This is a genomic window from Klebsiella sp. GB_Kp056 (assembly GCF_040064755.1).
Lineage (GTDB): Bacteria > Pseudomonadota > Gammaproteobacteria > Enterobacterales > Enterobacteriaceae > Klebsiella > Klebsiella quasipneumoniae.
On record NZ_JBEAJA010000056.1, the window covers coordinates 115,344 to 161,179 of the forward strand.

43 protein-coding genes and 1 pseudogene (1 of these 44 only partly in view) are annotated in these 45,836 nt (G+C 58.8%); 26 read left to right on the forward strand and 18 right to left on the reverse strand.

Annotated elements, in window-relative coordinates; genetic code table 11:
- Positions 1-317 carry the 5' portion of a glycine cleavage system transcriptional repressor gene (locus tag ABLV52_RS18400; RefSeq protein ID WP_002913804.1) on the reverse strand. It extends 250 nt beyond the left edge of the window, so only the first 317 of its 567 coding nucleotides appear in the window; it begins with the start codon at positions 315-317; its stop codon lies off the left edge, out of view.
- A gap of 153 nt (positions 318-470) precedes the next feature.
- Here ABLV52_RS18400 and dapA point away from each other — a divergent pair, with 153 nt between their 5' ends.
- The 6 genes from dapA to ypfH all read left to right on the forward strand — a co-directional run bounded on the left by dapA (position 471) and on the right by ypfH (position 7,118).
- On the forward strand, positions 471-1,349 hold the full coding sequence (gene dapA / locus ABLV52_RS18405) for a 4-hydroxy-tetrahydrodipicolinate synthase (protein ID WP_023290616.1): 879 nt from the start codon (positions 471-473) through the stop codon (positions 1,347-1,349).
- 16 nt (positions 1,350-1,365) lie between these two features.
- The gene (bamC, locus tag ABLV52_RS18410) at positions 1,366-2,400 is read left to right on the forward strand and encodes an outer membrane protein assembly factor BamC (RefSeq protein ID WP_023290615.1); all 1,035 of its coding nucleotides are present in this window, start codon (positions 1,366-1,368) and stop codon (positions 2,398-2,400) included.
- A gap of 227 nt (positions 2,401-2,627) precedes the next feature.
- The gene (gene purC / locus ABLV52_RS18415) at positions 2,628-3,341 is read left to right on the forward strand and encodes a phosphoribosylaminoimidazolesuccinocarboxamide synthase (RefSeq protein ID WP_102006301.1); all 714 of its coding nucleotides are present in this window, start codon (positions 2,628-2,630) and stop codon (positions 3,339-3,341) included.
- 119 nt (positions 3,342-3,460) lie between these two features.
- On the forward strand, positions 3,461-4,333 hold the full coding sequence (locus ABLV52_RS18420; protein WP_023290614.1) for a neutral zinc metallopeptidase: 873 nt from the start codon (positions 3,461-3,463) through the stop codon (positions 4,331-4,333).
- A 9-nt stretch (positions 4,334-4,342) separates the two neighbouring features.
- Positions 4,343-6,346 (forward strand): GNAT family N-acetyltransferase, encoded by a 2,004-nt coding sequence (locus ABLV52_RS18425; RefSeq protein WP_348890729.1) that lies wholly within the window; start codon positions 4,343-4,345, stop codon positions 6,344-6,346.
- Positions 6,347-6,422: 76 nt separating this feature from the next.
- Entirely contained in the window at positions 6,423-7,118 is a 696-nt protein-coding gene (gene ypfH / locus ABLV52_RS18430; RefSeq protein ID WP_023290612.1) for an esterase, read from the forward strand.
- Between the two features lie 48 nt (positions 7,119-7,166).
- On the opposite strand, the gene ABLV52_RS18435 is transcribed toward ypfH, so the two are convergent.
- Genes ABLV52_RS18435 through ABLV52_RS18445 form a run of 3 tightly spaced genes read right to left on the reverse strand, consistent with a single transcriptional unit; the run spans position 7,167 to position 8,881 of the window.
- Positions 7,167-7,370, reverse strand: a complete 204-nt coding sequence (locus ABLV52_RS18435) for a YpfN family protein (RefSeq protein WP_002913768.1) — start codon at positions 7,368-7,370, stop codon at positions 7,167-7,169.
- 26 nt (positions 7,371-7,396) lie between these two features.
- A complete protein-coding gene (gene dapE / locus ABLV52_RS18440) occupies positions 7,397-8,524 on the reverse strand; it encodes a succinyl-diaminopimelate desuccinylase (protein ID WP_348890730.1) in 1,128 nt (375 codons plus the stop codon).
- 3 nt (positions 8,525-8,527) lie between these two features.
- Positions 8,528-8,881, reverse strand: a complete 354-nt coding sequence (locus tag ABLV52_RS18445) for an ArsC family reductase (protein ID WP_023290610.1) — start codon at positions 8,879-8,881, stop codon at positions 8,528-8,530.
- Between the two features lie 366 nt (positions 8,882-9,247).
- Between ABLV52_RS18445 and ypfM the strand changes: the two genes are divergently transcribed.
- Positions 9,248-9,307 carry a protein YpfM gene (gene ypfM / locus ABLV52_RS18450; RefSeq protein ID WP_100181659.1) on the forward strand — a complete coding sequence of 20 codons (60 nt, stop codon included), beginning with the start codon at positions 9,248-9,250 and terminating at the stop codon, positions 9,305-9,307.
- A gap of 127 nt (positions 9,308-9,434) precedes the next feature.
- On the opposite strand, the gene acrD is transcribed toward ypfM, so the two are convergent.
- A complete protein-coding gene (gene acrD, locus ABLV52_RS18455; RefSeq protein WP_023290609.1) occupies positions 9,435-12,548 on the reverse strand; it encodes a multidrug efflux RND transporter permease AcrD in 3,114 nt (1,037 codons plus the stop codon).
- 376 nt (positions 12,549-12,924) lie between these two features.
- Between acrD and aegA the strand changes: the two genes are divergently transcribed.
- The 3 genes from aegA to ABLV52_RS18470 all read left to right on the forward strand — a co-directional run bounded on the left by aegA (position 12,925) and on the right by ABLV52_RS18470 (position 16,672).
- Complete coding sequence (gene aegA, locus ABLV52_RS18460; protein WP_348890731.1) at positions 12,925-14,907, forward strand: formate-dependent uric acid utilization protein AegA; 1,983 nt, start codon at positions 12,925-12,927, stop codon at positions 14,905-14,907.
- A gap of 58 nt (positions 14,908-14,965) precedes the next feature.
- A complete protein-coding gene (gene nudK / locus ABLV52_RS18465; RefSeq protein WP_002913754.1) occupies positions 14,966-15,562 on the forward strand; it encodes a GDP-mannose pyrophosphatase NudK in 597 nt (198 codons plus the stop codon).
- A 63-nt stretch (positions 15,563-15,625) separates the two neighbouring features.
- Positions 15,626-16,672 (forward strand): DUF1176 domain-containing protein, encoded by a 1,047-nt coding sequence (locus ABLV52_RS18470; RefSeq protein ID WP_348890732.1) that lies wholly within the window; start codon positions 15,626-15,628, stop codon positions 16,670-16,672.
- On the opposite strand, the gene tkt is transcribed toward ABLV52_RS18470, so the two are convergent.
- Both tkt and tal read right to left on the reverse strand, forming a co-directional pair.
- Positions 16,662-18,656, reverse strand: coding sequence for a transketolase (gene tkt, locus ABLV52_RS18475; protein ID WP_023290606.1), 1,995 nt, complete (start codon positions 18,654-18,656; stop codon positions 16,662-16,664). The two genes, ABLV52_RS18470 and tkt, sit on opposite strands and share 11 nt — an antisense overlap.
- 16 nt (positions 18,657-18,672) lie before the next feature.
- The gene (tal, locus tag ABLV52_RS18480; protein ID WP_023290605.1) at positions 18,673-19,629 is read right to left on the reverse strand and encodes a transaldolase; all 957 of its coding nucleotides are present in this window, start codon (positions 19,627-19,629) and stop codon (positions 18,673-18,675) included.
- A gap of 294 nt (positions 19,630-19,923) precedes the next feature.
- Between tal and maeB the strand changes: the two genes are divergently transcribed.
- Entirely contained in the window at positions 19,924-22,203 is a 2,280-nt protein-coding gene (gene maeB / locus ABLV52_RS18485; protein WP_348890734.1) for an NADP-dependent oxaloacetate-decarboxylating malate dehydrogenase, read from the forward strand.
- 54 nt (positions 22,204-22,257) lie between these two features.
- Here the strand turns inward: maeB and hemF are convergent, their stop codons facing one another.
- On the reverse strand, positions 22,258-23,154 hold the full coding sequence (gene hemF / locus ABLV52_RS18490; protein ID WP_348890735.1) for an oxygen-dependent coproporphyrinogen oxidase: 897 nt from the start codon (positions 23,152-23,154) through the stop codon (positions 22,258-22,260).
- Positions 23,154-24,026, reverse strand: a complete 873-nt coding sequence (gene amiA / locus ABLV52_RS18495; protein WP_004201984.1) for an N-acetylmuramoyl-L-alanine amidase AmiA — start codon at positions 24,024-24,026, stop codon at positions 23,154-23,156. The genes hemF and amiA overlap by 1 nt, the downstream gene beginning before the upstream one ends.
- A gap of 211 nt (positions 24,027-24,237) precedes the next feature.
- Here amiA and ABLV52_RS18500 point away from each other — a divergent pair, with 211 nt between their 5' ends.
- The 4 genes from ABLV52_RS18500 (at position 24,238) to ABLV52_RS18515 (ending at position 26,730) form a co-directional block, all read left to right on the forward strand.
- Entirely contained in the window at positions 24,238-24,663 is a 426-nt protein-coding gene (locus ABLV52_RS18500) for a GNAT family acetyltransferase (protein WP_002913637.1), read from the forward strand.
- Positions 24,650-25,099, forward strand: a complete 450-nt coding sequence (locus ABLV52_RS18505; protein WP_032453690.1) for a DUF2919 domain-containing protein — start codon at positions 24,650-24,652, stop codon at positions 25,097-25,099. Before ABLV52_RS18500 ends, ABLV52_RS18505 begins: the two co-directional genes overlap by 14 nt.
- Positions 25,100-25,160: 61 nt before the next feature.
- Positions 25,161-25,736: an RpoE-regulated lipoprotein gene (locus tag ABLV52_RS18510; RefSeq protein WP_348890736.1), complete on the forward strand. Its 576-nt coding sequence runs from the start codon at positions 25,161-25,163 to the stop codon at positions 25,734-25,736.
- 94 nt (positions 25,737-25,830) lie between these two features.
- Entirely contained in the window at positions 25,831-26,730 is a 900-nt protein-coding gene (locus ABLV52_RS18515; RefSeq protein WP_048297987.1) for a Dyp-type peroxidase, read from the forward strand.
- A 78-nt stretch (positions 26,731-26,808) separates the two neighbouring features.
- On the opposite strand, the pseudogene ABLV52_RS18520 reads toward ABLV52_RS18515, so the two are convergent.
- Positions 26,809-27,147 (reverse strand): annotated as a pseudogene (locus ABLV52_RS18520) (DUF559 domain-containing protein).
- Positions 27,148-27,305: 158 nt separating this feature from the next.
- Between ABLV52_RS18520 and cysP the strand changes: the two are divergent.
- From cysP to cysM, 5 genes are all read left to right on the forward strand, one after another.
- Positions 27,306-28,322, forward strand: coding sequence for a thiosulfate/sulfate ABC transporter substrate-binding protein CysP (gene cysP / locus ABLV52_RS18525; protein WP_348890737.1), 1,017 nt, complete (start codon positions 27,306-27,308; stop codon positions 28,320-28,322).
- Positions 28,322-29,155, forward strand: coding sequence for a sulfate/thiosulfate ABC transporter permease CysT (cysT, locus tag ABLV52_RS18530; protein ID WP_002913626.1), 834 nt, complete (start codon positions 28,322-28,324; stop codon positions 29,153-29,155). The genes cysP and cysT overlap by 1 nt, the downstream gene beginning before the upstream one ends.
- The gene (cysW, locus tag ABLV52_RS18535; protein WP_004201990.1) at positions 29,155-30,030 is read left to right on the forward strand and encodes a sulfate/thiosulfate ABC transporter permease CysW; all 876 of its coding nucleotides are present in this window, start codon (positions 29,155-29,157) and stop codon (positions 30,028-30,030) included. Before cysT ends, cysW begins: the two co-directional genes overlap by 1 nt.
- A complete protein-coding gene (gene cysA, locus ABLV52_RS18540) occupies positions 30,020-31,114 on the forward strand; it encodes a sulfate/thiosulfate ABC transporter ATP-binding protein CysA (RefSeq protein WP_004201991.1) in 1,095 nt (364 codons plus the stop codon). Before cysW ends, cysA begins: the two co-directional genes overlap by 11 nt.
- 118 nt (positions 31,115-31,232) lie before the next feature.
- Positions 31,233-32,144: a cysteine synthase CysM gene (cysM, locus tag ABLV52_RS18545; RefSeq protein WP_050533243.1), complete on the forward strand. Its 912-nt coding sequence runs from the start codon at positions 31,233-31,235 to the stop codon at positions 32,142-32,144.
- Here the strand turns inward: cysM and ABLV52_RS18550 are convergent.
- Both ABLV52_RS18550 and ptsJ read right to left on the reverse strand, forming a co-directional pair.
- On the reverse strand, positions 32,141-32,536 hold the full coding sequence (locus tag ABLV52_RS18550; protein WP_023290596.1) for a nuclear transport factor 2 family protein: 396 nt from the start codon (positions 32,534-32,536) through the stop codon (positions 32,141-32,143). The genes cysM and ABLV52_RS18550 overlap by 4 nt on opposite strands.
- 163 nt (positions 32,537-32,699) lie before the next feature.
- Positions 32,700-33,998: a transcriptional regulator PtsJ gene (gene ptsJ / locus ABLV52_RS18555; RefSeq protein WP_064157295.1), complete on the reverse strand. Its 1,299-nt coding sequence runs from the start codon at positions 33,996-33,998 to the stop codon at positions 32,700-32,702.
- Positions 33,999-34,080: 82 nt separating this feature from the next.
- Between ptsJ and pdxK the strand changes: the two genes are divergently transcribed.
- Positions 34,081-34,947: a pyridoxine/pyridoxal/pyridoxamine kinase gene (gene pdxK, locus ABLV52_RS18560; protein WP_023290594.1), complete on the forward strand. Its 867-nt coding sequence runs from the start codon at positions 34,081-34,083 to the stop codon at positions 34,945-34,947.
- The gene (locus ABLV52_RS18565) at positions 34,944-35,183 is read left to right on the forward strand and encodes a cytoplasmic protein (protein WP_348890739.1); all 240 of its coding nucleotides are present in this window, start codon (positions 34,944-34,946) and stop codon (positions 35,181-35,183) included. The genes pdxK and ABLV52_RS18565 overlap by 4 nt, the downstream gene beginning before the upstream one ends.
- A 40-nt stretch (positions 35,184-35,223) precedes the next feature.
- On the opposite strand, the gene crr is transcribed toward ABLV52_RS18565, so the two are convergent.
- From crr to cysZ, 5 genes are all read right to left on the reverse strand, one after another.
- Positions 35,224-35,733 carry a PTS glucose transporter subunit IIA gene (gene crr / locus ABLV52_RS18570; RefSeq protein WP_000522253.1) on the reverse strand — a complete coding sequence of 170 codons (510 nt, stop codon included), beginning with the start codon at positions 35,731-35,733 and terminating at the stop codon, positions 35,224-35,226.
- A 42-nt stretch (positions 35,734-35,775) separates the two neighbouring features.
- Positions 35,776-37,503 (reverse strand): phosphoenolpyruvate-protein phosphotransferase PtsI, encoded by a 1,728-nt coding sequence (gene ptsI, locus ABLV52_RS18575; RefSeq protein WP_004201998.1) that lies wholly within the window; start codon positions 37,501-37,503, stop codon positions 35,776-35,778.
- 44 nt (positions 37,504-37,547) lie between these two features.
- Positions 37,548-37,805, reverse strand: a complete 258-nt coding sequence (gene ptsH / locus ABLV52_RS18580) for a phosphocarrier protein Hpr (RefSeq protein WP_002913505.1) — start codon at positions 37,803-37,805, stop codon at positions 37,548-37,550.
- 380 nt (positions 37,806-38,185) lie between these two features.
- On the reverse strand, positions 38,186-39,157 hold the full coding sequence (gene cysK / locus ABLV52_RS18585; protein WP_023290592.1) for a cysteine synthase A: 972 nt from the start codon (positions 39,155-39,157) through the stop codon (positions 38,186-38,188).
- A 173-nt stretch (positions 39,158-39,330) separates the two neighbouring features.
- The gene (gene cysZ, locus ABLV52_RS18590; protein WP_023290591.1) at positions 39,331-40,092 is read right to left on the reverse strand and encodes a sulfate transporter CysZ; all 762 of its coding nucleotides are present in this window, start codon (positions 40,090-40,092) and stop codon (positions 39,331-39,333) included.
- A 230-nt stretch (positions 40,093-40,322) separates the two neighbouring features.
- Here cysZ and zipA point away from each other — a divergent pair, with 230 nt between their 5' ends.
- From zipA to ABLV52_RS18605, 3 genes are all read left to right on the forward strand, one after another.
- A complete protein-coding gene (zipA, locus tag ABLV52_RS18595) occupies positions 40,323-41,381 on the forward strand; it encodes a cell division protein ZipA (RefSeq protein ID WP_348890740.1) in 1,059 nt (352 codons plus the stop codon).
- A gap of 69 nt (positions 41,382-41,450) precedes the next feature.
- Entirely contained in the window at positions 41,451-43,466 is a 2,016-nt protein-coding gene (ligA, locus tag ABLV52_RS18600; RefSeq protein ID WP_348890741.1) for an NAD-dependent DNA ligase LigA, read from the forward strand.
- Between the two features lies 1 nt (position 43,467).
- On the forward strand, positions 43,468-43,686 hold the full coding sequence (locus tag ABLV52_RS18605; protein WP_004202007.1) for a DUF3820 family protein: 219 nt from the start codon (positions 43,468-43,470) through the stop codon (positions 43,684-43,686).
- On the opposite strand, the gene ABLV52_RS18610 is transcribed toward ABLV52_RS18605, so the two are convergent.
- Entirely contained in the window at positions 43,683-44,681 is a 999-nt protein-coding gene (locus ABLV52_RS18610; protein ID WP_023290588.1) for a bile acid:sodium symporter family protein, read from the reverse strand. The two genes, ABLV52_RS18605 and ABLV52_RS18610, sit on opposite strands and share 4 nt — an antisense overlap.
- A gap of 88 nt (positions 44,682-44,769) precedes the next feature.
- Between ABLV52_RS18610 and ABLV52_RS18615 the strand changes: the two genes are divergently transcribed.
- On the forward strand, positions 44,770-45,696 hold the full coding sequence (locus tag ABLV52_RS18615; protein WP_060590115.1) for a LysR family transcriptional regulator: 927 nt from the start codon (positions 44,770-44,772) through the stop codon (positions 45,694-45,696).
- Positions 45,697-45,836: the final 140 nt, after the last annotated feature.

The following is a 45,836-nucleotide window of genomic DNA, read 5'->3' on the forward strand; positions in this document are numbered from 1 at the left end:
GGTGAGTCCGGCACCTCAACCTGGACCCAGACAGTGTTTGGCATGGCCTGCGGCGGGCGCGCGGTGGTGCGTTTCATCACGATCAACAGCTCCAGCTCCGCGCCTTTCAGCGGCAGGGTTGATTCGATCAGGTTAATCGCATTCCACGAACCGGAAAGCAGCATGATAAACGTAAACTCATCACCGAGCATGGCCAGCCGGCTGTCTTCGATATTACAACCGCAGCTGCTGACGTGGCGAGTGATCGTATTCACGATGCCGGGACGGTCAGCCCCCAGGGCGGTAATAACCAGATAGTGTTGTAATGAGGCTGTCAAACCTGTTCTTCCTTTAAAAAGGTGAGGTAACATTAGGAAAGCATAAAAAAAACCGCCATACAACATCCCTGATGGCGTCGGGTCTCTTGCTTTTATTGCAGCTCCAAACGTAACATTGAGAATCTTGTCGCACTTCTGCTCTGAGGATGGCCCATGTTCACGGGAAGTATTGTAGCGCTTGTCACGCCGATGGATGAAAACGGTAATGTCTGCCGGACAAGCCTGAAAAAACTGATTGATTACCATGTCGCCAACGGAACCTCGGCGATCGTTTCGGTAGGGACTACCGGTGAATCCGCAACGCTGAGCCATGAAGAGCATGGCGACGTGGTGATGATGACGCTGGAACTGGCTGACGGGCGTATCCCGGTTATCGCGGGAACGGGAGCCAATGCAACCGCAGAGGCGATTAGCCTGACCAAACGTTTTAACGACAGCGGCGTAGTCGGCTGCCTGACGGTCACTCCTTATTATAACCGTCCGACCCAGGAAGGCCTGTTCCAGCACTTTAAAGCTATCGCCGAACATACTGACCTGCCGCAAATTCTGTATAATGTGCCGTCCCGTACCGGTTGCGATATGCTGCCGGAAACCGTTGGCCGTCTGGCGCAAATTAAAAATATTGTCGGTATTAAGGAAGCAACAGGGAACTTAAGTCGTGTTCACCAGATCAAAGAGCTGGTTTCAGACGACTTTATTCTGCTGAGCGGTGACGATGCGACCGGTATGGACTTTATGCAGCTCGGCGGCGTGGGCGTGATTTCCGTTACCGCCAACGTGGCGGCGCGCGAAATGGCCGACATGTGCCGTCTGGCGCTGGCGGGTCAATTTGCCGAAGCCCGGGCGATTAACCAGCGTCTGATGCCATTGCATACAAAATTATTTGTCGAACCCAATCCTATCCCGGTGAAATGGGGATGTAAGGCGTTGGGTCTTGTGGCGACCGATACGCTGCGCTTGCCGATGACGCCTATCACCGACCAGGGTCGTGAAGCCGTTACCGCCGCGCTGAAGCATGCCGGTTTGCTGTAAAGTTTAGGGAGATTTGATGGCTTACTCAGTACAGAAGTCGCGCCTGGCGAAGGTTGCGGGTGTTTCGCTGGTTCTACTCCTCGCGGCCTGTAGTTCCGACTCGCGCTATAAGCGTCAGGTGAGCGGTGATGAGGCCTATTTACAGGCGTCACCGTTGAGCGAACTTCACGCGCCGGCGGGGATGATCCTGCCGATTCAGGTGGGTGATTACAACATTCCGGTGGCCAACAGCACCGGCGCGGTCGGCAAGGCGCTGGACATTCGCCCGCCGGCGCAGCCGCTGGCATTGGTTAGCGGCGCCCGCACCCAGTTCAACGGCGATACCGCGACGCTGATGGTCGAAAACGGCCGCAGTGGTTCGCTGTGGGCGCAGGTTACCAGCATTCTTCAGTCGAAGAACTACGTTATCGCCAAGCGCGATGATGCGAGCCAGACGCTGAACACCGACTGGGTTGAGTGGAACCGTCTTGATGAAGATCAGCAGTATCGCGGTCGTTATCAAATCTCCGTCAAACCGCAGGGCTATCAGCAAGCGGTTGTGGTCAAGCTGGTGAATCTGGAGCAGGCGGGTAAACCGGTTGCCGATCCGGCGTCACTGCAGCGCTACAGCACCGCCATGCTGAACGTCATTTCGGAAGGCCTGGACATGAACGCCACCAGCGCCCAGAACGCCGCTCAGCGCAGCGCGGGCGCCACCTTCGACGTGCAGAGCGCTGCCGACGATACTGGCCTGCCAATGCTCGTCGTTCGCGCGCCGTTTAACATGGTGTGGCAGCGTCTGCCGGGCGCCCTCGAGAAAGTGGGGATGAAAGTGACCGACAGCACGCGCTCTCAGGGCAGCATGGCGCTGACCTACAAGCCGCTGTCTGACAGCAGCTGGCAGGAGCTGGGCGCACGCGACCCGCAGCTGGTCTCCGGTGACTACAAACTTCAGGTCGGCGACCTCGATAACCGCAGTAGCCTGCAGTTCATCGACCCGAAAGGCCACACCCTGACGCAGTCGCAAAATGACGCTCTGGTAGCCGTATTCCAGGCCGCATTTAACAAGTAATCAAAAGGGCTGGAGCAATCCGGCCCTTTTAATATATAGTGACGCAAACGTGTGCGTATGCACATCATCCTTCAAATTGCCTCTTTGTTGGCCGCCTTCGTTCAACCCAGTCACTTACTTTTGTAAGCTCCTGGGGATTCGCTTAGTTGCCGCCTCGATGCACTTGAATGATTTTGTGTATAGGTGGAAACGTATTTTTAGGCTCAATATCACTGGAGTAGTGAAAGATGAAAAAGCAAGCTGAGTTGTATCGTGGTAAGGCGAAGACAGTATACAGCACCGATAATCCGGACCTGCTGGTACTGGAATTCCGTAACGATACGTCAGCAGGTGATGGCGCGCGCATCGAGCAGTTCGATCGTAAAGGCATGGTGAATAACAAGTTCAACCACTTCATTATGAGCAAACTGGCAGAAGCGGGCATCCCTACCCAGATGGAAGCGCTGCTCTCCGATACCGAATGCCTGGTGAAAAAACTGGATATGGTGCCGGTGGAGTGCGTGGTGCGTAACCGTGCGGCAGGCTCGCTGGTAAAACGTTTAGGCATTGAAGAAGGTATCGAGCTGAATCCGCCGCTGTTCGATCTGTTCCTGAAAAACGATGCCATGCACGATCCGATGGTCAACGACTCCTACTGCGAAACCTTCGGCTGGGTGAGCAAAGAGAATCTGGCGCGGATGCGCGAGCTGACCTACAAAGCCAACGATGTGCTGAAAAAATTGTTCGATGACGCCGGTCTGATTCTGGTGGACTTTAAGCTGGAGTTTGGTCTGTTCAAAGGCGAAGTGGTGCTGGGCGATGAGTTTTCGCCGGACGGCAGCCGCCTGTGGGACAAAAACACCCTTGATAAAATGGACAAAGACCGCTTCCGCCAGAGCCTTGGCGGCCTGATCGAAGCCTACGAAGAAGTGGCTTACCGCCTGGGCGTTAAGCTCGACTAACTCGCCCGCCGCCAGAAGATGGTCTCATCTTCTGGCGTCTCTTGCTGTTTCCTGTGGTAATCCTGCGCTGAACCGCCTACGATCTCTGCTATTGATACATAACAGGGAATGAGGTGCTTATGCGCTGGCAAGGGCGTCGCGAAAGCGACAATGTTGAAGATCGACGCGGTCAATCGGGCTCGCCGTTTGGCGGCGGGGGCGGCGGCTTCCGGCTGCCGAGCGGGAAGGGCGGCATTGTGCTGCTGATTATTGTGCTGGTGGCAGGCTATTACGGCGTGGATTTGACCGGCATGCTGACCGGCGAACCGATGCCGCAGCAGCAGACCTCCACGCAGCGCTCCATCAGTCCGAAAGACGATGAAGCGGCGAAGTTTACTTCGGTGATCCTGGCCACCACCGAAGATACCTGGGGACCGATCTTTGAAAAGATGGGCCGCCAGTACCCCCAGCCAAAGCTGGTGCTCTACCGCGGCGCGACCCGTACCGGCTGCGGTACCGGCCAGTCGGTGATGGGGCCGTTCTACTGTCCTGCCGACAGCACGGTCTATATCGACCTGTCATTCTACGATGAGATGAAAAATAAACTGGGCGCCGACGGCGACTTTGCCCAGGGGTACGTCATTGCCCATGAAGTGGGTCATCACGTACAAAAACTGCTGGGCATTGAGCCGAAAGTCCGCCAGCAACAGCAGCATGCCACCGAGGCCGAAGCCAACCGGCTGTCGGTTAAGATGGAGCTGCAGGCAGACTGCTTCGCCGGCGTCTGGGGCCATAATATGCAGCAGCAGGATATTCTGGAAACCGGCGATCTGCAGGAGGCGCTGAACGCCGCCGAGGCCATCGGCGACGACCGTCTGCAGCAGCAGAGCCAGGGTCGGGTGGTACCGGACAGCTTTACCCACGGCACGTCAAAACAGCGCTACACCTGGTTCAAACGCGGTTTCGACAGCGGCGACCCGGCGCAGTGCAACACCTTCGGCAGCGCCCTGTAATCGCCACCGATGATGGACGCGCTGCTTGACCTCACCGCGCAGATGGCGCGGGAGGGAATTCGCCGCCTGCTGGTACTCAGCGGCGACGAGGCCTGGACGCTGCAGCAGGCGCAGGCGCTGCGGGAGAGGCTCGCCGGCGATGGCCTGTGGGTGGGCCCCGAGCCGGTTTTCGCGCCCGGGGTGTCGCCTGGCGCCCTGAAGACGCTGCTGGGGCGGGAAGTCATGCACGCCTTTTTCGATGCCCGGCGCGGATTTGATGTAGCCGCCCTGGCGGCCCTGAGCGGTACCCTGCGGGCGGGAAGCTGGCTGGTACTGCTGACGCCCCCCTTCGCCGACTGGCCGTCCCGGGTGGATGAGGACTCCCTGCGCTGGAGCGATACGCCCGACCCGATCTCTACCCCCCACTTTGTTCTCCGCTGCTGTCGGCAGTTTATCGCCGACCCCGATGTGCTGCTCTGGCGGCAGTCGGACTCGCCGCGGCTCCCGCTGGCCGTCCCGCGCCCTGACTGGCATCCCGCCGAGGGTCACCCGCTGGCCGAACAGGCGGCGATCCTTGCGCAATTGTTGCGTCTACCGCCCGGTATCGCGGCGGTGACGGCTGAACGAGGGCGAGGCAAATCCGCCCTCGCGGGCATGTTGCTGCGCCAGCTCGCGGGCGAGGCCATCGTTACCGCCCCGACCCGCAGCGCCGTCGATGTGCTGGCGAGCTTTGCCGGCGAGGCGTTTCGCTTTATGGCGCCTGATGCGCTGCTGTCGTCGAAAGAAACGGCGTCCTGGCTGATTGTCGATGAGGCCGCGGCCATTCCGGCTCCGCTTCTCCGGCAGCTGGTAAGCCGTTTTCCCCGCACGCTACTCACCACGACGGTGCAGGGTTATGAGGGCACCGGGCGCGGGTTCCTGCTGAAATTTTGCGCCAGCCTGCCCCATCTGCAGTCGTTCAGCCTGAGCGCGCCGATCCGCTGGGCAGTGGGCTGCCCGCTGGAGTCAGCCATCAGTCAGCTGCTGATCTTCAGCGATGAGGCATTTCGCGATGCGCCGACGGGGGAGGTTGCCGTGGAAGAGGTCGATCAGTCCAGCTGGCAAACGCGGCCGGCGCTGCCGGAGGCGATGTACCAGCTGTTGTCCGGGGCGCATTACCGCACTTCTCCTCTCGATCTGCGGCGCATGATGGACGCGCCGGGCCAGGCTTTCCGCTGTGCACGCGCCGGCGGCGCGGTGGCGGGCGCGCTGTGGCTGGTGGCCGAGGGGGGACTTTCTCCTGAACTCAGCCGGGCGGTGTGGGCGGGTTTTCGCCGGCCGCGAGGGAACCTGGTCGCCCAGTCGCTGGCGGCGCATGGCGGCAGTCCCCTCGCGGCGACGCTGCGCGGGCTGCGGGTCAGTCGGATCGCCGTCCACCCCGCCCGCCAGCGCGAAGGGCTGGGGCAGCAGATGATCGCGGATATCGCCGCCGATGCCGCAGGTTATGACTATCTCTCCGTCAGCTTTGGCTATACCCCTGAGCTGTGGCGCTTCTGGCAACGCTGCGGGTTTATCCTCGTGCGGCTGGGCACTCATCGCGAGGCCAGCAGCGGATGCTATACCGCGATGGCTCTGTTCCCGCTGAGTGCAGCGGGGCATCAGCTCGCGCAGCGGGAGGCACAGCGGCTACAACGCGATGAATACTGGCTGCGCCCGTGGCGGGACGCGCCCGCGCCGCTGCCGGCCGTTTCAGGGGCTATGCTTAGTGAAGAGGACTGGCTGGAAGCGGCCAGCTTTGCCTTCGCCCATCGCCCGCTGGCCGCGGCGCTGGGTTGCCTCAATCGTCTGCTGATGCAGGTCGACATGCCGTTGCCGGCGCTGCGCGGGCGCCTGCAGGGGGAAGAAGAGGCCGAACTCTGCGCCGCGCTGCAGCTAACAGGGCGTAAAGCTCTGCTGGCGAGATGGCGTCAGGAGGCCGCTGACGCTTTGCGCTTCCTCGATGCAGCGCGCGCCGAGGCGCTGCGTCAGCAGGTAGCGCACCTGCAATTTTTTTAACTAACTCATTCAGTTAAATGGCATGGTCATATCTGGCGAGCGGCGTACACTGCCCGCATACACAAAGGAGACAGCCATGAAACACGATCATTTTATTGTTCAAAGCCCTGCGACGCCTGCGCAACAGCTGTTGCTGCTGTTTCATGGCGTGGGGGATAACCCGGTCTCCATGGGGCAAATTGGCAGCTGGTTCGCGCCGCAGTTTCCTGATGCGCTGATCGTAAGCATTGGCGGGGTGGAGCCTTGCGGTCCCAACGGCCGGCAGTGGTTTTCGGTGCAGGGAGTGACGGAAGAGAATCGTCAGCAGCGTATCGACGCCATTATGCCGACCTTTATTGACATTGTGCGCTACTGGCAGGAAAAGAGCGGCGTCAGCCCGCTGGCCACTGCGCTGATCGGCTTCTCTCAGGGGGCGATCATGTCGCTGGAGAGCATCAAAGCGGCGCCGGATCTGGCTTCGCGGGTGATCGCCTTTAATGGCCGCTACGCGACGCTGCCGGTCACCGCAACGACGGCCACCACCATTCACCTGATCCACGGTGGTGACGATCGGGTTATCGATCTGGCGTGGGCGGTGTCGGCTCAGGAGGCGTTGTTGCAGGCGGGGGGCGACGTGACCTTAGATATTGTTGACGATCTGGGGCATGCCATTGACGATCGCAGCATGCAGTTTGCGATTGAGCGACTGCGCTATACCGTGCCGAAGCACTATTTTGATGAGGCGCTGAGCGGCAGTACGCCGAAAGGGGACGATATCATCGAAATGCTGTAACCCCGGCGGCCGGGGTTACAGGTGGGTGGTACCGCGATAAAGGCAAACTTACGGTTTCTTCGACTGGTCGTGCTTCGGCCAGTCGTCGTCATCGTCCCATTTATCGTTAAAATCACGGTGCGGCGGCAGATCGGGTTTGTTGTTGAGGAATTTTTTGTGGTCAACGCGGTTCAGATCTTTAATCACGTTGATAATTACCCCCACCAAAAAGACCAGCACCAGAATCCACCAGTGTTTAATAAGCCATTCCATGCGCGCTTCCTCTTTACGTCAGTACGTCAGGCGACCAGCTGTTCCATTACGCGTTGATACATCCGCGCCAGCAGCTGCAGGTCGGCGGCGTTCACACATTCATTAATTTTGTGAATCGTGGCGTTCACGGGGCCCAGCTCTACCACCTGCGCCCCCATGCGCGCGATAAACCGTCCGTCTGAGGTGCCGCCGTTGGTTAACAGCTGCGGTTTGATCTCATTATAGTGCTCAATCGCGTTGACGACCGCATCCACTAGCTTGCCCCGTCCGGTGAGGAACGGTTGGCCGGAGAGCCACCACTCCACGCTGTAACGCAGCTGGTATTTTTCCAGCAGGGCGACCACCCGGGCTTTGATCATCTCGTCCGTCAGTTCCGTACTGAAGCGGAAGTTGAACTGGACGAATATATCGCCAGGGATCACGTTGTTGCTGCCGGTGCCGGACTGCACGTTGGCAATCTGCATGCTGGTCGGCGGGAAGTATTCATTGCCTTTATCCCACTCGATAGTGACCAGCTCCGCCAGCATCGGCGCCGCGCGATGGACGGGGTTATCGGCAAGGTGCGGATAGGCGACATGGCCCTGTACGCCGTGAATGGTCAGATTGCAGGTCAGCGAGCCGCGGCGGCCGTTTTTCACCACATCGCCGACCACTTCGGTACTGGAGGGTTCGCCGACCAGACAGTAGTCCAGACGCTCGTTACGCGCCATCAGCGTCTCCACCACTTTGACGGTGCCGTTTTTGGCGCTGGCCTCTTCATCAGAGGTAATCAAAAACGCCAGCCGGCCCCGGTGGTTCGGGTACTGCGCGACAAAACGCTCAGCGGCAACCACCATCGCCGCCAGCGAGCCTTTCATATCTGCCGCCCCGCGGCCAAACAGCATCCCGTCGCGGATGGTGGGTTCGAACGGCGGATTGATCCAGCGGTCGGCGTCGCCTGCCGGGACCACGTCGGTGTGGCCGGCGAAGGCCAGCGTCTCGCCGTGGCCGCGCCAGGCCCAGAAGTTCTGCGTATCGCCGAAATCCATCGGTTCAACGGTAAAGCCGATCGCACGCAGGCGTTCAATCATTAACGCCTGGCATCCCGCATCATCGGGGCTAAGGGAAGGGCGGCGAATAAGCTGCTGAGCCAGCTCAATGACCGGGCAAGACATAGACTATACCTCGTTAAACTGCTGATAACTTGCTTCACTAAAACCCAGCAGCATAGGACGACCGGGCGCGCAGAGCAATGGGCGTTTGATAATCGCCGGCATTTCCAGCATCAATGCGGCGGCGGCATCGGCATTATCGATGCTATTGCGCAGCGATTCGTCCAGCTTGCGCCAGGTGGTGCCGCGGGTGTTCAGCAGCGCCTGCCAGCCCAGTTCGGCAATAAAGGTATCCAGTTGCGCGCGGTCGAGGCCATCGGCGCGGTAGTCATGGAAGCGATAGTCAATCTGATGCGCTTCCAGCCAGCGGCGAGCTTTTTTAATGGTATCGCAGTTTTTAATTCCGTACATGGTGAGCATAGATAAACCTTTAACATTCAATTAAGCGGTTAACTCAGATATTTCCGAATATATAAGCCTTATTGAAATAATACGTGATTCAGATGAATAAATATAACTTTTTACCGGGTATCTTATGCCATGTTTTCGGGTGCTTAAAATTCGCCCAGTCGCGGGCATGATGTGAGGGCACTAACAATATTACGAAAATGTTGCCTGATGGTGCTCTGCATCACATAATTTTTACATACGAGACGGCATAGTGGCGGCAACCAGAGGTTTTATCTCTGTCAGCGGTCCACAAGACAATCAGAGCAATAGGGGAGCTCAACTTCCCATCAGCAATGAAGTTATATAGAATCGACCATAATAATAAGAGAGGCTATTATGATTGAACATGAACTGGGGAACTGGAAAGATTTTATTGAAGGCATGCTTCGTAAATAAATTTCCGCAATGTGAGCAGGGGAATAACGCGACGTAAATAAGCGCGTCATGGTTCTGAACACATAAAGAAGGCGACCATCCAGGTCGCCTTTTCTGTTATTCCGGCTCGCCGCCGACACCCGACGGTTTATTGCGGACGCTCCTTCAGCGGAAAGCGGCGGCGCACCAGCACAAAGAACAGCGGTACGAAAAAGATGGCCAGCACGGTGGCGGAGATCATCCCGCCCATCACCCCGGTACCGACCGCATGCTGGCTGCCGGAGCCGGCTCCGGTGCTGGTGGCCATCGGCAGGACGCCGAAGATAAACGCCAGCGAGGTCATCAGAATGGGGCGCAGGCGCTGACGGCAGGCCGACAGCGTGGCGCTGAGCAGATCCTGGCCTTTCTCGTTGAGCTCATTGGCGAACTCGACGATCAGAATGGCGTTTTTCGCCGACAGGCCGATCACCGTCAACAGGCCCACCTGGAAGTAAACGTCATTCTCCAGGCCGCGCATCCAGGTCGCAAGCAGGGCGCCAATCACCCCGAGCGGGACCACCAGCATCACCGAGAACGGCACCGACCAGCTCTCGTACAGCGCCGCCAGGCACAGGAACACCACCAGCAGAGAAATCGCGTACAGGGCCGGCGCCTGAGCGCCGGAGAGGCGTTCCTGATAGGACATGGCGGTCCATTCGAGGCCAAAGCCGGTTGGCAGCTGCGCGGCCAGTTTCTCCATCATGTCCATCGCGGTACCGGTACTGATGCCCGGCGCCGCCTCACCGACGATCTCCACCGCCGAATAGCCATTGTAGCGCTCCAGACGCGGCGAGCCGGTTTCCCAGCGCGAGGTGGCGAAGGCCGAGAACGGCACCATCGTGCCGCTGCTGTTGCGGACGTACCAGAGATTGATATCGTCAGGCAGCATTCGATATTTCGCCGCCGCCTGGACGTAGACTTTCTTCACCCTCCCGCGATCCATAAAGTCGTTGACGTAGCTCGACCCCCACGCGGTTTGCAGCGTATCGTTGATGTCGTCAATGGAGACGCCCAGCGCCTGAGCTTTACGCTGATCGATATCGACCTGCAGCTGCGGGCTGTCGTCGAGCCCGTTATGCCGGACCCGGGTCAACAGCGGGTTTTTACCCGCCAGCTCAAGCAGCGTATCGCGCGCCGCCATCAGCGCATCGTGCCCCTTACCGGCGTGATCTTCCAGCTCCATATCGAAGCCTGCCGAACTGCCGAGGCCGCTGATCGCCGGCGGGCTGCTGGCGATGACCCGGGCTTCGTTGATCTGATTAAACGCTTTGGTGGCGCGTTCAATAATGGCAAAGGAGGAGCCGGTTTGCGGATCGCGCTGGTCCCAGTCTTTGAGGCGCACGAACATACGGGCTACGTTCTGCCCGTTGCCGCCGGGGCCGGAGCCAACGGTAGCGAACACCGACTCCACGTTTTGCCTCTCGTTATTGAGGAAGTAATCTTCCGCTTTCTGCACCACTTTCAGCGTCTGCTGTTGGGTGCTGCCGCTCGGCAACTGTACCGAGGTGGTGAACATCCCCCGATCCTCCAGCGGCAGGAATGAGGTGGGCAGATGCAGGAACAGGAACACCATCCCGCCGAGCAGAACGACGTAGATCAGCATCCAGCGCAGCGAGCGATGAAGAATTTTGCCGACGAAGGTTTCATAGCGGCTGGCGCTGCGGTTAAAGGTGCGGTTGAACCAGCCGAAGAAGCCTTTTCTCTCATGAGATTCACCTGGCTTAACCGGTTTGAGCAGGGTGGCGCAAAGGGCCGGGGTGAGGATCATGGCCACCAGCACCGAGAGGACCATCGCCGCGACGATAGTAATTGAGAACTGGCGATAGATAGCGCCGGTGGTGCCGCCGAAGAAGGCCATCGGCACAAACACCGCCGACAGCACCATCGCGATCCCCACCAGCGCGCCCTGAATTTGTCCCATCGATTTGCGGGTGGCTTCCCGCGGCGACAGGCCTTCCTCGCTCATGATGCGCTCAACGTTTTCCACCACCACGATGGCGTCATCCACCAGCAGGCCGATAGCCAGCACCATCGCGAACATCGTCAGGGTGTTGATGCTGTAGCCACAGGCATAAAGCACCGCGAAGGTGCCCATCAGCACCACCGGCACGGCGATGGTCGGGATCAGGGTGGCGCGGAAGTTCTGCAGGAACAGATACATCACGAGGAAAACCAGCAGGATCGCCTCCAGCAGGGTTTTCACCACGTCGGTAATGGAAGCCTTCACGAAGGAGGTGGTCTCATAGGCGACTTTATATTCCAGCCCGTGCGGGAAATACTGCGACAGCTCATTGAGGCGAGCGATCACGCGCTCCGCGGTGGCCATTTCGTTGGCGCCGGAGGCGAGCTTAATTCCCAGGCCAGAGGCGGCCTGGCGGTTATAGCGGCTAAGATAGTCGTACTTCTCCGCCCCCATCTCCACGGTAGCGACATCGCCGAGGGTCACTTCTGAACCATCCTGATTGACGCGCAGGGTGATATTGCGAAACTGTTCCGGGGTTTGCAGCAGAGATTGCGAGTTGATGGTGGCGTTCAGCGCCTGCTTATCGACGGAAGGCGTGCCGCCGAGCTGGCCGACGGCAATCTGGGCGTTCTGCGAACTGATGGCGTCGGTAACATCCTTGGTGGTCAGCTGGAAGCTATTGAGCTTTGCCGGATCGAGCCAGATGCGCATTGAGTATTGCGAGCCGTAGGCGTCGATATCCCCTACGCCGTTGACGCGGCTGAGCGGGTCCTGAATGTTACTGGCGACGTAGTCGGCGATATCCTGTTTATCCATACTGCCGTCGGTGGAGACGAAGGCGAGGGTCAGGATATTGGTATCGCCAGTCTTGCGCACCGTTACCCCCTGGTTTTGCACCGCTTGCGGCAGTTTACGCATCGCCGACTGCAGCTGGTTTTGCACCTGCTGCACGGCTTCATCCGGGTCGGTACCGGCGGTAAAACTGAGGGTGATGGTCGCCTGGCCGGTGGCGCTGCTCTGGGATGACATATACATCAGGTTATCGAGGCCGGTCATATTCTGTTCGATAACCTGGGTGACGGTATTCTCCAGGGTTTGCGCGGAAGCGCCGGGATAGTTGGCCGTGACCCGCACATTCGGCGGGGCCAGATCGGGATACTGTTCAACCGGTAGCGACAAAATGGCAAGGGTGCCCGTCAGGCATAACAGGATTGCCAGCACCCACGCAAAAATGGGGCGATCGATAAAGAAATTCGCCATCAGAATAAAAACCTCATATGCACATGTTCTTGTTATTGCACAGCCTGTGCCACTTTAGCCCCAGCGCCTCCGGCAATCGTGGAGAAATTAAGGAGATAGTGTAATTTATCATGTTGCTTTTGCCGTATCGTAAAGAAACATCGAACTTTCCTGCCGCCGGGTCGGCCACTCCGCTTCGCCCGCAGCACCCGGGGACGCATTATTCCTTGCCGGTGTGAAACCTGATTTCATTTAAGTCAAAAAAATTGATCCAAAACGGATTCTTTCCAGAAAAAGGGTATCCTGGGCAAATGAACATTGTTCCGGCCTCGTCTTGTCGGGTAATAAATAGGCATGCGCATTAAGGGGTTATTCACCAATAAGACAAAAGGAAGCCATGAACCACTTTATATTGAGCGATAGCCGAAAATGTATCGGTTGCCAGGCCTGCGAAGTGGCCTGCGTAATGGCGCATAACGAGGAGCAACATGCGCTGACCCCGCAGCGCTTTTTGCCCCGTATCACCGTGATTAAAGCAGAAGGGCAGCGTAACGCCATCACCTGCCGCCACTGCGAAGACGCCCCCTGCCTCCGCAGCTGCCCCAACGGCGCCATCGCCCAGACTGGCGACAGCGTTCAGGTCTGTCAGGAGAAATGCATTGGCTGTAAATCCTGCATGGTGGCCTGCCCGTTCGGGGTGATGCAGGTCGTGGTCACGCCGGAAGCCGCAGGCCAGGTGAAAGCCAGCGCGCAAAAATGCGATCTATGCGCGGGCCGCGAGGCGGGACCGGCCTGTGTGGAAAACTGTCCGGCGCAGGCGCTGACCCTCGCCGACGATGAGACATTGACCACGCTGGCCAGGCAGCGGCGTCTGCGATCGGCCTGCCAGGAGGCGCAGCCGTGGCAGCGCGGCGCGGCCCCCGCCAGGCAGCCCGACGCCGGCGAGAAGGCCAGGCAAATGGCGATGACGCCGCCGCGCGGAGAGCCGGATAAGCTGGCGGCGGAGGCGCGTAAGAGCCACTTTGAGGAGATCTATCAGCCGTTCACCCCGACGCAGGCACGGCAGCAGGCCGCCCGCTGCCTGAAATGTGGAGAACACAGCATCTGTGAATGGACCTGTCCACTGCATAACCACATTCCGCAGTGGGTCGAGCTGGTGAAGGCAGGGGATATCGCCGCCGCGGTCGCCCTGTCCCATCAGACCAACTGTCTGCCGGAGATCACCGGCCGCGTCTGCCCTCAGGACCGGCTGTGTGAGGGCGCCTGCACCCTGCGCGATGAAAGCGGCGCGGTCACCATCGGCAATATTGAGCGATTTATATCCGACCAGGCGCTGGCCAGCGGCTGGCGTCCGGACCTCTCGCAGGTTAAGCCGAGCGGCAAACGGGTGGCGATTATCGGCGCCGGACCGGCCGGGCTGGCCTGCGCCGATGCGCTGGTGCGCCACGGCGTACAGCCGGTGGTCTTTGACCGTCATCCGGAGATCGGCGGCCTGCTGACCTTCGGCATTCCGGCGTTCAAGCTGGATAAGTCACTGCTGGCCCGGCGGCGGGCGATTTTCTGCGAGATGGGCGTCCACTTTGAGCTCAACTGCGAGGTGGGGAAAGATATCCCCCTGGCGACGCTGCTGGCTGAGTATGACGCGGTGTTCGTCGGCGCCGGAACCTATCGCTCCATGAAGGCCGGCCTGCCGAATGAAGAGGCGCCCGGGGTCTACGACGCGCTGCCGTTTCTTATCGCCAACACCAAACAGGTGATGGGGCTGGCGGAATCGGCGCAGGAGCCTTATGTCAACACTGCCGGGCTGAACGTGGTGGTGCTGGGGGGCGGCGATACGGCGATGGACTGCGTGCGCACCGCGCTGCGCCATGGCGCCCGCCAGGTGACTTGCGCCTATCGGCGGGATGAAGCCAACATGCCGGGCTCGAAAAAAGAGGTCAAAAATGCCCGCGAAGAGGGGGCGCTCTTTGAGTTTAACGTCCAGCCGGTGACGCTTGAGCTGGACGAGAACGGACGGGTGAACGGGGTTCGCTTTTTGCGCACCGAGCTTGGCGCGCCGGACGCCGGCGGAAGACGCCGCCCGACGCCGATCCCCGGCAGCGAGTTTGTTATGCCGGCAGAGGCGGTGATCATGGCCTTTGGCTTCCACCCGCACCGCATGCCCTGGCTGGAAGCGGCCGGGGTGGCGCTGGACAGCCAGGGGCGGATTAAAGCCGGAGTGGAGAGCCGTTACCGTTATCAGACCAGTCAGGAGAAGATCTTTGCCGGCGGCGATGCCGTGCGCGGCGCCGACCTGGTGGTAACGGCGATGGCGGAAGGCCGTCATGCGGCGCAGGGGATCCTTGACTATCTGGGGCTGAAAACGACGCCGCTTCACTGACGACAAACCCGGCTCCGCAGCGTAGTATGAGGGCGTCCTTTTACGCTGTGGGGTCGGTATGTCACTCAATATTCACGTCATTAAAGATAAAATCCTCTCTGAGAACTGGTTCGTACTACGCAACATGACCTATGAGCTGACGCGGGCGGACGGCAGCGTCGTGCGCCACAAACGCGAGGTCTACGATCGCGGCAATGGCGCCACCGTGCTGCTGTATAACCGCCATAAGCAGACGGTGGTCCTGGTGCGTCAGTTCCGGGTCGCCACCTGGGTCAATGGCAATCATGACGGCATGCTGATTGAAACCTGCGCCGGGCTGCTGGACAACGACGAGCCGGAGGCCTGCATTCGGAAAGAGGCGGTGGAAGAGACCGGCTATGAAGTGGGCGAGGTGCGAAAGCTGTTTGAGCTGTTTATGTCGCCAGGCGGCGTCACCGAAGTGGTGCATTTCTTTATCGCCGAGTACAGCGACGCCCAGCGAACCACCAGCGGCGGCGGGGTGGATGACGAAGCCATTGAGGTGCTGGAACTGCCCTTTAGCCAGGCGCTACAGATGGTCGCTGATGGGGAGATCCGCGACGGGAAAGCGGTCATTCTGCTGCAGTATCTGCAAACCTCCGGCCTGATGTCGGGGAACTCTGACAAATCCGATTGAGTCAGCGGCTGCCGTTGTCCAGGATAGGCGCCGTGGTCGGGTTTATCTGGGGTCGGGCGGTTCATGCTTTTTCGCATCATTTTTTTCCTCTTTCTGGCGGTGCTGCCTTGCTCACAGGCATGGTCGGCACCGGCGCTGCAGCGCTTCAACGACTGGCAGGTCACCTGTAATAACCAAAATTTCTGCGTCACCCGCAACGTGGGGCTGCATTATGGTCTGGTGATGACCCTCAGCCGCAGCGCCGGGGCGGCTACTGACGCCAGCCTGCGTATCGAACTGGGCGGCACCGGCAATCCGGTGGCGACGCTCGCGCCGATAGCGCCGCGCCTGCTGCTGGATGGTAAACCGCTGTCCCTGACCGACAAGCGCTGGCGCATTGAAGATAAACTCATTAAAACCGACGACAGCGTGACGATCGATGCCTTCCTCCAGCGGGTCCAGGAGGGAAAAACCCTCTCACTGGCCAACGGCCTGCAGACCATCTCCCTGCAGGGGCTGAAAGCGGCCCTGTTATTTATCGATGCCCGGCAAAAGCGGGTGGGCAGCGAAACGGCCTGGGTCGGCAAAGGGGAGGAGCCGCCGCTCAGCGTACCGCCGGCGCCGGCGCTGCGCGCGGTGGCGAGCGCGGTCACGGCGCAGTCGCCGCTGGGACGTGATGAACTCAACGATCTGATGGACTACGGCAATGAGCGGATGAGCAACAGCAACTGCTCCCTCGATCCGTTCCGCCGCGAAATTCGCGTTACTGCGCTGACGGATGACAAAGTGCTGCTGATGACCAGCTGCGAATCCGGGGCGTACAACACCGTCTGGCTGGCCTGGCTGGTCTCCCGCCAGCGCCCGTATGTCGCCCGTCAGGTGCGGCTGATGCTGCCATTTCAGCCGCCCGGCGAGGCGCCGCGGGAGATTGAGCTAATTAACGCCAGCTATGATGACCGCCGCCATGAGCTGGTGACCCTGGACAAGGGGCGCGCGTCTGGCGATTGCGGGATCCAGACCCGCTGGCGTTTTGACGGCCAGCGGTTCAGCCTCTCCCGTTACGCGCAGCAGCCGACATGCGACAACTGGCAGGGGCCAGACGCCTGGCCCACGCTGTGGATCACCCGTTAAGCACCTGTTCGGCGGTGGCGACGATATGGTCGACCGTAAAGCCAAAGAACGGGAACAGCTGCTCCGCCGGGGCGGATTCACCGTAGCCGGTCATGCCGACGATCTTGCCTTTTAAGCCGACATATTTATACCAGTAGTCCGCTATCCCGGCCTCGACGGCCACCCGGGCGCTGACGTCCGACGGCAGCACCGACTCGCGCCAGGCCTCGTCCTGAGCGTCAAACACGTCGGTGGAGGGGAGCGAAACCACCCGCACATTCACTCCGTTGGCCAACAGTTTTTCCGCCGCCAGGACGGTGATTTCCACTTCCGAGCCGGTGGCGATAAGGATCAGGTCGGGTTTGCCGCCGGCATCCTTCAGCACGTAGCCGCCCCGGGCGATATCCTGAACCTGTTGCGGGGTACGCGGCATCTGCGCAAGGTTTTGTCGCGACAAGATCAGCGCCGTCGGTCCGCCCTGACGCGCGATGGCCGCCTGCCAGGCGACGGCGGTCTCCACCTGGTCGCAAGGGCGCCAGGTGCTGAAGTTGGGCGTCAGCCGCAGACTGGCCAGCTGTTCCACCGCCTGGTGGGTCGGACCGTCTTCCCCAAGACCGATGGAGTCATGGGTATAGACCATGATCTGCCGGGCCTTCATCAGGGCCGCCATGCGCGCGGCGTTGCGGGCGTATTCCACAAACATCAGAAAGGTCGAGGTATAGGGAATGAAGCCCCCGTGCAGGGCGATGCCGTTGGCCACCGCGGTCATGCCGAATTCGCGCACGCCGTAGTGAATATAGTTGCCGGCGGCATCCTCTTTAATCGATGTCGAGCCAGACCAGATGGTCAGGTTACTCGGCGCGAGATCCGCCGAACCGCCCAGCAGCTCCGGGAGGTGCGGGCCGTACGCGTTCAGCGCATTCTGCGAGGCTTTACGGCTGGCGATCTTCGCCGGCTCGGCCTGCAGCTTCGCCACGTAGTCACGCGCCGTCGCGGCAAAATCTTCCGGCAGGGCGCCTGCCATGCGACGGGTCAGCTCAGCGGCCAGTTCCGGGAACTGCTGCTGGTAGGCGGCGAATTTCTCGTTCCAGGCGTGCTCGGCTTTTTCGCCGCGTGGCCGCGCATCCCAGCCCTGATAGATCTCTTTCGGGATCTCAAAGGGCGGATATTTCCAGCCCAGCTGCTGGCGGGCCAGGGCCACCTCTTTTTCACCCAGCGCCGCGCCGTGCGACTCCTCTGAGCCGGCTTTGTTGGGCGAACCGAAGCCGATGATGGTCCGACAGATGATCAGCGACGGCTTATCTTTCACCGCCTGCGCTTCCGTAATGGCCTGTTTGATGGCCTGCGGATCGTGGCCGTCGATATCGCCGATCACATGCCAGTGGTAGGCGCGGAAGCGTTCCGCTGTATCGTCGGAAAACCAGCCTTCGGTTTTGCCGTCGATGGAGATGCCGTTGTGATCGTAAAAACCGATCAGCTTGCCTAGTCCGAGCGTGCCTGCCAGCGAACAGGCTTCATGGGAGATCCCCTCCATCAGACAGCCATCGCCCATGAAAACCCAGGTGTGATGGTCGATAATCTCATGACCGGGGCGGTTAAACTGCGCCGCCAGGGTGCGTTCGGCAATGGCCATACCGACGGCGTTCGCCAGCCCCTGGCCCAGCGGGCCGGTGGTGGTCTCCACCCCGGGGGTATAGCCATGCTCCGGGTGACCCGGCGTTTTAGAGTGCAGCTGGCGGAACTGCTTCAGCTCTGACAGCGGCAGATCGTAGCCGGTCAGGTGCAGCAGACTGTAGAGCAGCATCGACGCGTGGCCGTTGGACAGAATAAAGCGGTCGCGGTCCACCCAGCCAGGGTTCTGCGGATTGTGCTTAAGAAAATCGTTCCACAGCACTTCGGCAATATCTGCCATCCCCATTGGCGCACCGGGGTGGCCGGAATTGGCTTTCTGCACCGCGTCCATACTGAGGGCGCGGATGGCGTTGGCAAGCTCTCTTCGGGACATAGTTTTCTCCGTGAGACTAAAGTGACAGTTTGGCGGCAAGCAGATCTTCCAGTTTGCGTTGATCGACGGCGAACAGGCGGATACCCTCCGCCAGCTTTTCGACCGCCATAGGATCCTGATTATGTTCCCAGCGGAACTCCGCCTCGCTGAGCGGCACCGGGCGCGGCAGGATCTGGCTGGCAGGGATCAGTTTGCGCACCACCGGGGCGTCGCTGGCCTGCAGCTCTTTTAATAAAGGCGGGGCGATGGTCAGGCGGTCGCAGCCGACCAGGGCGAGGATCTGCTCGGTGCGGCGGAAGCTGGCGCCCATCACGATGGTGTTGTATTTATGCTGTTTGAAGTAGTCATAGATATTGCGCACGGATTTCACTCCTGGATCTTCCTCAACCACGTAAGGATCCAGCGGTTTGCGCGCCTGATACCAGTCATAAATACGCCCGACGAAAGGGGAGATCAGATAGACACCGGCTTCGGCGCAGGCCCGGGCCTGGGCGAAGGAAAACAGCAGCGTCAGGTTGCAGTGGATCCCCTCTTTTTCCAGCGTTTCGGCGGCGCGGATCCCCTCCCAGGTGGAGGCCAGCTTGATCAGGATCCGTGACTTATCAATGCCCATCTCCTGATACAGCGCCACCAGATGGCGCGCCTTCTCGATACTCTTCTCCCGGTTGAAGGAGAGCCGGGCGTCCACCTCGGTGGAGACACGGCCAGGAATGCTTTTGAGGATCTCCGCGCCAAAATTGACCGCCAGCTTATCGCAGGCGTGAGTTACCTGCGCTTCGCGGCTGCCTCCTTGCTTTTTGGCCCAGGCGATCGCGTCGTCGATGAGTCCGCTATAGGACGCCAGCCCGGCGGCTTTCAGCAGCAGGGAGGGGTTGGTGGTGGCATCTTCCGGATGGTAGTGGCGGATGGATTCGATGTCGCCGCTGTCGGCGACCACGGTGGTGAACTGCTTAATACTGTCTAGCTGATTCATGGATAAGTCCTCCTGGAACAAGGTGTTACATGAGTGCTTGCCGGTATGCGGTATAAATATTGATGAGGTACATAACCAAAAAGCATAGCAGACGGGGCTATTATTGGCGGCGAATCCGGGTAACATAACCGCTATAAATTGATAACAACCAGATCATAGCGATGGCCAGAGTTTGGCGGTGTTCAAAGTTTATCGCCCCGCCAGGAGGGATACTGTCTGCCACTGAAAGGTGAACGACAGGATGGTCATCACGCTTTTTCCCTACGAACGATACGTGAAAGAAAGGAATATAAAATGGATGAGCAGTTAAAACAGAGCGCCCTCGACTTCCACGAATTTCCGGTTCCCGGAAAAATCCAGGTCTCGCCGACCAAACCTCTCGCCACCCAGCGTGATCTGGCGCTGGCCTACTCGCCGGGCGTCGCGGCCCCCTGTCTGGAAATCGAAAAAGATCCGCTGGCGGCCTACAAATATACCGCCCGCGGCAACCTGGTGGCGGTCGTCTCCAACGGCACCGCGGTGCTGGGGCTTGGCAACATCGGCGCCCTGGCCGGCAAACCGGTAATGGAGGGCAAAGGCGTCCTGTTTAAGAAATTTGCCGGCATCGATGTGTTTGATATCGAAGTCGATGAGCTGGACCCGGACAAATTCATTAACGTCGTCGCCGCCCTTGAGCCGACCTTCGGCGGCATCAACCTCGAAGATATTAAAGCGCCGGAGTGTTTCTACATTGAGCAGCAGCTGCGCGAGCGGATGAATATTCCGGTGTTCCATGACGATCAGCACGGCACGGCGATCATCAGCACCGCGGCGATCCTCAACGGCCTGCGCGTCGTTGAGAAGAATCTGTCCGACGTGCGGATGGTGGTCTCCGGCGCGGGGGCGGCGGCTATCGCCTGCATGAACCTGCTGGTGGCGCTGGGGATGCAAAGGCACAACATCGTGGTCTGCGATTCGAAAGGCGTTATCTATAAGGATCGTGAGCCGAACATGGCGGAAACCAAAGCGGCCTACGCAGTGGAAGACGACGGCAAACGCACCCTCGATGACGTGATCGACGGCGCGGACATTTTCCTCGGCTGCTCTGGTCCGAAAGTGCTGACCCCGGAGATGGTGAAGAAGATGGCGCGCGCGCCGCTGATCCTCGCCCTGGCCAACCCGGAGCCGGAAATTCTGCCGCCGCTGGCGAAGCAGGTCCGCGATGACGCCATCATCTGCACCGGCCGCTCCGACTACCCTAACCAGGTCAACAACGTCCTCTGCTTCCCGTTCATCTTCCGCGGCGCGCTGGACGTCGGCGCGACGGCGATCAACGAAGAGATGAAGCTGGCGGCGGTGCATGCCATTGCCGAGCTGGCCCATGCCGAGCAGAGCGAAGTGGTCGCCTCCGCCTACGGCGATCAGGATTTAAGCTTTGGCCCGGACTACATTATTCCGAAACCGTTCGATCCGCGGCTGATCGTCAAGATCGCCCCCGCGGTGGCGAAGGCGGCGATGGACTCCGGCGTGGCGACGCGCCCGATCGCCGATTTTGACGCCTATATCGAGAAGCTGAGCGAGTTCGTCTATAAGACCAACCTGTTTATGAAGCCTATCTTCTCTCAGGCGCGCAAAGATCCGAAGCGCGTGGTGCTGGCGGAAGGGGAGGAGACCCGGGTGCTGCACGCCACCCAGGAGCTGGTGTCGCTGGGGCTGGCCAAACCGATTCTGGTGGGGCGCCCGAGCGTGATTGAAATGCGCATCCAGAAGCTGGGCCTGCAGATCAAGGCCGGCGTTGACTTCGAGATCGTCAATAATGAATCCGACCCGCGGTTTAAAGAGTACTGGAGCGAGTACTACCAGCTGATGAAACGCCGCGGCATTACCCAGGAGCAGGCGCAGCGGGCGGTGATTAGCAACACCACGGTGATTGGCGCCATCATGGTTCACCGTGGCGAAGCGGATGCGATGATCTGCGGCACCATTGGCGAGTACCACGACCACTACCGCGTGGTGCAGCCGCTGTTCGGCTATCGCGACGGCGTCAGCACCGCTGGGGCGATGAACGCGCTGCTGCTGCCGAGCGGCAACACCTTTATCGCCGACACCTATGTCAATCACGATCCATCGCCGGAAGAGCTGGCGGAGATCACCCTGATGGCGGCGGAAAGCGTGCGTCGCTTTGGTATCGAACCGCGGGTGGCGTTGCTGTCGCATTCCAACTTTGGCTCTGCCGACTGCCCGTCCGCCAGCAAGATGCGCAGAACCCTTGAGCTGGTGAAGGCGCGCGCGCCGGAGCTGATGATCGATGGCGAAATGCATGGCGACGCCGCGCTGGTGGAAAGCATTCGCAACGATCGCATGCCGGACAGCCCGCTGAAGGGGTCGGCCAATATTCTGGTGATGCCGAATATGGAAGCCGCCCGGATCAGCTATAACCTGCTGCGCGTCTCCAGTTCGGAAGGGGTCACCGTCGGGCCGGTGCTGATGGGGGTAGCGAAGCCGGTGCATATCCTGACGCCGATCGCCTCTGTGCGTCGCATCGTGAATATGGTGGCGCTGGCGGTTGTCGAAGCGCAAACCGAACCGCTGTAAACGTCATAAAAAAGCCCCGGTACTCCGGGGCTTTTTGGTCTGATTTGGCGTCGCTCAGATCCAGGCTTTCACTTTAATAAACTCGTTCAGCGCCGCCTCAGGGCTGCCGGCCTCCGGCTGGTAATCATATTCCCAGCGTACCAGCGGCGGCATCGACATCAGAATAGATTCCGTCCTACCGCCGGTCTGCAGACCGAACAGGGTGCCACGGTCCCAGACCAGATTGAATTCGACGTAGCGGCCGCGGCGATAGAGCTGAAAATGGCGCTCACGCTCGCCGTACGGCGTGGCTTTTCGGCGTTCGACGATGGGTAAATAGGCGTCAGCGTAACCGTTACCCACTGCCTGCATAAAGGCGAAGCAGTGGTCAAAATCCGGGGTGTTCAGGTCGTCAAAGAACAGACCGCCTATCCCGCGCTGTTCCTGGCGGTGCTTCAGATAGAAATACTCATCGCACCATTTTTTATAGCGCGGATAGACGGCTTCCCCGAACGGCAGACACAGATCGCGGGCGGTACGATGCCAGTGGACGGCATCCTCTTCAAAGCCGTAGTAAGGGGTTAAATCAAAGCCGCCGCCGAACCACCACACCGGCTCGGCGCCAGGCTTTTCGGCAATAAAGAACCGCACGTTGGCGTGGCTGGTGGGCACATAGGGGTTCAGCGGATGGACCACCAGCGAAACGCCCATGGCTTCAAAGCTGCGTCCGGCCAGTTCCGGGCGGTGGGCGGTGGCGGAGGCTGGCATGGCGTCGCCATGGACATGGGAAAAGTTGACCCCCGCCTGCTCGAACACATTGCCGTCGCGCAGCACCCGGCTGCGTCCGCCGCCGCCTTCCCGCCGCCAGGCGTCTTCAATAAACGGCGCGCCATCCACGGCGCTTAGCTGCTGACAGAGGCTGTCCTGCAGCTGGAGCAGAAAAGTTTTAACCTGCGCGGCATCGGGTTTCATTAACGTCTCTTCGAATGGGCTTTCTGGTTATCGAACCAGTGGAAATAGCTGATAATGCCGTTGGCAATCGCGGTGGCGATTTTCTGCCGGAAGGCGGTGGTGCCGAGCAGTTTTTCCTCGTTCGGGTTCGTAATGAACGAGGTTTCCACCAGCACGGACGGTATAGACGGCGACTTCAGCACCACGAACGCCGCCTGTTCGGTATTGCGGCTGTGCAGCTTATGCACCGGCTTGATCTTTTTCAGGATATGCGAGCCCAGCGTCAGGCTGTTTTTAATGGTGTCGGTCTGTACCAGATCGAACAGCACCTGCTGCAGCAGATGGTCTTTATCCGTCGCTTTCTTACCGGCGACCTCGTCGGCGCGGTTTTCGCGATCGGAGAGGTATTTCGCCATGGCGCTACTGGCGCCGCGGTTTGACAGAGCGAACACCGAGGCGCCGGCAGCGCTCGGGTTGGTGAAGCCATCGGCGTGGATCGACATAAACAGATCGGCGCCGTGCTGATGGGCAATCTCCACGCGGTCATACAGCGGGATAAAGGTATCGCCGGTGCGGGTCAGGCGGGCGTCAATGCCGTTGCTGCGCAAGATGCTGCGCACGTTCTTAGCGATCGCCAGCACCACATGCTTCTCTTTCGAGCCGTTATGGCCGATAGCCCCGGTGTCGATGCCGCCGTGGCCCGGGTCGAGCATCACAATGCGGCGTGCGCCGGCCTTTTTGGCGGCGGGTTTGCTGTGTCCATTTGATGTTTTCAGTGGCTGCTCTTTTGCGCTGACCTGTGCAGTGACGCCGCTCAGCGTCATGGCAGCCAGCCCGGCTTTCAGCACCTGACGGCGCGAAGCAAGTATTTTTAAGGGTTTAAAAGTGCTCATTCGGCCTGAATTGTAAACAAGTGATGTCCAATGTTATATCGTATCGCGTTTGCCGTTACGACCATTCAAAATAAGAATTGTTTTACTTTTCATTTCAATACATGACAAAGTCATATTATGCCATTTTTTGTCGCTGATTTCGCCTGATATTGGCTATCAGTCATATTCGCGCCATAATCACTGTTTTTAACCGTCAATGGTGGGGAATACCATGGAGATTCGCGTTTTTCGCCAGCAGGATTTCGAAGAGGTTGTGACGCTGTGGGAGCGTTGCGATCTGCTGCGTCCCTGGAACGATCCGGAGATGGATATTGAGCGCAAGCTGAATCACGATGTCAGCCTGTTCCTGGTGGCGGAAGTGAACGGCGAAGTCGTCGGTACGGTGATGGGCGGATATGACGGCCATCGCGGGTCGGCCTACTATCTGGGCGTCCATCCGGAATATCGCGGTCGGGGGATCGCGAACGCGCTGCTCAACCGTCTGGAGAAAAAGCTGATTGCTCGCGGCTGCCCGAAAATCAATATTATGGTCCGCGAGGACAACGACGTGGTGCAGGGGATGTACGAGCGGCTGGGCTATGAGTACGCCGATGTTCTGACCCTGGGCAAACGCCTGATTGAAGATGAAGAATACTGAGTTTATCCCCGCCGATTTTGATGCCCATGGCCGTCTGCGTCTGCCTTTCCTTTTCTGGTGCGTGCTGTTGTTACAGGCCCGCACCTGGGTGCTGTTCTTGATGGCCGGCGCGTCGCGTCAGCAGGGCGACGCGATTCTAAATCTGTTCTATCCCGATCACGACCGCTTCTGGCTCGGTCTACTCCCCGGCGTGCCGGCGGTGCTGGCCTTTCTGCTTAGCGGCTATCGTCAGCGCCTGCCGCGCCTGTGGCGGGCGATGCGCTGGCTGCTGGTGTTATCGCAAGTGCTGCTGTTGCTGTGGCAGCCGATGCTATGGCTGAGCGGCGAATCTCCTTCCTCGCTGACCATCGGACTGCTGGCGGCGGATGGTTATGCCCTGTGGTGGCTGGCGACCAGCCGTCGCCTCGGCGCCTGTTTTCGCCAGACCACCTTTTAATGGCACTTTTTGCCGATCGTGAACTCCAACATGCGTTGAATGACTCAGAAAGGATTGTGATATGAAATCGCTACGTGTAATGCTCTGCGCGCTTCCGCTGGCGCTGACCGGCTGCTCAACGATGAGCGCGGTCAACTGGTCGGCGGCCTATCCGTGGAACTGGTTTGGTTCTTCCACCGAGGTGACCGAGCAGGGGGTGGGGAAACTGACGGCGTCCACGCCGCTCAACGAACAGGCCATTAGCGATGCGCTGGGGAGCGACTACCGTTTGCGCAGCGGAATGAAGACCGATAAGGGGAATATCGTCCACTACTTTGAAGCGCTGAAAGACAACAGCGTGGCGCTGACCATCAATGGCGACAACGGCGCCATCAGCCGGATTGACGTGCGTGATGCCGAAATCAAAACCGCCAGCGGCGTGAAAATCGGCACACCGTTCAGCGACCTGTACAGCAAAGCCTTCGGCAACTGCCAGAAAGCCAGCAATGACAATGGCGCGGTCGTCGAGTGTCAGGCCGAGGGGAGCCAGCATATCAGTTACGCCTTCACCGGTCACTGGAGCGGCCCGGACGAGCTGATGCCCTCCGACGATACGCTGAAAAACTGGAAGGTCAGCAAAATTATCTGGCGTCGCTAAATTGATCTGAAGAGACACGACGGCCCTGAAAAACGGTTACAATGGCGCGTTAGCAACGCGACAGCGTTGTAGTTGCATCATTTCAGGAGGAGCGATGTCTCAGGTTCAGAGCGGCATTTTGCCGGAACATTGCCGCGCGGCGATTTGGATTGAAGCCAATATCAAAGGGGACGTTAACGCCCTGCGCGAAGCGAGCAAAAATTTTGTCGATAACGTGGCCACCTTCCAGGCTAAATTCCCCGACGCTAAACTCGGTGCGGTGGTGGCGTTCGGCAATACCGTCTGGCGTCAGCTGAGCGGCGGAGAAGGGGCGGAGGAGTTAAAAGATTTTCCGGTCTACGGCAAAGGGCTGGCGCCATCCACCCAGTATGACCTGCTGATTCATATTTTATCCGCCCGCCATGAAGTGAACTTCTCGGTGGCGCAGGCCGCGCTGGCCGCCTTTGGCGACGCTATCGAGGTGAAAGAAGAGATCCACGGCTTCCGCTGGGTGGAAGAGCGTGACCTCAGCGGCTTCGTCGACGGCACCGAAAACCCGGCGGGGGAAGAAACCCGTCGTGAAGTGGCGGTGATCAAAGACGGCGTGGATGCGGGCGGCAGCTACGTATTCGTCCAGCGCTGGGAGCATAATCTCAAACAGCTGAACCGCATGAGCGTGCCGGATCAGGAGATGATGATTGGCCGCACCAAGGAAGCCAACGAAGAGATCGATGGCGACGCACGTCCGGTCACGTCTCACCTGAGCCGCGTTGACTTAAAAGAAGATGGCAAAGGGCTGAAAATCGTCCGCCAGAGCCTGCCGTATGGCACCGCCAGCGGTACCCATGGCCTCTATTTTTGCGCCTACTGCGCGCGTCTGTACAACATCGAGCAGCAGCTGCTGAGCATGTTCGGCGATACCGACGGCAAACGCGACGCGATGCTGCGCTTCACCAAACCGGTGACCGGCGGCTATTACTTCGCGCCGTCCCTGGAGCGTATTCAGGCGCTGTAATGCTTTCCCCTCACCCTAACCCTCTCCGTGAGGGAGAGGGCCGGGGTGAGGGGGAGAGTTCCTCGAGCGTGCGCAGGATCACCTGCAGCACGCCGGTTTCGTTCCGGTCATACTTGTTATTCCAGAAGCGTAAAACGGTCCAGCCCTGCTGCTTAAGCCATGTTGTGCGCCGGGCATCGTATTCAGTCCGGCTGTCATCCTGGCCGCCGGCGAACTCAATCACCAGGCGAAATCTTGAATATAGGGTCCAGCGGGATGCTGGCGGTGAAACTTGTAGCTGGCAGAACGGCGATCGCGCAGCTGGTGCCACAGGCGGCGCTCCTGCGGCGTCAGGTGGCGGCGCAACTGCCGGGCGTCATTTGTGCTGTTTTCCATTAACAAAGTGTGCCACGCTGTTCGCTCCTCATCCGATTTCATCACCTTATTTGCCAGCCGCTTTCAGCTAAGCTTTGCCAGGTGCTTATTCCCTTTTCGACTTCCAAATCGCCAAACGGTATATAAAACCGTTACTCCTTTCGTACCCGTTATAAATATGATGATCATCAGTAAATGATCATTTTTGATAAGGGTGCGCAATGGCCGTTAAATCACTGAAAAAAGGATATCTGGCGCTGGCGGCTTCCATGCTGCTGGTGGCGCAGGCGCAGGCGACGGAGCTACTGAACAGCTCCTATGATGTCTCCCGCGAGCTGTTTGCCGCCCTTAACCCGCCTTTTGAGCAGCAGTGGGCGAAGGACAATGGCGGGGACAAGCTGACCATCAAGCAGTCGCATGCTGGCTCGTCCAAGCAGGCGCTGGCGATCCTGCAGGGCCTGAAGGCGGACGTGGTGACCTACAACCAGGTGACGGACGTGCAGATCCTGCATGACAAAGGCAACCTGATCCCGGCCGACTGGCAAAGCCGCCTGCCGAACAACAGCTCGCCGTTCTATTCGACGATGGGCTTCCTGGTGCGCAAAGGCAACCCGAAAAACATTCATGACTGGAATGACCTGGTCCGCTCTGACGTTAAGCTGATCTTCCCGAACCCGAAAACCTCGGGCAACGCGCGGTACACCTACCTGGCGGCCTGGGGCGCGGCGGATAAAGCCGACGGCGGCGATAAAGCCAAAACCGAACAGTTTATGACCCAGTTCCTGAAGAACGTCGAAGTCTTCGACACCGGCGGACGCGGGGCGACCACCACCTTCGCCGAGCGCGGCCTGGGCGATGTGCTGATCAGCTTCGAGTCGGAAGTGAACAATATTCGCAAGCAGTATGAGGCGCAGGGATTTGAAGTGGTGATCCCGAAAACCAACATTCTGGCGGAGTTCCCGGTGGCCTGGGTGGATAAAAACGTCAAAGCCAACGGCACGGAAAAGGCGGCGAAGGCCTACCTGAACTGGCTCTACAGTCCGCAGGCGCAGACCATCATTACCGACTACTACTATCGGGTAAACAACCCGAAAGTGATGGATTCGCTGAAGGATAAATTCCCGCAGACCGAACTGTTCCGCGTGGAGGACAAGTTTGGCTCCTGGCCTGAGGTGATGAAGAACCACTTCGCCAGCGGCGGCGAACTGGACAAACTGCTGGCGGCGGGGCGTAAGTAATGTTTGCTGTGTCGTCCAAGCGCGTGCTGCCGGGCTTTACCCTGAGCCTCGGCACCAGCCTGCTGTTTGTCTGTCTGATTTTGTTATTACCGCTCAGCGCGCTGGTGATGCAGCTGGCGCAGATGAGCTGGGCGCAGTACTGGGATGTGATCACCAACCCGCAGGTGGTGGCGGCCTATAAGGTGACGCTGCTGTCGGCGTTCGTGGCCTCGATTTTTAACGGCGTCTTCGGCCTGCTGATGGCGTGGATCCTTACCCGCTATCGTTTTCCGGGCCGCACGCTGCTGGATGCCTTAATGGATCTGCCGTTTGCGCTGCCGACGGCGGTGGCCGGCCTGACCCTGGCTTCGCTGTTTTCGGTTAACGGCATTTACGGGGAATGGCTGGCGAAGTTCGATATTAAAGTGACCTATACCTGGCTCGGTATCGCCGTGGCGATGGCGTTCACCAGCATCCCCTTCGTGGTACGTACCGTGCAGCCGGTGCTGGAAGAGCTGGGACCGGAATATGAAGAAGCAGCGGAAACGCTGGGCGCTACGCGCTGGCAGAGCTTCCGCAAGGTGGTGCTGCCGGAGCTGTCGCCAGCGCTGCTGGCGGGCATTGCCCTGTCGTTTACCCGCAGCCTCGGCGAATTTGGCGCGGTGATTTTTATCGCCGGCAACATCGCGTGGAAGACGGAAGTGACGTCGCTGATGATCTTTATTCGACTGCAGGAGTTTGACTATCCGGCGGCGAGCGCCATCGCCTCGGTGATCCTGGCCGCCTCACTGCTGCTGCTGTTTTCCATCAATACCCTGCAGAGTCGCTTTGGTCGACGCGTGGTAGGTCACTAATGGCGGAAGTTACTCAATTGAAACGCTACGACGCGCCCCGCATCAACTGGGGAAAATGGTTTCTGATTGGCGTCGGGATGCTGGTCTCCGCCTTCATCCTCGTGGTGCCGATGCTTTACATCTTTATCCAGGCCTTCAGCAAAGGGTTAATGCCGGTGCTGGAAAACCTGGCCAATCCGGACATGCTCCACGCCATCTGGCTGACGGTGATGATCGCCTTGATTACCGTGCCGGTGAACCTGGTGTTCGGGACCTTGCTGGCCTGGCTGGTCACGCGCTTTACGTTCCCGGGACGCCAGCTGCTATTGACGATGCTGGATATCCCGTTCGCTGTCTCGCCGGTGGTAGCCGGTCTGGTTTATCTGCTGTTCTACGGCTCTAACGGTCCGCTGGGCGGCTGGCTTGATGCACATAACCTGCAAATCATGTTCGCCTGGCCGGGCATGGTGCTGGCGACGATCTTTGTCACCTGTCCGTTTGTGGTGCGTGAGCTGGTGCCGGTGATGATGAGTCAGGGCAGTCATGAAGATGAGGCGGCGGTCTTGCTGGGCGCTTCCGGCTGGCAGATGTTCCGCCGGGTGACGCTGCCCAATATTCGCTGGGCGCTGCTGTACGGCGTGGTGTTGACCAACGCCCGCGCCATCGGCGAATTCGGCGCGGTGTCGGTGGTCTCCGGTTCGATCCGCGGAGAAACGCTGTCGCTGCCGCTGCAAATTGAATTACTGGAGCAGGATTACAACACCGTCGGCTCGTTTACCGCCGCGGCCCTGCTGACGTTAATGGCTATTCTGACCCTGTTTTTAAAGAGTATGTTGCAATGGCGTCTGGCCAATCAGGAAAAACGCGCGCAACAGGAGGGAAATCATGAGCATTGAGATTGCCAATATTAAGAAATCGTTTGGTCGCACCCAGGTGCTGAATGATATCTCGCTGGATATCCCTTCCGGACAAATGGTTGCGCTGCTGGGGCCTTCCGGCTCCGGGAAAACGACCCTGCTGCGGATTATCGCCGGGCTGGAGCATCAGACCAGCGGTCATATCCGCTTCCACGGTACCGACGTCAGCCGGATGCACGCCCGCGACCGTAAAGTGGGCTTCGTCTTCCAGCACTATGCGCTGTTCCGCCATATGACGGTGTTCGATAACATCGCCTTTGGCCTGACCGTGCTGCCGCGCCGCGAACGACCCAACGCCGCGGCGATTAAAGCCAAAGTGACCAAACTGCTGGAGATGGTGCAACTGGCTCACCTGGCGGATCGCTATCCGGCGCAGCTGTCCGGTGGTCAGAAACAGCGCGTGGCGCTGGCGCGCGCCCTGGCGGTAGAGCCGCAAATTCTGCTGCTGGATGAACCTTTCGGCGCGCTGGATGCGCAGGTGCGTAAAGAGCTGCGCCGCTGGCTGCGTCAGCTGCATGAAGAGCTGAAATTTACCAGCGTGTTCGTCACTCACGATCAGGAAGAGGCGATGGAAGTTGCCGACCGGGTGGTGGTGATGAGCCAGGGCAACATCGAACAGGCCGATGCGCCTGAACGCGTGTGGCGTGAGCCGTCGACCCGCTTCGTGCTGGAGTTCATGGGGGAAGTGAATCGCCTGCAGGGGGTTATCCGCGGCGGACAGTTCCACGTTGGCGCTCACCGCTGGCCGTTAGGCTATACCCCGGCATACCAGGGGCCGGTGGATCTGTTCCTGCGTCCGTGGGAAGTGGACATCAGCCGCCGAACCAGCCTGGATTCGCCGCTGCCGGTGCAGGTCCTGGAGGCCAGCCCGAAAGGCCACTACACCCAATTAGTCGTCCAGCCTCTGGGGTGGTATGACGAACCGCTGAGCGTGGTGTTAACGGGCGATGAGGCGCCGTCCCGCGGCGAACGGCTGTTCGTCGGGCTGCAAAACGCGCGCCTGTACAACGGTACCGAGCGTATCGAGCCGCGCGGCGAGCTTGCTCTGGCGCAGTCGGCCTGATAGCTTAAATCCATGTGCTTTTGCCGGGTGACGCTGTGCTTACCCGGTCTGGAATTATCACGCGTCTGGTAGGCCGGGTAAGCGAAGCGCCGCCCGGCTTTTTTATTGAGTAAAAATCGTGAATACACTCGAACACACCATCGGCAATACCCCTCTGGTCAGGCTTCAGCGTCTGGGGCCGGACAATGGCAGCGAAATCTGGGTCAAACTTGAAGGCAATAATCCAGCCGGTTCGGTGAAAGATCGCGCTGCGCTGTCGATGATCGTTGAAGCGGAAAAGCGGGGCGAAATTCAGCCCGGCGACGTGCTAATTGAAGCGACCAGCGGCAACACCGGTATCGCGCTGGCGATGATCGCCGCGCTGAAAGGCTACCGGATGAAGCTGCTGATGCCCGACAACATGAGCCAGGAGCGCCGGGCCGCGATGCGCGCCTATGGCGCCGAGCTGATCCTGGTCACCAAAGAGCAGGGGATGGAGGGGGCCCGCGACCTGGCCCTGGAGATGGCTCAGCGCGGGGAGGGCAAACTGCTCGATCAGTTCAACAACCCGGACAACCCCTACGCCCACTACACTACCACCGGGCCGGAAATCTGGCAGCAGACCGAGGGGCGTATCACCCACTTTGTCTCCAGTATGGGGACCACCGGCACCATTACCGGCGTGTCACGTTTTCTGCGCGAACAGAGTAAACCGGTGACCATTGTCGGCCTGCAGCCGGAGGAGGGCAGCAGTATTCCCGGGATACGCCGCTGGCCGGCAGAGTATATGCCGGGGATCTTTAACGCTTCGCTGGTGGATGCGGTGCTGGATATTCATCAGCAGGATGCTGAGAACACCATGCGTCAGCTGGCGGTACAGGAAGGCATTTTCTGCGGCGTCAGCTCTGGCGGCGCGGTAGCCGGGGCGTTACGTATCGCTCGCGAAAACCCAGGCGCGGTGGTGGTGGCGATCGTCTGCGATCGCGGCGATCGCTACCTCTCCACCGGCGTGTTCGGCGAGGAACACTTTAGCCAGGGAGCGGGTATTTAATCATCGAGCAGGTCGGTGCCGTAGGAGTTATCGACGGTGCACAGCCAGCGCTCGCCCTGCTTCTGAAAGACATAGGTTGCGCGTCGCGTAACCTGTGTTATCCCCTGTGCCGTCGGGATATCCAGCCGGGTCTCCATAATCACCAGCGCATTGCCGCCGCCCTCGATGACCTCCATTTTCCCCTGAGTCACTATCAGCCGGTGCTGGAAATAGTCGGCAATGGCGATAAACGCTTTACGGATATTCTCTTTCCCTCTGACCACCATGCCCGGTTTGACGACCAGCGCGGCGTCTTCCGCATAATAGCCCATCAGGGTATCGTAATCTTCCTGCGAGATAGCGCGGTCGCAGGCCTCAATGACTGTTTTTAGCGTCAGGTCAATGTGATGCATCTCTGGTGCTCCTTATTGTGAGCGATTTGTCAGCCACCGAGAGCGTTGTATCCGTCTCGACGTTCCGGTCATGCAGGTAAGACTACGCCTGTTTTCGTTTAATTTTTCAGTAATTTGTCGACAGCTGCCATCCCTCCCCGATGCGTTCGGCGCACTGCCTGCATCAGGGGGCGTCTAACACCTGGGCTATATCGGCCGCCAGGCGGGCAATCTCAGCGTCGCTCAGGCGGCCCAGCGACAGGCGTAGCCCGTGGGAGGGCGTACGGATGCCAAACACCTCCCCCTCGCGGACCAGCCAGCCGGCCCGGGCCAGGCGTAAGGCGTAGGGTTGGCTCGCCGTTGGCAGCGGCAGCCAGAAATTGAGGCCATCGCCAGGCGCAGCATGACTGTCGCCGTGCCGGGCCAGCGCTGCCGCCAGTTTCTCATTCTGTTGCCGATAGTGACGGCGGGTCTCCGTCATCGAGGCGATAAACGCCTTATCGGTGAGACAGGCCAGCGTCAGATCCTGCAGCAGATGGCTGACCCACTGGCTGCCGGCGTTAAGCCGCAGACGCAGCGCGGAGGAGGTGTCGACATCGCTGGCGATAAAAGCCAGCCGCAGGTCTGGCCCGAGGGTTTTTGACATCGAACGCACCACCGCCCAGCGTTGGGTGCTCGCTGGCAGAGGAGAAAACCAGGGCGTGGCCGACAGCAGGGCAAAATGGTCATCGACGATCGCCAGCACCTGCGGATAGCGGGCCAGCACCTCCCGCAGGGCATGCGCCCGGGTTTCCGTCAGGCTACAGCCGGTAGGATTGTGCGCGCGCGGGGTCAAGATCACCGCCCGCGCGCCGTTGCGTAACGCCTCCTCCAGCCCGTCTGGATCCATCCCCTCGGCATCCACCGCCACCGGGCAGGGGGTAAAGCCAGCGTAACGCACCATATTGATGCTGCTGAGAAAACAGGGATCTTCAACCACCACGCCGTCGCCGGGGAGCAGCAAGGCGCACAGCAGACGCTCCAGCGCGTCAATCGCCCCGCTGGCGAGATTCAGGGCAAAGGGAACGGTTATCTCCCTGGCAAACCATGCCTCAGCCCATTCTCCTAGCCGCGGCTCGATGGGGGCATCGCCATACAGGCGGGGCGTGCGGGCAATTTGGCCCAGATAGCGTGGTAAATCAGGCAGCCTGGCGGGGTCCGGATTGCCGCTGGAAAGATCGTTCAGCGGCGTCGTGGGGTCACCGCCTTCCAGCGCCGGCAGCGGATCCCGTGCTTTGATAGCTGTGCCGTTCCGTCCCTGGCTGACGGCCAGCCCGGAGGTGACCAGCCGTTTATAGGCGGCGGCGACGGTATTGCGATTCACCGCAAGCTGGCTGGCGAGCTCGCGGACCGGCGGCAGAACCTCTCCGGGCTGCAAGCCACCGCTTTGCACCAGATGGCGGATATGATCGAAGATATCGCTGGCGGTTTTTCCGGCAAACATTATTGACCTATGACAAAATGAAATTTAGCATAGGACGAATCATAATCAGTGCGTGACCCGCTGTCCAGCGGGGGGAGAAAAGATGGGCCAGCAAGATGACATACAATCAGTGCTCTTTCACGACAAAAGCCGGGCGTCGGAAGTCGATATCGTCGCCGTGCAGTCGCAGGTAGTCTACGGCAGCGTCGGGAACAGCATCGCGGTACCGGCGATTAAACAGCACGGTCTGCGCGTGCTGGCGGTGCCGACGGTGCTGTTCAGCAATACGCCCCATTATGAGACGTTCTATGGCGGCATTATCCCGGAGGAGTGGTTTGTCGGGTACCTGCAGGCGCTGGAGGAGCGTGACGCGTTGCGCGAACTGCGTGCGGTGACCACCGGTTATATGGGCAACGCCGTGCAAATTGAACGTCTGGCGCAGTGGCTGACGCGGGTCCGCGACCGCCATCCCGATCTCTGTATTCTGGTGGATCCGGTGATTGGCGATGTCGACAGCGGCATCTACGTCAAGGCCGAGATCCCGGACGCCTATCGTCAGCACCTGCTGCCGCTGGCGCAAGGGATCACCCCTAATCTGTTTGAGCTGGAGACGCTGAGCGGCCAGCGCTGTCGCAATCAGCCGGAGGCGGTCGCCGCGGCGCGTAGCCTGCTGTCGGACAGCCTCAAATGGGTGGTGATCACCAGCGCGCCGGGAGAGGCTGATTCGACGATCAATGTGCTGGTGGTGACGGCCGATGCGGTGGAGGTGGTGGTTCACCCGCGGGTGGAGACGGATTTAAAGGGTACCGGCGATCTGTTCTGCGCCGAGCTGGTGAGCGGGTTGCTTTCCGGTCTGGCGCTGGGTGCTGCGACGGAGGCAGCCGCCCAGCGCGTGCTGGAGGTGATGAACTGGACTGCCGCGCAGGGATGTGACGAACTAATCCTGCCTCCGCTGGAGAAACAGAGATGAAAAGCTATCGATTAGTAATCCGTCAGCAGGGACGCATTGTTGGTCATTTTGATACTTCAGGGGAGGCGGCGCTGGAGGAAGCCTGCGTGGCGCGGTCGCTGTTCGGCCTGGCCGGTGGATATCAGTGTGAACTGCTGGTCTCTGACAGCGAGCGGCGAATTCTGGAGAGCACTCCGGAAGGATTGCGTATCTTATCCCGCGAAAAATGCTATCAGCCGGTGACCCACGCGATATAAAAAAATGGCGCCTTTCGGCGCCATTTTTATGCAGCAGATATTACTTCTTGATGCGGATTACCGGGGTTTCACCCACGGTCACGCTACCGGACAGTTTGATCAGCTCTTTGATCTCGTCCATGTTGGAGATAACCACCGGAGTCAGGGTCGACTTGGCTTTCTCTTCCAGCAGCGGCAGATCGAATTCGATAACCGGGTCGCCGACTTTCACGCGCTGGCCTTCTTCAGCGATACGCTTGAAGCCTTCGCCTTTCAGTTCAACGGTATCAATACCGAAGTGAACGAACAGCTCGATGCCGCTATCAGATTCAATAGAGAACGCATGGTTGGTTTCGAAAATTTTACCAATGGTACCGTCTACCGGCGCGACCATTTTGTTGCCGGTCGGTTTGATGGCAATCCCATCGCCCACAATTTTTTCCGCAAAAACCACATCCGGCACGTCTTCAATGTTGACGATCTCACCGGAGAGGGGAGCAACAATCTCAATAGTTCCGGTGTCTTTCTTGTCATCAGAAACCAGAGATTTCAATTTATCAAACAAACCCATGATCTTCTCCTAAGCAGTAATTTGGGCCGCGCATCTCGTGGATTAGCAGATTGTTTTTTCTTCAATGAACTTGTTAACCAGCGTCATTAACTCGTCCGTTGTCGGTTGAGCAAGAGCCTGCTCTGCTAATACTTTCGCATCTTCGAAGTTCGTGTTACGAATAATCTTCTTGATGCGCGGGATGGAAATGGCGCTCATAGAGAATTCGTCCAGCCCCATACCCAGCAACAGAAGTGTAGCACGTTCATCGCCCGCAAGCTCACCGCACATGCCAGTCCATTTACCTTCAGCGTGAGAAGCATCAATAACTTGCTTAATCAGATTCAGTACAGACGGTGACATCGGCTGGTAAAGATGTGAAATCATATCATTACCACGGTCAACTGCCAGAGTATATTGCGTTAAATCATTGGTGCCGATACTAAAGAAATCAACTTCTTTGGCCAGATGACGAGCAATGGTCGCCGCAGCCGGTGTTTCCACCATCACGCCGATCTCAATGGATTCGTCAAATGCTTTACCTTCGTCACGCAGTTCCTGTTTGTAGATTTCGATCTCTTTCTTCAGCGCACGCACTTCTTCAACAGAGATGATCATCGGGAACATAATGCGCAGCTTACCGAAAGCGGAGGCACGCAGGATGGCGCGAACCTGATCGCGGAGGATCTCTTTACGATCCATCGCGATACGCACAGCACGCCAGCCGAGGAACGGGTTCTCTTCTTTCGGGAAGTTCATGTACGGCAGCTCTTTGTCGCCGCCGATGTCCATGGTACGCACGATAACGGCCTGAGAGCCACAGGCTTCAGCCACCGCTTTATAAGCCGCAAACTGCTCTTCTTCGGTTGGCAGCGCGTCGCGATCCATGAACAGGAATTCAGTACGATACAGGCCTACGCCTTCGGCGCCGTTGCGCTCAGCACCTTCGACGTCGCGAACGGTACCAATGTTGGCGCACACTTCAACCTGATGGCCGTCGAGAGTAATCGCCGGCAGATCTTTCAGTTTCGCCAGTTCGGCTTTTTCTTCCGCAACCTGAGCCTGCAGATTACGCAGCGCTTCAATTTGCTCGTTGGACGGGTTGATCAGAACCTGGTTGTTCACCGCGTCGAGAATCAGATAGTCGCCGTTTTTCACCTGCGCCGTGATGCTGCCGGTGCCCACGATGGCCGGCAGTTCGAGGGAACGCGCCATGATGGAGGTGTGGGAGGTACGGCCGCCCGCGTCGGTGATGAAACCCAGCACTTTTTTCAGGTTCAGCTGTGCGGTTTCTGACGGGGTCAGATCGGCGGCGACGAGGATGACTTCATCCTGAATCGCGCTCAGATCGATGATGGCCAGACCAAGGATGTTGCGCAGCAGGCGCTTACCGATATCACGTACGTCAGCCGCACGTTCTTTCAGGTATTCATCGTCCAGCTCTTCCAGGGCAGTGGCCTGACCGTCGATAACTTCATTGGCTGCCGCGTCGGCAGTCATATGCTTATCTTTAATCAGGGCTATGATTTCCTGCTCAAGCTCCTCATCTTCCAGCAGCATAATATGCCCTTCGAAGATGGCTTCTTTTTCTTCACCGAAAGTTTCACCAGCTTTGGTTTTGATGACCTCCAGCTGGGCGGAGGCCTTGGCGCGGCCGCTCAGGAAACGTTCGACTTCCTGATCAACCTTATCGGCAGAAATTTTCTTCCGGTCGATGACAATTTCATCTTCCTTCAGCAGCAGTGCTTTGCCGAAGGCGATACCCGGGGATGCTAAAATGCCTGAAATCATAACCCTACCTTACTTGTGACTGATATGAAAAAGAACCCGTGAACTTACTCGAGTTCAGCCATCAGTTTAACCAGATGCTCAACCGCTTTCTGTTCATCTTCGCCTTCCGCGGAGAGGGTTACTACGGTGCCCTGGGTCAGGCCCAGAGTCTGCAGTTTGAACAGGCTTTTGGCGCTGGCGCTTTTGCCGTTGGAGGTTACAGTGATCTCAGAAGTGAAGCCTTTAGCTTCTTTAACAAACTGAGCAGCAGGGCGGGTGTGCAGACCGTTCGGAGCGGTAATGGTAACTTCTTGCTGGAACATTATATTTCCCCAACTTATAGGTTTAGTGTTGTGGACCTAAAGTCTAGTCTAACGACTCGACTTTAGCCTGTATTGTTAGCGCCGGCGTTACGTTTCCGGCCTTGGCGTCGGCAGCGCCTGGCGCTGCGAAGACCTGCGGGCCATTGACGTCTAGCACGTCATTAAACATTATGCCGCGAAAGGAAGACTTGAACCAAATCATAAAATCGATTCAGCTGGCGGAAATCCTCTTCTGAATAATTTCGCGCATCAAAATAAATGTGCTGGTTAAATACCAGACCCTACGAGGTGAATCAATGCCAGGAGGGGTAAAACTTTGACGTATGCCACAAAAAAGCACCTGAAAAGGTGCTTTTTTACACATTATTTACAAGCTGGCACTACTGTTGCAGTTCTTTCTCGGTGAAGAGATCGGCAAACAGCGCGGTGCTTAAATAACGCTCACCCGAGGAAGGCAGGATAACCACAATATTCTTATTGGTAAAGGCTTCATCTTCCTGCAGCTTCAGCGCCGCGGCAACGGCGGCCCCGGAAGAGATACCCGCGAGGATGCCTTCTTCTTCCATCAGGCGGCGTGCCGTGGAGATCGCTTCATCATTGGTAATGCCGATCACTTTGTCCACCAGCTTCAGATCCAGGTTACCAGGAATGAAGCCGGCGCCGATGCCCTGAATTTTGTGCGGGCCCGGCTTGAGCTCTTCACCCGCCAGCGCCTGGGAGATAACCGGCGAATCGGTCGGTTCAACCGCGACAGTGAACAGATCTTTTTTGCCCTTGGTGTTTTTAATGTAGCGGCTGACGCCGGTCAGCGTACCGCCGGTACCTACGCCGGAGATGAAAACATCCACCTGACCGTCGGTGTCTTCCCAGATTTCCGGGCCGGTGGTCTTTTCGTGGATTTCCGGGTTAGCCGGGTTGCTGAACTGCTGCAGCAACAGGAATTTTTCCGGGTTGCTGGCGACAATCTCTTCCGCTTTCTGAATGGCGCCTTTCATGCCTTTGGCGCCTTCGGTCAGCACCAGGTTGGCGCCCAGCGCTTTCAGAAGCTTACGACGCTCGATGCTCATGGTTTCCGGCATGGTTAGCGTTAGCTTGTAGCCGCGAGCCGCCGCCACGTAGGCGAGGGCGATACCGGTGTTGCCGCTGGTCGGTTCGACCAGTTCCACGCCAGGTTTCAGCACGCCGCGCTTTTCAGCATCCCAGATCATATTGGCGCCGATACGGCATTTTACGCTAAAGCTCGGGTTACGAGATTCTACCTTTGCCAGGATACGGCCGTTACCAATGCGGTTCAGTCGTACCAGCGGCGTATGACCGATAGTCAGGGAGTTGTCTTCAAAAATCTTACTCATGGCCCGTCCTTAACTGTATGAAATTTGGGGGTACGGCATCAGCATACCCGCTTAAAGAATATGCGGAAGTAAGGATTTAGCATATCTATATGCGGAAGGGAAATAATGATGATCAAGAAGGAATAAGCGAGATATAAGGAGCGGCTTTCGCCGCTCCAGGGGAGGTGCTGCTGTTACTTCCAGCTGGCGTGTCTGTCGCGATAGCAATCGACCCACATGGCGGTGGCGCCGCAGATAGCCACCGGGAGGATCACCAGGTTTAACACCGGGATCATGGTGAACAGGCTGGTGAGCGCGCCAAACTGCATATTCATCACCTTGCGGCTGCGCAGCGCTTCGCGCATGGTCCTGAAGGGGACCTTGTGGTTATCGAAGGGGTAATCGCAGTATTGAATCGCCAGCATCCATGCGCTGAACAGGAACCAGAGTACCGGGGCCACCGTCTGGCCAACGCCGGGTATAAAGTAGAGCAGCAACAGCACGATGGCGCGGGGCAGGTACCAGGCCAGCTTCTGCCACTCACGCTTCATGATGCGCGGAATATCCTTCATGATGCCAAAGACGCCGACGTCCGGCGGGGTGGCGCCAGTCAGACGCGCTTCCAGCTGTTCCGCCAGCAGGCCGCTGAACGGGGCGGCAATCCAGTTGGCAATAGTAGAAAAGAAATAGCCAAACACCAGCAGGATCGACAGCACCACCACCGGCCACAGCAGGTAGTTTAGCCACTGCAGCCAGTCAGGCACATGGCTCATCAGCGAAGGGATCCAGCTGTCGAGACGGGTAAACAGCCACCAGAAAGCACCGCCCATCAGCAGCACGTTAACCAGTAAAGGCAGGAAGACATAACGACGTATGCCCGGCAGCCTGATGAGTTTCCAGCCCTGCGAAAAGTAGTATACGCCGCTACGCGGGGTCGGTGCGGATGATGAAACCATAGCCAGGCATTGCTCCTTTTTGAACATCCAGTGTGAATGCTCGCTTATTTTATCGGGTCGTCAGACAATAACCAGTTAGGAAATGTTCGAAAAAACAGCAAAAAGCACGATTTAGTTCATCTTTATGTGGTGAAAGCGACCGACGCACTTGCACTTGAGGTAATCGGCAAATACTCTTAGTGAGTAAATGTTTGCCGTGGTGGCAAGGTGTTAGAACAACAGAGAATATAATGATGCAGGATTTGCGTCTGATATTAATCATTGTTGGCGCGATCGCCATAATCGCTTTACTGGTACATGGTTTCTGGACCAGCCGTAAAGAACGTTCTTCGATGTTTCGCGATCGCCCACTGAAACGTATGAAGTCGCGCGACGATGAGTCGGAAAACGACGACTTTGATGATAATGTTGAAGGCGTAGGTGAAGTCCGCGTTCATCCGGTGACTCACGCTCCGCACGGCGCGCATGGGGAGCATGAAGCCCCTCGTCAGGCGCCGCAGCACCAGTACCAGCCGCCTTACGAGCGCCAGATGCAGCAGCCTGTGCGTCCTGAGGAACCGGTTCGTCAGGCGCCGCCGCGCCAGGCCCCGGCACAACCGCAGGGACAACCGTCTGCGCCGCATGCGGCTCCGCAGCCTGGCTGGCAACAGCCGCAACCCGCGCAGCCGCACGCGCAGCCGCAACACCAGCCGCAAACTGCTGTGCAACAGCCTGTCGCGCCGCAGCCGGTGACCCCGACCGTCGCCCAGCCGCAACCGGCCGCTCCGCAGCAGCCTGCGCCCCAGCCTGTTGCCGCGCCGCAGCCCGCGGTTGCTGAACCGCAGCCGACAGAGCCGCAGCAGCCTGCAGCGCCCCAGCCGAAAGAGCGTAAAGAGACGGTCATCGTGATGAACGTTGCCGCGCACCATGGCGCGCAGCTTAACGGCGAGGTGCTTATCAATAGCATCCAGCAGGCCGGGTTCAAGTTTGGTGAAATGAATATTTTCCACCGCCATCTGAGCCCGGACGGCAGCGGCCCGGTACTGTTCAGCCTGGCCAACATGGTGAAGCCGGGGACCTTCAATCCGGACAGCATGGCGGATATGATGACCCCTGGGGTGACTATCTTTATGCAGGTCCCTTCCTACGGTGATGAACTGCAGAACTTCAAGCTGATGCTGCAGTCTGCGCAGTATATCGCCGATGAAGTGGGCGGCGTGGTGCTTGACGATCAGCGTCGCATGATGACGCCGCAAAAACTGCGTGAATACCAGGATCGTATTCGCGAAGTGAAAGACGCGAACGCCTGACGTCGCGCGTTATCTCAACTCCTTCTCAACCCCCGCCTGTCGGGGGTTTTTTATCATTGATGGTGTGATATGGAACCGATCGAACAACAACTGACTGAACTGCGAACCACGCTTCGCCATCATGAATACCTGTACCACGTTATGGACGCACCGGAAGTGCCCGATGCGGAGTATGACCGGCTGATGCGCGAGCTGCGCGAGCTGGAGAGACAGCATCCGGAGCTGATTACCCCGGATTCACCGACTCAGCGCGTGGGGGCGGCGCCGCTGACCGCCTTCAGCCAGATCCGCCATGAAGTGCCGATGCTGTCGCTGGACAACGTGTTTGACGAAGAGAGCTTTCTGGCCTTCAACAAGCGGGTGCAGGATCGCCTGAAAAGCACTGACCCTCTCATCTACTGCTGCGAGCTGAAGCTCGACGGCCTCGCGGTGAGCATTCTCTACGAAAACGGCGTGCTGGTGCAGGCGGCGACCCGCGGCGACGGCACCACCGGCGAGGATATTACCTCTAACGTGCGAACCATTCGCACCATCCCGCTCAGGCTGCATGGCGATAATATTCCCGCACGCCTGGAAGTGCGCGGGGAAGTGTTCCTCCCGCAGGCCGGGTTCGAAAAAATCAATGAAGAAGCTCGACGCACCGGCGGAAAAGTGTTTGCTAACCCGCGCAATGCGGCGGCGGGCTCGTTGCGCCAGCTGGATCCGCGCATCACCGCGAAGCGACCGCTTACTTTCTTCTGCTACGGCGTTGGGGTGCTGGAGGGCGGTGAGCTGCCGGCCAGCCACTCGGCCCGTTTACAGCAGTTTAAAGCATGGGGATTACCGGTGAGCGATCGCGTCACCCTATGTCATACCCCCGAGGAAGTGCTCACTTACTATCGTAAAGTCGAGGAAGATCGTCCCCATCTGGGCTTTGACATTGATGGCGTGGTGATCAAAGTCGATTCGCTGGCGCTGCAGGAGCAGTTAGGTTTCGTGGCCCGCGCGCCGCGCTGGGCCGTGGCCTTTAAGTTCCCCGCCCAGGAGCAGATGACTTTCGTCCGGGACGTGGAGTTCCAGGTGGGCCGCACCGGGGCGATTACGCCGGTGGCGCGCCTGGAGCCGGTCCATGTCGCCGGCGTGCTGGTGAGTAATGCCACGTTGCATAATGCCGATGAGATCGAACGCTTAGGCTTGAAAATCGGCGACAAGGTGGTGATTCGCCGGGCAGGCGACGTGATCCCTCAGGTGGTCAACGTGGTGCTTTCCGAACGCCCGGCAGATGCCCGGGATGTTGAATTCCCGACCCACTGCCCGGTCTGTCAGTCCGACGTTGAGCGAGTGGAAGGCGAGGCGGTAGCCCGCTGTACCGGCGGCCTTATCTGCGGCGCGCAGCGTAAAGAGTCGCTCAAGCACTTTGTCTCCCGTCGCGCGCTGGACGTTGACGGCATGGGCGACAAGATCATCGACCAGCTGGTGGAGAAAGAGTACGTCCATACCCCGGCGGATCTGTTCCGGCTGACCGCAGGGAAACTGACCGGGCTGGATCGGATGGGGCCGAAGTCCGCGCAAAACGTGGTCAACGCTCTCGAGAAAGCCAAAGAGACAACCTTTGCGCGTTTCCTCTACGCCTTAGGCATTCGCGAGGTAGGAGAAGCGACGGCGGCGGGCCTGGCGGCGCATTTCGGCACCCTCGAGGCCCTGGAGCAGGCTTCCATTGAGGAGCTGCAGAAGGTCCCTGATGTCGGCATTGTGGTCGCCACCCATACCTTCAACTTCTTTGCCGAAGAGAGCAACCGCGATGTCATCGCGCAGCTGCTGACGGAAGGGGTTCACTGGCCGGCGCCGGTGGTGGTGACGGCGGAAGAGATTGACAGCCCGTTTGCAGGCAAAACCGTCGTCCTGACCGGCAGCCTCAGTCAGCTGTCGCGGGATGACGCCAAAGCGCGTCTGGTGGCGCTGGGGGCGAAGGTGGCGGGCAGCGTATCGAAGAAGACCGATCTGGTGATTGCTGGCGAAGCGGCGGGTTCTAAGCTGGCGAAAGCGCAGGAGCTCGGCATCGAGGTGATTGACGAAGCCGAAATGATGCGTCTGCTGGGAGAATAACGTGGATAAAGCGCAGCTGGTCGAGATCGCCAATACTGAGATGCCGTTCGGTAAATACAAGGGGCGTCGTTTAATCGATGTCCCGGAGGAGTATTTATTGTGGTTTGCGCGCAAGGATCAATTCCCTGCCGGCCATCTCGGCGAGCTGATGGCGCTGACCCTGCTGATTAAAAGCGAGGGGCTGAGCGATCTGGTCCAGCCCCTGAAGAAAGCGCGTTAAGCTTTGGCGGCGTTGGCCTTTTCCTGAGCGAGACGCGCATCGGTTTGCTGTTTATAGCGCCGCGCCAGCACCGCGCAGACCATCAGCTGGATTTGATGGAAGATCATCAGCGGCAGCACCATGATGCCGAGGATGGAGGTCGGAAAGAGAATATTGGCCATCGGGATGCCGTTGGCCAGGCTCTTTTTCGAACCGCAGAAGACGATGGTAATTTCATCGGCTTTGTTAAAGCCGCAGCGGCGGGCGACGAACACATTGACCGCGATGACGATGGCCAGCAGCACCAGGCTGACCACCACGATAAACAGCAGCGATCCCAGACCCACTTTATGCCAGATGCCGTTCACCACCGCTTCGCTAAAGGCGGAGTAAACCACCAGCAGAATCGAGGTCTGGTCGGTCTTACCAATCCACTTCTTATGCTTCGCCACCCAGTTGCCGATCCACGGCCGCGATAAATGGCCGAGCACGAAAGGCAACAGCAGCTGCAGCATGATCTTTCCGACCTGCTCGAGGCTACCGCCTGCGCCATGAAGGTTCATCAGGGCACCCACCAGCAGCGGTGAAACAAAGATGCCCAACAGGCTGGAGGCCGAGGCTGAGCAGACCGCCGCCGCGACGTTGCCTCCGGCCAGCGAGGTGAAGGCGATGGCGGATTGCACGGTGGCCGGCAGAATGCACAAATAAATAAAGCCGCTGTAGAGCATCGGATCGACCTTCACCGGCGCCCACCAGGCAAACAGGACCCCCAGCACCGGGAAGAGAATAAAGGTGCTGCACATCACCCACAGATGCAAACGCCAGTGGCTGCCGCCGGCGATAATTGCCTCCCGGGAGAGTTTGGCGCCGTGCATAAAGAACAGCAGGGCGATGGCGGCGGTGGTCAGATGTTCAAAGAAGGGGACGAAAGCGCCACGGGCCGGGAAGAATGAGGCCAACAGAACAACGGTGACCAGGGTTGCCGTAAACGGATCGAGAATGCGGAAAAGTTTCATAAACGCTCCTGAAAAGAGATGCGTTATTGTGCTTTTTTTGATTTGAGAAATAAAATTGATTTATTGCATCTATTCATGAATAAATAAGATGAATTACTCTCTGCGTCAGTTAAAAGTATTTGTTACCGTCGCCCGCGCCAGGAGCTTTAGCCGGGCGGGGGAGATGATTGGCTTAAGCCAGTCGGCCGTCAGCCACAGCGTCAAGGAGCTGGAGCATCAGACCGGGGTCCGTCTCCTCGACCGTACCACCCGGGAGGTGGTCCTCACCGAGGCGGGTCAGCAGCTGGCAGGCAGGCTGGAGCGTTTGCTCGATGAGCTGGCGGTGACGCTGCGCGATGCCGGTCGGGTAGGCCAGCAGCTGAGCGGCACCGTCAAGGTTGCCGCCAGTCAGACGATTTCCGCCCACCTTATTCCCCAGTGTATTGCCCACAGCAATCGTCGCTATCCTGATATCGATTTCGTCCTGCACGACCGGCCTCAGCAGTGGGTGCTGGAGAGTATTCGCCAGGGGGAAGTGGATTTCGGCATTGTGATTGACCCTGGCCCGGCGGCGGACCTGCAATGTGAAGTGGTCCTGGCGGAACCTTTTTTGCTGCTCTGCCGGGAGGATCATCCTTTTGCCAGCCTGACTGAAGTGCCATGGCAGGCGCTACAGAATGAGAGACTGATCCTGCAGGACTATGCCTCCGGCAGCCGTCCGCTGATTGATGCGGCTCTCAGCAGGCTGGCTGTCCGGGCGAACATTGTGCAGGAGATTGGCCATCCGGCAACGCTGTTTCCGATGGTGGAGTCGGGAATTGGCATCAGCGTACTGCCGGCGCTGGCGCTGCCGTTACCGCAGGGAAGCCATCTGGCGGTGAAGCGACTCACTCCGATAATGGAGCGGCAGCTGATGCTGGCATGCCGGAAAAATCGCTCGCTGTCGACCGCCGCCCAGGCCTTATGGGAAATCGTGCGAGAAGAAGGGGAGAATCTCACCGCCGCCAGGGTTGAAGATCCGCTGTATCAGCGTTGATAGCGGTTTATCGCCACGGGGAGGCTCGTGGCCAGAGCGTGCGTTCCGCGCATAGCAAAAAGGCGCCTTTAGGGCGCCTTTTTACATTGGTGGGTCGTGCAGGATTCGAACCTGCGACCAATTGATTAAAAGTCAACTGC

Coding starts and splice junctions, on each gene's coding strand:
- maeB (WP_348890734.1), top strand. CDS start 19,924: ATGGATGAGCAGTTAAAACAGAGCGCCCTCGACTTCCACGAATTTCCG.
- ABLV52_RS18610 (WP_023290588.1), bottom strand. CDS start 44,681: ATGAAACTTTTCCGCATTCTCGATCCGTTTACGGCAACCCTGGTCACC.
- ABLV52_RS18615 (WP_060590115.1), top strand. CDS start 44,770: ATGAATTACTCTCTGCGTCAGTTAAAAGTATTTGTTACCGTCGCCCGC.
- ABLV52_RS18420 (WP_023290614.1), top strand. CDS start 3,461: ATGCGCTGGCAAGGGCGTCGCGAAAGCGACAATGTTGAAGATCGACGC.
- ABLV52_RS18515 (WP_048297987.1), top strand. CDS start 25,831: ATGTCTCAGGTTCAGAGCGGCATTTTGCCGGAACATTGCCGCGCGGCG.
- bamC (WP_023290615.1), top strand. CDS start 1,366: ATGGCTTACTCAGTACAGAAGTCGCGCCTGGCGAAGGTTGCGGGTGTT.
- hemF (WP_348890735.1), bottom strand. CDS start 23,154: ATGAAACCCGATGCCGCGCAGGTTAAAACTTTTCTGCTCCAGCTGCAG.
- acrD (WP_023290609.1), bottom strand. CDS start 12,548: ATGGCGAATTTCTTTATCGATCGCCCCATTTTTGCGTGGGTGCTGGCA.
- tkt (WP_023290606.1), bottom strand. CDS start 18,656: ATGTCCCGAAGAGAGCTTGCCAACGCCATCCGCGCCCTCAGTATGGAC.
- ABLV52_RS18445 (WP_023290610.1), bottom strand. CDS start 8,881: ATGCTCACCATGTACGGAATTAAAAACTGCGATACCATTAAAAAAGCT.
- ABLV52_RS18435 (WP_002913768.1), bottom strand. CDS start 7,370: ATGGAATGGCTTATTAAACACTGGTGGATTCTGGTGCTGGTCTTTTTG.
- cysK (WP_023290592.1), bottom strand. CDS start 39,157: ATGAGTAAGATTTTTGAAGACAACTCCCTGACTATCGGTCATACGCCG.
- ptsJ (WP_064157295.1), bottom strand. CDS start 33,998: ATGTTTGCCGGAAAAACCGCCAGCGATATCTTCGATCATATCCGCCAT.
- ABLV52_RS18470 (WP_348890732.1), top strand. CDS start 15,626: ATGCTTTTTCGCATCATTTTTTTCCTCTTTCTGGCGGTGCTGCCTTGC.
- ABLV52_RS18425 (WP_348890729.1), top strand. CDS start 4,343: ATGATGGACGCGCTGCTTGACCTCACCGCGCAGATGGCGCGGGAGGGA.
- cysT (WP_002913626.1), top strand. CDS start 28,322: ATGTTTGCTGTGTCGTCCAAGCGCGTGCTGCCGGGCTTTACCCTGAGC.
- dapA (WP_023290616.1), top strand. CDS start 471: ATGTTCACGGGAAGTATTGTAGCGCTTGTCACGCCGATGGATGAAAAC.
- ligA (WP_348890741.1), top strand. CDS start 41,451: ATGGAACCGATCGAACAACAACTGACTGAACTGCGAACCACGCTTCGC.
- dapE (WP_348890730.1), bottom strand. CDS start 8,524: ATGTCTTGCCCGGTCATTGAGCTGGCTCAGCAGCTTATTCGCCGCCCT.
- cysZ (WP_023290591.1), bottom strand. CDS start 40,092: ATGGTTTCATCATCCGCACCGACCCCGCGTAGCGGCGTATACTACTTT.
- ABLV52_RS18550 (WP_023290596.1), bottom strand. CDS start 32,536: ATGCATCACATTGACCTGACGCTAAAAACAGTCATTGAGGCCTGCGAC.
- crr (WP_000522253.1), bottom strand. CDS start 35,733: ATGGGTTTGTTTGATAAATTGAAATCTCTGGTTTCTGATGACAAGAAA.
- ypfH (WP_023290612.1), top strand. CDS start 6,423: ATGAAACACGATCATTTTATTGTTCAAAGCCCTGCGACGCCTGCGCAA.
- cysW (WP_004201990.1), top strand. CDS start 29,155: ATGGCGGAAGTTACTCAATTGAAACGCTACGACGCGCCCCGCATCAAC.
- purC (WP_102006301.1), top strand. CDS start 2,628: ATGAAAAAGCAAGCTGAGTTGTATCGTGGTAAGGCGAAGACAGTATAC.
- tal (WP_023290605.1), bottom strand. CDS start 19,629: ATGAATCAGCTAGACAGTATTAAGCAGTTCACCACCGTGGTCGCCGAC.
- nudK (WP_002913754.1), top strand. CDS start 14,966: ATGTCACTCAATATTCACGTCATTAAAGATAAAATCCTCTCTGAGAAC.
- pdxK (WP_023290594.1), top strand. CDS start 34,081: ATGGGCCAGCAAGATGACATACAATCAGTGCTCTTTCACGACAAAAGC.
- ptsH (WP_002913505.1), bottom strand. CDS start 37,805: ATGTTCCAGCAAGAAGTTACCATTACCGCTCCGAACGGTCTGCACACC.
- aegA (WP_348890731.1), top strand. CDS start 12,925: ATGAACCACTTTATATTGAGCGATAGCCGAAAATGTATCGGTTGCCAG.
- cysA (WP_004201991.1), top strand. CDS start 30,020: ATGAGCATTGAGATTGCCAATATTAAGAAATCGTTTGGTCGCACCCAG.
- ABLV52_RS18510 (WP_348890736.1), top strand. CDS start 25,161: ATGAAATCGCTACGTGTAATGCTCTGCGCGCTTCCGCTGGCGCTGACC.
- ABLV52_RS18565 (WP_348890739.1), top strand. CDS start 34,944: ATGAAAAGCTATCGATTAGTAATCCGTCAGCAGGGACGCATTGTTGGT.
- amiA (WP_004201984.1), bottom strand. CDS start 24,026: ATGAGCACTTTTAAACCCTTAAAAATACTTGCTTCGCGCCGTCAGGTG.
- ptsI (WP_004201998.1), bottom strand. CDS start 37,503: ATGATTTCAGGCATTTTAGCATCCCCGGGTATCGCCTTCGGCAAAGCA.
- ABLV52_RS18505 (WP_032453690.1), top strand. CDS start 24,650: ATGAAGAATACTGAGTTTATCCCCGCCGATTTTGATGCCCATGGCCGT.
- zipA (WP_348890740.1), top strand. CDS start 40,323: ATGATGCAGGATTTGCGTCTGATATTAATCATTGTTGGCGCGATCGCC.
- ABLV52_RS18500 (WP_002913637.1), top strand. CDS start 24,238: ATGGAGATTCGCGTTTTTCGCCAGCAGGATTTCGAAGAGGTTGTGACG.
- cysP (WP_348890737.1), top strand. CDS start 27,306: ATGGCCGTTAAATCACTGAAAAAAGGATATCTGGCGCTGGCGGCTTCC.